The sequence below is a fragment of the Streptomyces sp. NPDC045846 genome (assembly GCF_056431605.1).
In genome coordinates this window covers 320707-377408 of record NZ_JBWKKJ010000006.1, presented here as the reverse complement: position 1 = coordinate 377408, position 56702 = coordinate 320707, and the positions used below count along the sequence as shown (strand labels likewise).

Annotated in this window: 48 protein-coding genes and 1 pseudogene (2 of these 49 only partly in view); 28 read left to right on the top strand and 21 right to left on the bottom strand. The window is 72.8% G+C overall.

Annotated features, from left to right (window positions below; genetic code table 11):
- From AC07F3_RS19605 to AC07F3_RS19590, 4 genes are all read left to right on the top strand, one after another.
- Nucleotides 1–1827: the 3' portion of an NADPH-dependent 2,4-dienoyl-CoA reductase gene (locus tag AC07F3_RS19605; RefSeq protein ID WP_479115689.1), read on the top strand. The gene continues 195 nt to the left of window position 1, outside the view; 1827 of the gene's 2022 nt are visible here — the last part of the coding sequence; its start codon lies off the left edge, out of view; its stop codon occupies nt 1825–1827.
- A gap of 28 nt (nt 1828–1855) precedes the next feature.
- Nucleotides 1856–2401: a PadR family transcriptional regulator gene (locus AC07F3_RS19600; protein ID WP_479115687.1), complete on the top strand. Its 546-nt coding sequence runs from the start codon at nt 1856–1858 to the stop codon at nt 2399–2401.
- Between the two features lie 97 nt (nt 2402–2498).
- Entirely contained in the window at nt 2499–2933 is a 435-nt protein-coding gene (locus AC07F3_RS19595; RefSeq protein WP_479115685.1) for a MarR family winged helix-turn-helix transcriptional regulator, read from the top strand.
- A gap of 56 nt (nt 2934–2989) precedes the next feature.
- Complete coding sequence (locus tag AC07F3_RS19590; protein ID WP_479115683.1) at nt 2990–4975, top strand: potassium channel family protein; 1986 nt, start codon at nt 2990–2992, stop codon at nt 4973–4975.
- A gap of 7 nt (nt 4976–4982) precedes the next feature.
- Here AC07F3_RS19590 and lysA read toward each other — a convergent pair whose 3' ends face one another.
- Nucleotides 4983–6317 carry a diaminopimelate decarboxylase gene (gene lysA, locus AC07F3_RS19585; RefSeq protein WP_479115681.1) on the bottom strand — a complete coding sequence of 445 codons (1335 nt, stop codon included), beginning with the start codon at nt 6315–6317 and terminating at the stop codon, nt 4983–4985.
- A gap of 16 nt (nt 6318–6333) precedes the next feature.
- The gene (locus AC07F3_RS19580) at nt 6334–6714 is read right to left on the bottom strand and encodes an SAV_915 family protein (protein ID WP_479115679.1); all 381 of its coding nucleotides are present in this window, start codon (nt 6712–6714) and stop codon (nt 6334–6336) included.
- Nucleotides 6715–7025: 311 nt separating this feature from the next.
- Here AC07F3_RS19580 and AC07F3_RS19575 point away from each other — a divergent pair, with 311 nt between their 5' ends.
- Nucleotides 7026–7553, top strand: coding sequence for a universal stress protein (locus AC07F3_RS19575; protein ID WP_479115677.1), 528 nt, complete (start codon nt 7026–7028; stop codon nt 7551–7553).
- Between the two features lie 16 nt (nt 7554–7569).
- Here the strand turns inward: AC07F3_RS19575 and AC07F3_RS19570 are convergent, their stop codons facing one another.
- Nucleotides 7570–8961: an MFS transporter gene (locus AC07F3_RS19570; RefSeq protein WP_479115675.1), complete on the bottom strand. Its 1392-nt coding sequence runs from the start codon at nt 8959–8961 to the stop codon at nt 7570–7572.
- A 75-nt stretch (nt 8962–9036) separates the two neighbouring features.
- On the opposite strand from AC07F3_RS19570, the gene AC07F3_RS19565 reads away from it, so the two are divergent.
- The 8 genes from AC07F3_RS19565 to AC07F3_RS19530 all read left to right on the top strand — a co-directional run bounded on the left by AC07F3_RS19565 (nt 9037) and on the right by AC07F3_RS19530 (nt 17876).
- Nucleotides 9037–9402, top strand: a complete 366-nt coding sequence (locus tag AC07F3_RS19565) for a MerR family transcriptional regulator (protein ID WP_479115673.1) — start codon at nt 9037–9039, stop codon at nt 9400–9402.
- Between the two features lie 30 nt (nt 9403–9432).
- The gene (locus AC07F3_RS19560) at nt 9433–9837 is read left to right on the top strand and encodes a VOC family protein (protein ID WP_479115671.1); all 405 of its coding nucleotides are present in this window, start codon (nt 9433–9435) and stop codon (nt 9835–9837) included.
- Between the two features lie 98 nt (nt 9838–9935).
- Nucleotides 9936–10430, top strand: a complete 495-nt coding sequence (locus AC07F3_RS19555) for an NUDIX hydrolase (RefSeq protein ID WP_479115669.1) — start codon at nt 9936–9938, stop codon at nt 10428–10430.
- Between the two features lie 180 nt (nt 10431–10610).
- Nucleotides 10611–11924: an ROK family protein gene (locus tag AC07F3_RS19550; RefSeq protein WP_479115667.1), complete on the top strand. Its 1314-nt coding sequence runs from the start codon at nt 10611–10613 to the stop codon at nt 11922–11924.
- 297 nt (nt 11925–12221) lie between these two features.
- Nucleotides 12222–13592 carry a family 2B encapsulin nanocompartment shell protein gene (locus tag AC07F3_RS19545; protein ID WP_479115862.1) on the top strand — a complete coding sequence of 457 codons (1371 nt, stop codon included), beginning with the start codon at nt 12222–12224 and terminating at the stop codon, nt 13590–13592.
- Complete coding sequence (locus tag AC07F3_RS19540) at nt 13579–14844, top strand: SufS family cysteine desulfurase (RefSeq protein WP_479115665.1); 1266 nt, start codon at nt 13579–13581, stop codon at nt 14842–14844. The genes AC07F3_RS19545 and AC07F3_RS19540 overlap by 14 nt, the downstream gene beginning before the upstream one ends.
- Nucleotides 14845–15036: 192 nt before the next feature.
- Nucleotides 15037–15384: an SH3 domain-containing protein gene (locus AC07F3_RS19535; protein WP_479115663.1), complete on the top strand. Its 348-nt coding sequence runs from the start codon at nt 15037–15039 to the stop codon at nt 15382–15384.
- A gap of 368 nt (nt 15385–15752) precedes the next feature.
- Nucleotides 15753–17876, top strand: a complete 2124-nt coding sequence (locus AC07F3_RS19530; RefSeq protein ID WP_479115661.1) for an NPCBM/NEW2 domain-containing protein — start codon at nt 15753–15755, stop codon at nt 17874–17876.
- 118 nt (nt 17877–17994) lie between these two features.
- On the opposite strand, the gene AC07F3_RS19525 is transcribed toward AC07F3_RS19530, so the two are convergent.
- From AC07F3_RS19525 to AC07F3_RS19515, 3 genes are all read right to left on the bottom strand, one after another.
- Complete coding sequence (locus AC07F3_RS19525; protein WP_479115659.1) at nt 17995–18702, bottom strand: class I SAM-dependent methyltransferase; 708 nt, start codon at nt 18700–18702, stop codon at nt 17995–17997.
- Nucleotides 18703–18766: 64 nt separating this feature from the next.
- On the bottom strand, nt 18767–19564 hold the full coding sequence (locus AC07F3_RS19520) for a lysophospholipid acyltransferase family protein (RefSeq protein WP_479115657.1): 798 nt from the start codon (nt 19562–19564) through the stop codon (nt 18767–18769).
- Nucleotides 19561–20313 carry a GNAT family N-acetyltransferase gene (locus AC07F3_RS19515; RefSeq protein ID WP_479115861.1) on the bottom strand — a complete coding sequence of 251 codons (753 nt, stop codon included), beginning with the start codon at nt 20311–20313 and terminating at the stop codon, nt 19561–19563. The genes AC07F3_RS19520 and AC07F3_RS19515 overlap by 4 nt, the downstream gene beginning before the upstream one ends.
- Nucleotides 20314–20683: 370 nt before the next feature.
- Between AC07F3_RS19515 and AC07F3_RS19510 the strand changes: the two genes are divergently transcribed.
- Nucleotides 20684–22162 (top strand): peptidoglycan D,D-transpeptidase FtsI family protein, encoded by a 1479-nt coding sequence (locus AC07F3_RS19510; protein ID WP_479115655.1) that lies wholly within the window; start codon nt 20684–20686, stop codon nt 22160–22162.
- Nucleotides 22163–22231: 69 nt separating this feature from the next.
- Here the strand turns inward: AC07F3_RS19510 and AC07F3_RS19505 are convergent, their stop codons facing one another.
- Nucleotides 22232–23251, bottom strand: coding sequence for an alpha/beta fold hydrolase (locus AC07F3_RS19505; RefSeq protein ID WP_479115653.1), 1020 nt, complete (start codon nt 23249–23251; stop codon nt 22232–22234).
- 251 nt (nt 23252–23502) lie between these two features.
- On the opposite strand from AC07F3_RS19505, the gene AC07F3_RS19500 reads away from it, so the two are divergent.
- Nucleotides 23503–24978 (top strand): hydrolase, encoded by a 1476-nt coding sequence (locus AC07F3_RS19500; RefSeq protein ID WP_479115651.1) that lies wholly within the window; start codon nt 23503–23505, stop codon nt 24976–24978.
- Nucleotides 24979–25018: 40 nt separating this feature from the next.
- Here the strand turns inward: AC07F3_RS19500 and AC07F3_RS19495 are convergent, their stop codons facing one another.
- Entirely contained in the window at nt 25019–26269 is a 1251-nt protein-coding gene (locus AC07F3_RS19495) for a cytochrome P450 (protein ID WP_479115860.1), read from the bottom strand.
- Nucleotides 26270–26585: 316 nt separating this feature from the next.
- On the opposite strand from AC07F3_RS19495, the pseudogene AC07F3_RS19490 reads away from it, so the two are divergent.
- Nucleotides 26586–27313, top strand: a pseudogene (locus tag AC07F3_RS19490) (esterase-like activity of phytase family protein).
- Between the two features lie 153 nt (nt 27314–27466).
- Here AC07F3_RS19490 and AC07F3_RS19485 read toward each other — a convergent pair.
- Complete coding sequence (locus AC07F3_RS19485; protein WP_479115649.1) at nt 27467–29689, bottom strand: NADP-dependent isocitrate dehydrogenase; 2223 nt, start codon at nt 29687–29689, stop codon at nt 27467–27469.
- 166 nt (nt 29690–29855) lie between these two features.
- The gene (locus AC07F3_RS19480; RefSeq protein WP_469837166.1) at nt 29856–30062 is read right to left on the bottom strand and encodes a cold shock domain-containing protein; all 207 of its coding nucleotides are present in this window, start codon (nt 30060–30062) and stop codon (nt 29856–29858) included.
- Nucleotides 30063–30617: 555 nt separating this feature from the next.
- On the opposite strand from AC07F3_RS19480, the gene AC07F3_RS19475 reads away from it, so the two are divergent.
- The 5 genes from AC07F3_RS19475 to AC07F3_RS19455 all read left to right on the top strand — a co-directional run bounded on the left by AC07F3_RS19475 (nt 30618) and on the right by AC07F3_RS19455 (nt 35197).
- The gene (locus AC07F3_RS19475; protein ID WP_479115647.1) at nt 30618–31187 is read left to right on the top strand and encodes a hypothetical protein; all 570 of its coding nucleotides are present in this window, start codon (nt 30618–30620) and stop codon (nt 31185–31187) included.
- A gap of 284 nt (nt 31188–31471) precedes the next feature.
- Entirely contained in the window at nt 31472–32581 is a 1110-nt protein-coding gene (locus AC07F3_RS19470; RefSeq protein ID WP_479115645.1) for a mechanosensitive ion channel family protein, read from the top strand.
- 145 nt (nt 32582–32726) lie between these two features.
- Nucleotides 32727–33176 carry a helix-turn-helix transcriptional regulator gene (locus tag AC07F3_RS19465; RefSeq protein WP_479115643.1) on the top strand — a complete coding sequence of 150 codons (450 nt, stop codon included), beginning with the start codon at nt 32727–32729 and terminating at the stop codon, nt 33174–33176.
- Between the two features lie 9 nt (nt 33177–33185).
- Complete coding sequence (locus tag AC07F3_RS19460; protein WP_479115641.1) at nt 33186–33599, top strand: VOC family protein; 414 nt, start codon at nt 33186–33188, stop codon at nt 33597–33599.
- Nucleotides 33600–33814: 215 nt separating this feature from the next.
- Nucleotides 33815–35197, top strand: coding sequence for an MFS transporter (locus AC07F3_RS19455; RefSeq protein ID WP_479115639.1), 1383 nt, complete (start codon nt 33815–33817; stop codon nt 35195–35197).
- Between the two features lie 49 nt (nt 35198–35246).
- On the opposite strand, the gene AC07F3_RS19450 is transcribed toward AC07F3_RS19455, so the two are convergent.
- The 6 genes from AC07F3_RS19450 to AC07F3_RS19425 form a co-directional block, all read right to left on the bottom strand.
- Nucleotides 35247–37163 carry a helix-turn-helix domain-containing protein gene (locus AC07F3_RS19450; protein ID WP_479115637.1) on the bottom strand — a complete coding sequence of 639 codons (1917 nt, stop codon included), beginning with the start codon at nt 37161–37163 and terminating at the stop codon, nt 35247–35249.
- A gap of 97 nt (nt 37164–37260) precedes the next feature.
- Nucleotides 37261–38064 carry a 3-hydroxybutyrate dehydrogenase gene (locus tag AC07F3_RS19445; RefSeq protein ID WP_479115635.1) on the bottom strand — a complete coding sequence of 268 codons (804 nt, stop codon included), beginning with the start codon at nt 38062–38064 and terminating at the stop codon, nt 37261–37263.
- A 55-nt stretch (nt 38065–38119) separates the two neighbouring features.
- Complete coding sequence (locus tag AC07F3_RS19440) at nt 38120–38602, bottom strand: NUDIX hydrolase (protein WP_479115633.1); 483 nt, start codon at nt 38600–38602, stop codon at nt 38120–38122.
- A 33-nt stretch (nt 38603–38635) separates the two neighbouring features.
- A complete protein-coding gene (lnt, locus tag AC07F3_RS19435; protein ID WP_479115631.1) occupies nt 38636–40252 on the bottom strand; it encodes an apolipoprotein N-acyltransferase in 1617 nt (538 codons plus the stop codon).
- A 75-nt stretch (nt 40253–40327) separates the two neighbouring features.
- Complete coding sequence (locus AC07F3_RS19430; protein ID WP_479115629.1) at nt 40328–40915, bottom strand: hypothetical protein; 588 nt, start codon at nt 40913–40915, stop codon at nt 40328–40330.
- Between the two features lie 46 nt (nt 40916–40961).
- Entirely contained in the window at nt 40962–41744 is a 783-nt protein-coding gene (locus AC07F3_RS19425; RefSeq protein WP_479115627.1) for a glutamate racemase, read from the bottom strand.
- Between the two features lie 80 nt (nt 41745–41824).
- Here AC07F3_RS19425 and AC07F3_RS19420 point away from each other — a divergent pair, with 80 nt between their 5' ends.
- A complete protein-coding gene (locus tag AC07F3_RS19420) occupies nt 41825–43000 on the top strand; it encodes a glycosyltransferase (protein ID WP_479115625.1) in 1176 nt (391 codons plus the stop codon).
- A 6-nt stretch (nt 43001–43006) separates the two neighbouring features.
- Here the strand turns inward: AC07F3_RS19420 and AC07F3_RS19415 are convergent, their stop codons facing one another.
- Nucleotides 43007–44341: a TerD family protein gene (locus AC07F3_RS19415; RefSeq protein ID WP_479115623.1), complete on the bottom strand. Its 1335-nt coding sequence runs from the start codon at nt 44339–44341 to the stop codon at nt 43007–43009.
- Between the two features lie 244 nt (nt 44342–44585).
- On the opposite strand from AC07F3_RS19415, the gene AC07F3_RS19410 reads away from it, so the two are divergent.
- From AC07F3_RS19410 to AC07F3_RS19395, 4 genes are all read left to right on the top strand, one after another.
- Nucleotides 44586–45041, top strand: coding sequence for a DUF6643 family protein (locus tag AC07F3_RS19410; protein WP_479115621.1), 456 nt, complete (start codon nt 44586–44588; stop codon nt 45039–45041).
- 57 nt (nt 45042–45098) lie between these two features.
- Nucleotides 45099–45932: an MOSC domain-containing protein gene (locus tag AC07F3_RS19405; protein WP_479115619.1), complete on the top strand. Its 834-nt coding sequence runs from the start codon at nt 45099–45101 to the stop codon at nt 45930–45932.
- A gap of 139 nt (nt 45933–46071) precedes the next feature.
- The gene (locus tag AC07F3_RS19400) at nt 46072–46677 is read left to right on the top strand and encodes an Rv1733c family protein (RefSeq protein ID WP_479115617.1); all 606 of its coding nucleotides are present in this window, start codon (nt 46072–46074) and stop codon (nt 46675–46677) included.
- A 113-nt stretch (nt 46678–46790) separates the two neighbouring features.
- Nucleotides 46791–49193, top strand: a complete 2403-nt coding sequence (locus tag AC07F3_RS19395) for a right-handed parallel beta-helix repeat-containing protein (protein WP_479115615.1) — start codon at nt 46791–46793, stop codon at nt 49191–49193.
- Here the strand turns inward: AC07F3_RS19395 and AC07F3_RS19390 are convergent.
- A complete protein-coding gene (locus tag AC07F3_RS19390; RefSeq protein WP_479115613.1) occupies nt 49163–51499 on the bottom strand; it encodes a hypothetical protein in 2337 nt (778 codons plus the stop codon). The genes AC07F3_RS19395 and AC07F3_RS19390 overlap by 31 nt on opposite strands.
- A gap of 190 nt (nt 51500–51689) precedes the next feature.
- Between AC07F3_RS19390 and AC07F3_RS19385 the strand changes: the two genes are divergently transcribed.
- A complete protein-coding gene (locus AC07F3_RS19385) occupies nt 51690–52562 on the top strand; it encodes a DeoR/GlpR family DNA-binding transcription regulator (RefSeq protein ID WP_479115611.1) in 873 nt (290 codons plus the stop codon).
- 82 nt (nt 52563–52644) lie between these two features.
- On the top strand, nt 52645–53127 hold the full coding sequence (locus AC07F3_RS19380; RefSeq protein WP_479115610.1) for an SRPBCC family protein: 483 nt from the start codon (nt 52645–52647) through the stop codon (nt 53125–53127).
- Between the two features lie 39 nt (nt 53128–53166).
- On the opposite strand, the gene AC07F3_RS19375 is transcribed toward AC07F3_RS19380, so the two are convergent.
- The 3 genes from AC07F3_RS19375 to cds1 all read right to left on the bottom strand — a co-directional run.
- The gene (locus AC07F3_RS19375) at nt 53167–54795 is read right to left on the bottom strand and encodes an FAD-dependent monooxygenase (protein ID WP_479115608.1); all 1629 of its coding nucleotides are present in this window, start codon (nt 54793–54795) and stop codon (nt 53167–53169) included.
- Between the two features lie 153 nt (nt 54796–54948).
- Entirely contained in the window at nt 54949–55854 is a 906-nt protein-coding gene (locus AC07F3_RS19370) for a universal stress protein (protein WP_479115606.1), read from the bottom strand.
- A 61-nt stretch (nt 55855–55915) separates the two neighbouring features.
- Nucleotides 55916–56702, bottom strand: the 3' portion of a protein-coding gene (gene cds1 / locus AC07F3_RS19365; protein ID WP_479115604.1) for an L-cysteine desulfhydrase Cds1. The gene runs 314 nt beyond the window's last position; 787 of the gene's 1101 nt are visible here — the last part of the coding sequence; its start codon lies off the right edge, out of view; the stop codon is at nt 55916–55918.

The window sequence follows — 56702 nt, the reverse complement described above, 5'->3', positions numbered from 1 at the left end:
GCGGGCCGTCCCTACCCCGGCGGCGCCAAGCTCACCACCGAGGCGGAGGCCGCCCAGCACCGCACGGTCACCGACGCGGTGCACCGCGAGGGCGGCCGGATCGCGATGCAGATCCTGCACTTCGGCCGGTACGCCTACCACGAGGACCTGGTCGCGCCGAGCCCGCTCCAGGCGCCGATCAGCCCGTTCGTACCGAATGAGCTGAGCGACGAGCAGGTCGAGCAGACCGTCGAGGACTTCGTGCGGGCGGCCGAGCTCGCGAAGTCGGCGGGTTACGACGGCGTCGAGATCATGGGCTCCGAGGGCTACCTCATCAACGAGTTCGTCGCGGGCGCCACCAACCGGCGCACCGACCGCTGGGGCGGCTCCTACGAGAACCGGATGCGCTTCCCGGTCGAGATCGTGCGCCGCACGCGCGAGCGGCTCGGCACCGACTTCATCATCATCTACCGGCTCTCCATGCTGGACCTGGTCCCGGGCGGCTCGACGCTGGCCGAGGTCACCACCCTCGCGCAGGCCATCGAGGCGGCCGGGGCGACGCTCATCAACACCGGCATCGGCTGGCACGAGGCGCGCATCCCGACGATCGCGACCTCGGTGCCCCGCGGCGCGTACACCTGGGTGACGAAGAAGCTCATGGGGTCGGTGTCGATCCCGCTGATCACCAGCAACCGCATCAACACCCCTGAAGTGGCCGAGCAGTTGCTCGCCGAGGGGCGGGCGGACATGGTGTCGATGGCGCGCCCCTTCCTCGCCGACCCCGAGTTCGTCGCCAAGGCGGGCGCGGGCCGCGCCGAGACCATCAACACCTGCATCGGCTGCAACCAGGCCTGCCTGGACCACACCTTCAGCGGCAGGATCACCTCCTGCCTGGTCAACCCGCGCGCCTGCCACGAGACCGAGCTGGTCCTGTCCCCCACCAAGCTGCGCAAGCGCCTCGCCGTGGTCGGCGCGGGCCCCGCCGGGCTCGCCTTCGCCGTCTCGGCGGCCGGGCGCGGGCACGCGGTCACCCTCTTCGACGCCGCCGACCGGATCGGTGGCCAGCTCAACATCGCCAAGCGGGTGCCGGGCAAGGAGGAGTTCGACGAGACGCTGCGCTACTTCCGTACGCAGCTCGAACTGCACGGCGTGGACGTCAGGCTGAACACCGCGGTGAGCGCGGGCGACCTGGGCGACGGCTCGTACGACGAGATCGTCATCGCGACCGGTGTCACCCCGCGCACCCCCGAGATCCCGGGCTCGGACCACCCGAGCGTGCTGACCTACCTCGACGTGCTGCGGGACGGCGCGCCGGTCGGCGAGCGGGTCGCGATCGTCGGCGCGGGCGGCATCGGCTTCGACATCGCGGAGTTTCTCACCGACGGCGGCGACGCGGCGAGCCTGGACCCCGAGACGTACTTCCGGCAGTGGGGCGTCGACACCGCCTACGGCGAGCGCGGCGGGCTGCGCAGGGCGGAGCGGCCCAAGCCGCCGCGCCAGGTGCACCTGCTCCAGCGCAAGACGTCGAAGGTGGGCGCCGGGCTCGGCAAGACGACCGGCTGGATCCACCGCACCGAGCTCAAGCACCGCGGCGTGACCATGGTCCCGGGCGTGCGCTACGACCGGATCGACGACGAGGGCCTGCACATCACCGTGGACGGCGAGTCCTCGGTGCTGCCCGTCGACACGGTGGTGCTGTGCGCGGGGCAGGAGTCGCGGCGCGGCCTGTACGAGGAGCTGGCCGCGGCCGGGGCCACCGTGCACCTCATCGGCGGCGCGGACGTGGCCGCCGAACTGGACGCCAAGCGCGCCATCGACCAGGGCACCCGGCTGGCCGCGACGGTCTGAGCCGGCCGGGCGAACCTAGGATGCGCTCATGTCCCTCCCGCACGCGATCCTGACCGCCCTGCTCGAAAAGCCCTCCTCGGGGCTCGAACTGACCCGCCGCTTCGACAAGTCGATCGGCTACTTCTGGTCGGCCACGCACCAGCAGATCTACCGCGAGCTGGGGCGTCTTGAGCAGTCCGGGTTCATCCGGGCGCTGCCCACGGCCGCCCCCGCCCGCGGCCAGAAGAAGGAGTACGAGGTGCTGCCCGCGGGCCGCGCCGAGCTCGCCGCGTGGGCGGCGGCGGGCCAGGACCCCAAGCCCATGCGGGACCCCCTGCTGCTGCGGATGCGGGCGGCGGCGGTGATCGGCACGGGCGGGCTGCGGGCCGAGCTGGAGCGTCATCTCGCCCTGCATCGCGCCCAGTTGGAGACGTACCACGGGATCGAGTCGAAGGACTTCCCGCCGGAGCGGGACAGCGAGCAGGACCGGCTGCGCCATCTGGTCCTGCGGGGCGGCATCGAGCTGGAGACGTTCTGGATCGGCTGGCTGAGCGAGGCGCTCGACACCCTGGGCGAAGAGCCGCCGAAGGGCTGAGACGCGGGCACGCCCCGGCGTGGCGTTCCGCGCATCCTCGGCTACGTTGTATTCTACAACTGATCACCAGGAGAGACCGAGAGGAAGGGGATCAGTCGTGCTCAGCCGAGACCAGTCGGTCGTCACCATCCAGCGTGAGCTGACCGCGTTCGCCCGGCGCGCCCGGGCCGCCGCCGCCCGGATGCACCCGGAGCTCTCGCTCGTCTCGTTCACCCTGCTCTCCCACCTGGAGGACCAGCAGGGCTGCCGGGCGACCGATCTCGCCGCCTACTACATGCTCGACAAATCGACGATCAGCCGCCAGATCGCCGGTCTGGAGAAGCTCGGCTTCGTGGAGCGCGTCAGCGACCCAGACGACCACCGCATCCAGGTGCTCCGGCTCACCCCAGCGGGCACCGCGAAGCTCGCCGAGGCGGCCGAGCTGCGCCGCCAGGCCTTCCACGACCGGCTCGCCGACTGGGCCCCGGAGGACCTCGACCGGTTCGCCGAGTACCTCCTGCGCTACAACAGCCTGGCCGACAGCGGCAATTGAGCTGCGCGGAGCCCGCCGGACCCCAGGCCCGTCGACGGGGCGCCGCACCATGAGGCATGGTCTGGGATGTGCCTTCACTTCCTCAACAGCCGCTCCCGTCCCAGCAGTGGGCCGGGCCTCCCGTCGGACACATGATCGTCAGCGGGGACGGTGCCCTCGCGCACCGGCTCGCCGGTGAACTGCGCGACGTGTACGGGGAGCGCGTGGTGCTCGTCGTACCGCCGGAGCACCAGACCCGCTCGGACCGGCTCCCCGCGAGCGGCCGGGCCAGGGCCTCGGCACTGTTCGGCCGCATGTCGTCCGTGATGCTGCGCACCCCCCTCTCCGGGGAGGGAGGGGCGGGCGAGGCCCGGCTCGTCGAGGCCGTGGAGCCCAGCGACGTCGCACTGGTGGAGGCCGGGGTGGAGCAGGCCGCGGCCCTCGCGCTGGTGCACCGGGACGACGAGACGAACATCCGGGCGGCGCTGATCGCCCGGCGCCTCAATCCGCGCGTCCGGCTCGTCATCCGCCTCTACAACCGCAAACTCGGCCAGTACCTCCAGGAGTTGCTCGACCAGGCCGCCGCACTCGCGGCGCCGGACCCCGCCGCGCCCGCGTCCGAGGCGTCCACCACCGTCCTGTCCGACGCGGACACCGCGGCGCCCGCGCTGGCCGCGACCGCCATCGCGGGCACCAGCAAGGTCGTGCACGCCGACGGGGTGCTGCTGCGCGCGGGGCAGCGTCCGCCGCCGCGCCCGGGCGAGGTCGCCGACCCCGGGCTGTGCACGCTGGCCCTCCTGTCGTCGACCACCAACGACCCGGCGGGCGCGGAGGGTTCGGACCGCAGCGGCTCGGAAGGGCCCCGGCTGCTGCCGGACGAGCGGTCGATGGACGAGGCCGACCGGCGCGGCCGGGTCGTCCTGGAGACCGTGACCTACACCGGCCCCCCGCGGCAGCCGGGCCGCATCACCGATCTCGGCGCCCCGCTGGGCCGGCTGTTCTCGCGGCGGCTGCGCTGGTCGCTCGCCGGGATCGTCGCCTCGGTGTTCGCCCTCGCCATCGCGACCTGGCTGACCACCGGCGACGACCCGTTGCACGCCGCCTATCTGACCCTGCTCGACATCTTCGCCATCGACGACCCGGCCATCGACCAGCCGGTGGGCCGCCAGATCCTTCAACTGCTGTCCGGGCTCACCGGGTTGCTGCTCCTGCCCGTCCTGATCGCCGCCGTCCTGGAAGGCCTCGGCACCTTCCGCAGCGCCTCCGCGCTGCCCCGCCCCTCCCGCGGGCTCTCCGGCCACGTGGTGCTGCTCGGCATGGGCAAGATCGGGGCCCGGGTGCTGGTGCGGCTGCGCGAGCTCGACATCCCCGTCGTGTGCGTGGAGGCCGACCCGGAGGCCCGCGGCATAGCGCTGGCCCGGCGCCTGCGGGTGCCCACCGTCATCGGCGACGTCACCCAGGAGGGCCTGCTGGAGTCGGCCCGGATCCACCGGGCGCACGCCCTGCTCGCGCTGACCAGTTCGGACACCACCAACCTCGAAGCGGCCCTGTACGCCCGCTCGGTGAAGCCCGACCTGCGGGTGGTGATGCGGCTGTACGACGACGACTTCGCGACCGCGGTCTACCGCACCCTGCGCGCCGCCCACCCGCAGGCGCTCACCCGCAGCCGCAGCGTCTCGCACCTGGCGGCGCCCGCCTTCGCCGGGGCGATGATGGGCCGTCAGATCCTGGGCGCCATACCGGTGGAGCGCAAGGTGCTGCTGTTCGCGGCCATCGACGTGGCGGGCCATCCGCAGCTGGAGGGCCGCACCGTCGAGGAGGCGTTCCGCGAGGGCGCCTGGCGGGTCCTCGCGCTCGACACCTCCTCGCCGGCCGACCGCGTCCCCGACCTGGGCGCCGCCCGCCGCCGGGGCGGGGGCGCACCGGGGGACCTGGTGTGGCGGCTTCCCCCCGGCTACGTCCTGCGGCCCGAGGACCGGGTCGTGCTGGCCGCGACCCGGCGGGGACTTGCCGAACTCCTCGGGCGGCGCCCCGCCTCCCGGGTGGGCCGGCGCCCGCAGTGAGGCCCGCTCACAGCCCCACGTCGCGGCTGCGGAAGTCGTCGAGGGACTCGCGGCGCACCAGCAGCCGCGCGTGCCCGGCGGCGACCGCGACCACCGGCGGGCGGCCCACCAGGTTGTAGCCCGACGCCATGGACAGCTGGTAGGCGCCCGCCACCGGCACGGCGAGCAGGTCGCCGGGGTGGATGTCGCCGGGCAGGTCCACCGCGGCGGCCAGGACGTCGCCCGCCTCGCAGTGCCGCCCGACCACGGTCGCCCGGCAGGACCCGGCGGTCGAGGCCCGTCCGATGAGGCGGGGCGCGTACCGCACGCCGTACAGCGCGGGGCGCGGGTTGTCGCTCATGCCGCCGTCGACGGCGACGAAGAGCTGGTCGCCGGTCCGTTTGACGGCGAGCACCCGGTAGAGGGCGACGCCCGCCGGGCCCACCACGGCGCGCCCCGGTTCGACGAGCAGCCGGGGCACCACGAGCCCGGCCGCCGCGCAGCTCTCGATGAGTTCGGCGCGCATCCGGCGGGCCAGCGCCGTGATGTCGAGCGCGTCCTCGCCGGGACGGTAGGCGACGCCGTGGCCGCCGCCCATGTCGAGCTCGGGCAGCACCACGCCGTGGGTGTCGCGGACGCGCGCCATCAGGCCGACCATGCGGCGCACGGCCGAAAGGTAGGGCTTGACGGTGGTGATCTGCGAGCCCAGGTGACAGTGCAGGCCGGTCAGTTCGAGCTGCGGTTGGTCGAGGATGCGGGCGATGGCGTGCTGGGCGTGGCCGTCGGTGAGGGACAGACCGAACTTCTGGTCGTCGGTGCCGGTACGGATCTTGTCGTGGCCGCCCGCGCTGATCCCCGGCACCACCCGGACCATCACCTTCTGGTGGCCGTGCGGCCCGACGGCCGCGGCGAGCCGGGCGATCTCGGAGGGGCTGTCGATGACGATGCGCCCGACCCCGAGGCGCAGCGCGGCCTCGATGTCGTGCGGCGACTTGGCGTTGCCGTGCAGCACGATCCGTTCGGCCGGGAATCCGGCGGTGACGGCGAGTTCGAGCTCGCCCGCCGAGCAGACGTCGAGCCCGAGGCCCTCCTCGTCGACCCAGTGGGCCAGGGCGCGACACAGGAACGCCTTGGCGGCGTAGAGCACTTCGGCCTCGGGAAAGGCGCTGCGGTAGGTGCGGCAGCGCTCGCGCACCTCGCCCTCGTCGAGGACGTAGACCGGCGTGCCGAAGCGTTCGGCGATCTCGCCGAGCGGGACGGCGCCCACGGCGAGGCCGCCGTGGCCGAGCCGGGCGGTGGAGGCGGGCCACACGGACAGGTCGTCGGCGGGCGTCAGGCCGGTCGGCAGATTCAGGGTGGTCATGGCTCCGTACTCCTTCTCAGCCGATCCACAGGGCGAGCGCGTCGGCGACGGCCGCGGCTCCGGTCACTCCGACGTCGCGCACCCTCCAGGGCCGGGCGGCGGCGCGGGTGACGGCGGGCGCACAGAACTGGGGGTCCACCGTGACGGCGGTGACGCCGAGCGGTTCGGTGAGCGCCCGCAGCGCGGGCTCGGCCAGCCTGATCCAGGCCTGGTCCGGGCCGAGCGTGGCCGCGAGGCGGCCCCGGGTGGTGAACGCGACGGCGGTGCGGTCGCCGAGCGGAGTGCGGAACATCCGGGCCGCGCACCCCGCGGCTCCCGGCCGGACGGGCACGAACAGCGGTCCGGCCGGGGGGTGTTCGCAGGGGTCCGGGTCGTCGTCGCGGACGGGTTGTGCCATGGGATTCCTCCTGGAGGATCCTCGCTCGGGGTGGGACGGCCCCGGCACGGGGAGGCGGGCCGGGGCACGACGGCGACGCTACGCCCGGCGGCCGCGGCCGTCCGGCGCCCTGACGCGATGCTGACGGCGGGGCGGCCGGTGCTGACGGGACGCTGACGCGACGCCGTGGCACGGCGTCATGGGCCCGTCAGGATCCCCCGCGCGACCGTCAGGAAGCCGCCAACGCGCGGCGCCGCGAGGGGTGTACGGGTTTGGCTCGTCGGGAAGGCGAAGACGGACCGGAGCGAGGAGCGGGAGCCGTGGAGGGAGTCATGGACAGGATCGGCGGGCGGCGTGTGGTGGCCGGGGTCAGCGGATCCCTCGGGAGCCTGACGGCGTTGCACCGCGCGGCGCGGGAGGCCGCGCACGGCGGGGGCACGCTGGTGGCGGTCCTCGCCTGGGCGCCGCCCGGCGGCGAGCTCGGCCACCGAGGCTCCCTCGACCCGGACCTGCTCGCGCAGTGCCGCGCGACGGCGGCCGAGCGGCTCCTGACGGCCCTGGACACCGCCTTCGGACCGGCCGGGCCGTCCGTGCCGCTGGAAGCGACGGTCGTGCGCGGCACCCCGGGTGCCGTCCTGGTGGAGGCGGCGCGGGCGGCCGAGGACCTGCTGGTCCTCGGCACCGGCCCCCGCGGCAGGCTGCGCCGCGCGCTGCGCCCCTCGGTGGCCCGCTACTGCCTGGCCCACGCCGCCTGCCCGGTGCTCGCCGTGCCGCCCTCGCCCCTGGAGCACGAGCTGGCGGCCGTGCACCGCCTCGTCGCGTGGCGACGTCCGCTGGACGCACGGGAGTTGGCGGAGTGAGCGAGAGGGGGCGACCTCAGCCCACCAGGACCCGCCGCGCGGGATCGTCGGCCGCGGGCCGTTCGCGGCGGGCGGCGACGAGTCCCGCGCCCGCGGCGGCCGCGGCCGTGGTGAGCAGGAAGGCGAGCCGGAAGCTCGCGTGGTCGGGTGAGGGCCCCAGGGTGAGCGTCAGAACGGCGACGGTGACCGCGCCGGACAGGTACTGGGACGTGGTCAACAGGGCGCCCGCGGTGGCCTGGTGGGCGGCAGGCACGTCATGGGTGCCGATGATGAACATCGACGTGTAGACGGCGCCGTGGCCGAATCCGCTCAGGAGCAGGCCGGGCAGCAGGTCCGCGGCGTACGAGTCGCCGGTCAGGGCGAGCGAGAGCCAGAGCAGTCCGGCGGCCGCCAGCGCGAAACCGGCGACCAGCACGGCCCGTGGCCCGACGCGGCGCACGGCCCGGCCCGCGGCCGCGCTGCCCGCCGTCACCATCACGGCGAGCGGCAGGAAGGCGAGCCCGGCCGCCAGCGGCGTATAGCCCTTGAGGGACTGGAGGAGCAGGGTCAGGAGGTAGAACTCCGAGCCCACGCTCGCCATGTACAGCGCGGTCGCGGCGGCCCCGGTGCGCAGCGAGCGGGTGCCGCGCAGGACGGGTTCGATCAGGACGGTGCGCGAGGTCGCCTCGCCGCGCAGGAAGGCGGTCAGGAACACCACGGCGAGGCCGAGGCAGACCAGGGTGGGCGCCGCGCTCCAGCCTTCACCGGAGCCAAGGGTGAGGCCGAGGACGAGGGTGAGCACGGTGCCGGTGCCGAGCAGGGAGGCCAGGACCGGGGCCGGTCCCGCCGGTGCGGTGTCCCGGGGCCCGCGCACCCACAGGGCTGCGCCGAGCGCGCACAGGAGGGTGAGCGGCACGTTGATGACGAACGTGAGCCGCCACGAGGCGGAGGTGAGGAGTCCGCCGAGGATGGCGCCCGCGGCGAGCCCGGAGGCCCCCACCGATCCCCACACCGCGAGCGCCCTGCCGCGCCGGGGACCGGCCGGGAACGTCGTGCCGATCAGGCCGAGCACGGCGGGCTGGAGCAGGGCGGCGCCCAGTCCCTGCGCCCCGCGCGCGGCGAGCAGCACCGTCCCGTCCTGGGCGGCGCCGCCCACGGCACTGGCCGCCCCGAACGCGACGACCGCCACCACGAACAGCCGCTTGGCGCCGACCCGGTCCGCGAGCCGGCCGCCGACGACGAGGAAGCCCGCGAACAGCACCGCGTACGCGCTCACCACCCACTGCGCGAGCGAGGGCGCGAGCCCCAGGTCGTCCGCGATGCTCGGCAGCGCGATGTAGATGATCGAGTAGTCGAGGGCGATGAGAAACTGCGCGACCGAGAGGACGGCCAGGGTCGCCGCCGGGGCGGACGGTCTCCGTGTGATCATGAGGCCATCGTCGAACCTTGACACTAGTGTCAAGGGAAGCCCGACCGGAAAAGGTCCCGTCCAGGAGGTGCCACCGTGCGCATCGGAGAGCTGTCCGCCCGCACCGGCGTACCGACCCGGCTGCTGCGCTACTACGAGGCCCAGGCCCTGCTCGCCCCGGACCGGGCGGCCAATGGATACCGCGACTACGACGAACACCTGGTGGAGCGCGTCACGCAGATCCGTGGCCTGCTCGACGCGGGGGTGCCCACCCGCATCATCAAGGAGATCCTGCCGTGTCTGGACGGCCCGGACTCGATCCATGTGAGCGGTGCGAGCGCCGCTCTGATCGAGAACCTGGAGCGGCACTGGGCCCAGATGGACGCCAAGATCCAGTGCCTCAGCAGGAACCGGGACGCGATCCGCGACTACCTGGACACGGTGCGTGAGTCCGGGCGTTAGCGGGGGCGGCACGCGGGCACTCGTCGCGGCATGAGTGTTCAGAAGACCAGCATCCTCGTCCTGGACTGCGCCGAGCCCGTCGAACTCGCCCAGTTCTACGCCCAGTTGCTCGGCGGCGAGATCGAGACCGCCTGCGATCCGGACTTCGTCGAGATAGTCGGCGCGCAGGGCACCCACCTCGCGATCCGCCGCGACCACGGCTACGCCCCGCCCAGCTGGCCCCGGCCCGACGACTCCCTGCAGGCGCACCTGCGGATCGTCGTGGCGTACGGCGACATGGACGCCGCCGAGCGCGAGGCCATCACGCTGGGCGCGACCCCCGTGGACACCAAGGACAACAACGGGCCGCGCGACGAACGCGTCTACGCCGACCCGGCCGGGCACTCCTTCACGCTCGCCGTCTCGGCCAAGCGCTCCGAGCAGTCCGGCTCCTGAGCGCTCGCGGCCAGGGGCGGGCGCACTCCGCTCCCGCTCCGGATGGCCGCCGCACGCGCCCCATGGCGCCGGGCGCGGTGGGCCAGCAGACTGGCGTCATGGCCGGAAAACGCAGCGCTGGGCTCCTGCTGTACCGCAGGGCGGGGGACGGCTTCGAGGTGCTCGTCGGGCACATGGGCGGCCCGTTCTTCACGGGCCGGGACGCCGGCGCCTGGTCGGTTCCCAAAGGTGAGTACGGCCCCGAGGAGATGCCGGAGGCGGCGGCCCGGCGCGAGTTCGAGGAGGAGCTGGGCCTGGCGCCACCCAAGGGCCCGCTCGTGCCGCTGGGAGAGATCGTGCAGCGGGGCGGCAAGACCGTGACGGTGTGGGCGGTCGAGGCCGACCTGGACCCGGCGGACGCGGTGCCGGGCACGTTCACCATGGAGTGGCCGCGCGGATCGGGGACCCTGCGCGAGTTCCCCGAGATGGACCGCTTCGCCTGGCTCACCCCCGACGCCGCCGCGCCCCTGCTGGTCCACGGCCAGCAGGCCTTCCTCGAACGCCTCGCCGACCACCTGCGCGACGGCTCACCGCAGGGCCACAACTCGCCTTAGCCGCAGCCAGGTTGGACCCGTCGACGGTGTCGCGCACCGACGCCCGTGGCCCTGCGATCGACAGCACGCCCCCTCCCGGTCGTAGCGCCTTGGTTCAAGCCGTGAGTCGAGCGGCGGAACAGGCACGCGGCCACCCCTCCCGCATCGGTATGTTGCACGCAGGGAGGGGGAGGGAGCCGCATGGCCACACCGAACGCCAGGACCGTCCGCGACCTGCGCCGCGACAACCGCGGCGCGGTGCTGCGACGGCTGTACTTCGACGGCCCGACGAGCCGGCAGGCGCTCGGCCCGGCCACGGGGTTGAGTTCGGGCTCCATCAGCAACGTCGTCACCGAACTGCTCGCCGACGGCCTCCTGGAGGACGCCGGGGTGGTCGGCTCCGACGGCGGAAGGCCGCGCACCCTGCTGCGGATCGCTCCCGACAGCGGACACCTCATCGGCGTGGACGTCGGCGAGACCCGCGTCAGGGTCGAGCTCTTCGATCTCGTGTTGCGCGAACTCGCCCGCGCCGAGCTTTCGTTGGAGGCGGGAGGGTTCGACGTCGGGCACGTCGTCCGCCACATCCGCGAGGGGGTGGCCGCCGTACTGCGCGAGAGCGGCCTCGATCCGCGGCGGCTGCTCGGCGTGGGGGTCGGCGTGCCGGGCATCGTCGACCGGAGCTCCCCCGAGGGGGCCGTGGTGCACGGGCAGACCATCGGCTGGGACGCGGTGCCGCTTGAGTCGCTGCTGCGGGACGCCCTCCGACTCCCGCCCGGCACGCGGTACTTCATCGACAACGGCGCCAAGACGCTGGGTCAGGCCGAGATGTGGTTCGGTGGCGGCCGCGGCGCCCGGGACGCGGTGATCGTCCTGATCGGCTCCGGCGTCGGCGCCTGCGTCGTCTCGCGCGGCGCGATCCACGGGGGCGCGCACAGCAGCGCCACCGAGTGGGGCCACACCACCGTGCACGTGCGCGGTCGGCGCTGCCGGTGTGGAGCGCTCGGCTGCCTGGAGGCGTACGCGGGCGCCGAGGCACTCGTCGGGCGCTGGCGCGAGGCGGGCGCCGAGCTGCCCGCCCAGACCTCCGAGGAGGAGGCCCTGACCGCGCTGCTCGCCGCCGCGTACCCCCGGGACGAGGGCGTCGCCGCGAGCGCCGCGGCCCTGGAGGTGCTCGCGGAGACCGCCGAGTACCTGGGCGCCGGCCTGTCCGACCTGATCAACCTCTACAACCCCGAGCGCATCGTCATCGGCGGCTGGGCGGGGCTGCGGCTGGGCCCGCACCTCCTTAAGTCCGTACGCCGCCACGCCACCGCCTACGCCCTGCGCCACCCCGCGGAACGCGTCACGATCGAACTCGGCAGGCTGGGCCCGGACGCCGTCACCGTGGGTGCGGCCACCCTGCCGCTGGCCGGGTTCTTCGCGCGCGGCGGTCACCGCGCCGAAGCGGCCGAGCAGGAGGCGCCCGCCGAAAAGGCGGGCTGGCGCACATCGGTGGCACGGCGGGCGGCCCGCTGATCATTTCCCGGTGAATTCGCGCCGCAGATCCAGGAATTCGACCGGAAATCAGCATTCCCATAAGTCGGGCTTTCAGGATCTAATAGTCGGTGCGACGAGTTTGAATCGCGTCTCTTATGCGGTGCGCCACACCGGCCCCGACCTGCGCCGGAGCGGTTTTTGGCGGCCCTCGCGGCGCCATTTCCGGCCTGCCCCTGGCACATGCCTCTTGTGGTGCCCGAATTCCAGGAACACCATCGGTCCTCGTCCAACCCCGTCGAGGAGGTACCGGTGAACGCTCCTGTGAATAACCAGCGGATGAGTCTCGGCCCGGACGCGGCACGGCAACTCGCCACCGCGACCAAGACCGTTCCGCAGATGCGCGGCATCACCCCGCGCTATCTGCTGCGCGCCCTGCCCTGGGTGGACGTCGAGGCCGGTGTCTACCGGGTCAACCGCCGCCGCTCCTTCGTCCTGGGCGACGACCGGATCAGCACGTACGACGAGGACGGCACCCCGCGCGTCATGCCGGGCGACCTGCGTGAGCTGCCCTACTTACGCGACGCCGAGGACGCGCTGCTCGGCGAACTCGCGGGCGCCTTCACCCCGGTGACGTTCGACGCGGGCCAGGTCCTGGTCCAGGAGGGCGACCCGGCCGACCGGCTGTGGATCCTGGTGCAGGGCCGCGCGGAGAAGCGGGTCACCGGCCGCTACGGCGAGGACGCCCTGCTCGAAGTGGCGGGCGACGGCCAGTTCTTCGACCTCGACGCGTGGACCCGCGGCGAGGCGATGCCCTACCGGGTCAAGGCGCTCACGCCCGGCACGGCCCTGTGCGCCGAGCGGTCCGCGCTCACCCAACTCGCCGACCGGAGCGAGCAGTTGCGCACCGCCATGGACATGTACGCCACGGGCGACACCGTCAAGCCGGGCTCCGAGGTGCCCATCGACCTCAGTTCCGGGCACGTCGGCGAGGTCGACCTGCCCGGCACCTACGTCGACTACGAGGACGCGCCGCGCGAGTACCACATGACGCTCGCCCAGACCGTGCTGCGGGTGCACACCCGGGTGGCGGACCTGTACAACGGCCCGATCGACCAGACCCGGGCCCAGTCAAACCTGACGGTGCAGGCCCTGCGCGAGCGGCAGGAGGCGGCGCTGCTCAACCACCCCGAGTTCGGCCTGCTCAACAACGTCTCCGCGGGCCAGCGCGTGCAGTCCCGCACCGGCTCGCCGACCCCCGACGACCTCGACGAGCTCCTCGCGAAGGTGTGGAAGCAGCCGGGGTTCTTCGTCGCGCACCCGAGGGCGATAGCCGCGTTCGGCCGCGAATGCACCCGGCGGGGCGTGCCGCCGGTGACCGACAACCGGTTCGGCAGCCCGATGCTCACCTGGCGCGGGGTGCCGCTGCTGCCCTCCGACAAGGTCAGGTTCTCCGGCGGCGGCAGCGTGGGCACCACGGAGATCCTGCTCATGCGCACGGGCGAGGCCGAGCAGGGCGTGGTCGGGCTGCGTCCGGCCGCGGTGCCCGACGAGATCGAACCGGGCCTGTCCATGCGGAACATGGGCGTCGACCAGAAGGGCATCACCTCGTACCTGATGACCGCGTACTTCAACACGGCCGTCCTGGTGGAGGACGCGATCGCGGTGCTCCAGAACGTCGAGGTGTCCAACTACCATGACTATTCCTGAGGTCACGGAGCGCACCGTCGCCGGCCGCCGGCCGGGCACGTTCTCGCCCGAGGAGGCGCGCAAGGACTTCCCGATCCTGCACCGCACGGTCAACGGGCATCCGCTGGTCTGGCTCGACAACGCGGCCACCACGCAGAAGCCGCGCCAGGTCATCGAGGCGCTGGCCGGTTACTACGGTGCGGCGAACTCCAACATCCACCGGGGCGCGCACACCATGGCCCGCGAGGCCACCGAGATGTACGAGGCGGGCCGGGCCGCGGTCGCGGACTTCCTGGGCGCTCCCTCGCCCGACTCCATCGTGTTCGTCCGGGGCACGACCGAGGCCGTCAACCTGGTCGCTCAGAGCTGGGGGCGGGCGAACCTCGGCCCCGGCGACGACATCCTCGTCCCGGTCCTCGAGCACCATTCGGACATCGTCCCCTGGCAGTTGATCGCGAAGGAGACCCGGGCGCGCGTCGTCCCGGTGCCGCTGCTCGCGGACGGGCGCATCGACCAGGACGCCTACGCCGACCTGCTTTCCTCGCGCACCCAGCTCGTCGCCATCAGCCAGGCCTCGAACGTCCTGGGCACCGTGCCGCCGGTGCGCGAGATGACCGCGCTGGCCCACCGGTACGGCGCGAAGGTGCTGGTCGACGGCGCGCAGGCGGTCGCCCACATGCCCGTCGACGTGACCGAACTGGACGCGGACTTCTACGCGTTCTCCGGTCACAAGCTGTACGCCCCCACGGGCATCGGCGCGCTCTACGTCAAGCCGGAGGTCCTGGCGGGCCTGCGGCCCTGGCAGGGCGGCGGCAACATGATCGACTCGGTGTCGTTCGAGCGCACCACCTTCGCCCCGGTGCCCCATCTCATGGAGGCCGGCACCGGGCACATCGGCGGCGTGGTCGGGCTGCTCGCCGCCCTGAACTGGTTCACGTCCTTCGACCGCACCGCCGTGGCCGCGTACGAGGACGGGCTCACGGCGTACGCGCAGCAGGCGATGGGGATGGTGCCGGGCCTGGAGATCCTGGGGTCGGCGCCCGGCCGGATCGCGGTGCTCACGTTCACCCTGGCGGGCCACGACCCGGCGGAGATCGCCTCGTGGCTGGACCGCGACGGCATCGCGATCCGGGCCGGCCACCACTGCGCGCAGCCCGCCCTGGCCCACTACGGACTGGAGTCGGCGGCCCGCGCCTCCTTCGCGCTCTACAACACCCCGGAGGAGGTGGACCAGCTCGTCGCCTCGCTCATGAGCCTGCGGGAATCGGCCTGACCCGCGCACAGCACTCCCTCGTGGCCCCGTGCCGCCCGCGAGACACCGGGCGGCACGGGGCCGCGAGCCGTGGGCGGTGGGCGTCCGGGTCGCATCCCGCGTGGACCGGGTGTGTGATGGAAGGGACGCGTCGAGGGGCCCGGCCGTGATCCGCCGGACCCCAGGGGGCAGCAGTGACGAAGGGAGTCGCTCATGCACACCGGACGCACACGTCGAGCCGTGGCCGCGGGCCTGCTCGCCTGCGGTCTTTCCGCGGGCAGCGTCGCCATGGCGGTCACCGCCGCCGCGGCCCCGGCCCACCATGACGACGGGAGCGTGTGGGGCACCGTCACCTCACGCATCGAGCTGAACATCCGGGACGAGCCGAACCTGCGCGCCGACGTGGTCACGAGTCTGGCGCCGGGCGCCCAGGACCGCCTGGAGTGCAAGACCCACGGGTCGAGCGTCGACGGCACCAGCTGGTGGTACTGGCTGGACCGGGCCGGTGGCTGGGCGAGCGCCGCCTACGTCGACGCGCACGGCCGCGTCCCCGACTGCTAGCGACCCCCCACCGGACCGGGCCGTGCGCCCGGTCCTCCTGGTCCATCCATCGGTCGCGACGGAGCCCCACCGCATGCCGCGGTGGGGCTGCCGCGATGTGCGGGCCGTTCCACTCGCCGACGCGCTCACCCCGTCCTCGCCGCGCGGGGTGGCCGCACGTTCTCGCGGCCCCGCTCCCGCAGGCGACGCCTTCCCGTGACCCCACCGCCCGCCGAGGGGCCCGCGCGCCAGCCCGTCATGGCCCGGAGGGGCACTTTCGCGACTCCCCCTCCTCTTCTCTTGACATGCACGTGACTGACCGCTGAGATGTGGTTGCTTTCGTTCGACGCCGTTCGTTTGTGCGCCAAATACCCTCACTGGAGCCGCACTTGACTACCGAACTGCACAGTTTCAGACAACGCCTGATCGCCACCCTGGGCACGCTCGCTCTCGTCGCGGGCGGCGTGACGGTCGCCGTGGAGGTCGCGGCCGCGCCGCCCGCCGCGGCCGTGGACAACGGTCTGGCGCGCACCCCGCAGATGGGGTTCAACAACTGGAACTCCACGCACTGCCGTGCCGAGTTCAACGAGTCGATGGTCGAGGGCATCGCGGACGCCTTCGTCGCACAGGGCCTCAAGGCCGTCGGCTACACCTATGTCAACATCGACGACTGCTGGGCGCTGCCCGACCGGGACGCCTCCGGCAACCTCGTCCCCGACCCGGTGCGCTTCCCGCACGGCATCAAGGCGGTCGCGGACTATGTGCACGCCAAGGGGCTCAAGTTCGGGCTCTACTCCAGCGCGGGCACCAAGACCTGTGACACCCAGGGTTTCCCCGGCGGCCTGGGCCACGAGCGGCAGGACGCGAACCTGTGGGCGTCCTGGGGCGTCGACTACCTCAAGTACGACAACTGCAACAACACCGGCGTCGACGCCAAGCAGCGCTACCAGGCGATGGGTGACGCCCTCAAGGCCACCGGCCGGCCCATCCTCTACAGCATCTGCGAGTGGGGCTCCAACCAGCCCTGGAACTGGGCGCCCGGCATCGGCAACTCCTGGCGCACCACGGGCGACATCAGCGACAACTGGTCGAGCATGATCGGCATCGCGCACCAGAACCAGTCCCTCGCGCCGTACGCCGGTCCCGGCGGCTGGAACGACCCGGACATGCTGGAGGTGGGCAACGGCGGCATGACGGACACCGAGTACCGCACCCACTTCAGCCTGTGGTCCCAGATGGCGGCGCCGCTGCTCATCGGCAGCGATCTGCGCAACCCGAGCGCGGCCACCCTCGCCATCCTCAAGAACACCGACGTCATCGCGGTCGACCAGGACCCGCTCGGCAAGCAGGGCACGGTGGTGTCCAGCTCCGGCGGCCTGGTCGTGATGTCCAAACCCCTCGCGGACGGCGGCCGTTCGGTCACCCTCACCAACGAGAACACCTCGGCCCGGACGATCTCCACGAGCGTCGACGCGCTCGGCATCGGCGGTGCCTCGTCCTACGCGCTCAAGGACCTGTGGTCCAAGGCGACGAGCAGCACCACCGGCACGATCAGCGCGTCGGTACCGGCGCACGGCACGGTGATGTACCGGGTGACGCCGGGCACCCCGGTGCCGCCGCCGAGCGGCCTCAACCAGCTCAGCGACCTGCCGTGGCTGTCGGCCGTGAACGGCTGGGGCCCGGTCGAGCGCGACCACAGCAACGGCGAACAGGCCGCCGGTGACGGCAGGACCCTCACCATCAACGGCACCACCTACGCCAAGGGCCTCGGCGCGCACGCCCCCTCGGACATCGCGTACTACCTGGGCGGCGGCTGCCGTTCGCTCGGGGTCGACGTGGGGGTGGACGACGAGTCCACGGCGGGCGGTTCGGTGGTCTTCCGGATCTACCGTGACGACACGCTGGTCGCGGACAGCGGGCTGCGCACAGCGAGCGATCCGGCCAAGCATCTGACGGCGGACCTCACCGGCGCCACCAAGCTGCGGCTCGTGGTCACCGACGGCGGCGACGGCAACACCTATGACCACGCCGACTGGGCGAACGCCCAACTGGCGTGCGGACGGGGCCCGTCGGCGGGCACCCACGCGGTCAGCGACCTGTCCTGGACGTCGGCGGCCAACGGCTGGGGGCCGGTCGAGCGCGACCGCAGCAACGGCGAGCAGGCCGCGGGCGACGGCACCACCCTGACCATCAACGGCACCACCTACGCCAAGGGCCTCGGGGTCCATGCGGCGTCAGCGGTGACGTACTACCTCGGCGGCACCTGCACCGCGTTCAACGCGAGCGTGGGCGTGGACGACGAGGTGGGCGCCAGGGGCTCGGTCGTCTTCCAGGTGTACCGCGACGGTACGCTCGCCGCCGACAGCGGCAAGGTCACCGGGGCGGACGCCGCCAAGGCGATCGCGGCGGACCTGACCGGGGCCAACGAACTGAAGCTGGTCGTGACGGACGCCGGGGACGGGGTCGACTACGACCATGCCGACTGGGCGGCGCCCCAACTGACCTGTTCCTGAGGCCAGTTGGCGGTGAGAGGCTCGCCTCCGCGCCACGGCGGCGGGCGGCAGCCCCGACGAGGAGCGAGTGAGCACGGCCGGGGCCCCGTCCTGATGGGCGGGGCCCCGTGCCGGTCGGCTACTTGGTCGCCACGACCAGCCGGGCCCGGGGGCTCTGGTCCGAGCGCCTGCCCAGCTCCTCCAGCGCGTACAGCTCCACCGCGAAACCGGCGGCCACGAGGTCGCGCCGGACATCGCCGAGGCGGAACCCCCGGTAGTACATGACGAACGGGGGACGCCACAGCGCGTTGCGCACCCGCATCGCCGCGTCGAAGCCCAGCAGGGCGAGGTGAGAGGGGCTGCCCGGCCGGGCGGGCGCCACCACCGGGAACGCGAACCGGCCGCCCGGCCGCAGCGCTGCGTGGACCTGCGCGAACAGGTTCGGCCGCTCCCTGGGCAGGAAGTGCCCGAACGCGCCGAAGCTGACGGCCAGATCGAACGCGGCGCGCAGCGGCAGCGCCCGTGCGTCGGCCCGCACCAAGGTGGCCTCCGGGTGCGCGCGGGCGGCGACGTCCAGCATTCCGGCGCTGATGTCGATCCCGGTGACTCCCTTCCGGCACACGGCCGCCAGGACGTCGAGGCCCGCGCCGGTGCCGCAGCACAGGTCGAGCCCCCGGTCGAAGGGGCCGAGCCCGTCGAGGACGGCCGCCACCGAATCGAGGACCGCCCCCGGCGTGCGGAAGGGCGTGTGGTCGAACTTGGGGGCCAGGAGGTCGTAGCCGTGCTCGACGGACGACAGCGCCTGGACGGCGAGCTCACGGAAGGTGGGGCCCTGGGGGGTGAACATGGCTGCCCAGCTTAGGGGCTGCGGCCGGAGACCTGATGTGCGCCGGGCGGGGCGGGCGCGCGTGTCAGACGGGCACGGCCTGTTCGGCGTGGGCGGGAGCACGGGCGCCGCGGACCGCCGCGTGGGCCTCGGCGGCCAGGATGCGGCGGTCGGTGCCCCACAGCGGCGGGTGCGCGGTGACCCGCACGCCCAGGTCGCGGGCGGCGGCCACCCGGCGCAGCGAGGTCGTGAAGTCGTCGCCGCCGAGGAAGGCCGCGACCGTGCTGGGGACACCGCGCTGTACGTAGTCGACGGTCATGGGCCGCACCGGCGCGCCCGCGTCGACGGCCGCCTGGAAGGCGGCCCGCCGGAACCGGCCGCCCGCCACGGTGCACCAGGTCGTCGCCTGCGGGAAGACCAGCACCGAACGGCCGGATTCGAGGGTGGCGGCCAACTCGGCGACCATGTACGGGAGTTCACGTACGGCGCCCCGGTCGATGAAGCGGGTGCCGATGCGGCGGGCCAGCGTGCCGACCACCGGCCACTGGCCCACTTCCCGTTTGGCGAGCACACTGACCGGCTCCACGGCGAGCAGCGCCACGGCGTCGAGCCAGGAGATGTGGTTGGCGACGAGCAGCGCGCCCCGGCCGCCCCCGGGCGGGACCGGTCCGGATTCGAGGCGTACGCCGAGGGCGTCGAGGACGGCGCGGGCCCGGGCACGCAGGACGGTGGGCGCGGCGAGCCGCTCCCCCAGCGCCACGGTGCGGATCAGGGTGTGGGTGAGCGCCGCGTACCGGCGGGCCGCCTCGGTCAGCGGCACGCGCGGCTCCGTCTCGCGCACACAGTCCGGGGTGCAGGGCGCCGCCACCGACCAGGGGTTCATCGGGTGTCCCCCAGGAAGTAGCGGCGGTAGCGCTCGCCGAGCCGGTCCATGTCGAGCAGCACGAAGAAGTCGGCCACATTGAACTCGGGGTCGTATGTGGGCGCGCCACACATCCAGGCGCCGAGCCGGAAGTAGCCGCGCAGGAGGGGCGGCAGGTCGGCGTGGCTGGGGCGGCCCTCCACCGGGCCCGCGGGCAGCCAGGGGCGGTGGGGGTGCACCCTGAGCTCGGGCGGCGAGGAGTGCTTGGCGTTGCCGAGCAGCCAGGCGCTGGAGGCGGCGGCGCCGCCGTCGGCCAGCGGCACGGACGCGCAGCCCGCCAGGTAGCGGTGGCCGGACAGCAGGACGTAGCGCGCCAGCGCGGACCACATCAGGTTGATGACCGCGCCCGAACGGTGGTCCGGATGCACGCAGGAACGCCCCGCCTCGATCATCGAGGGCCGCAGCGGGGTGAGCGCGTCGAGGTCGAACTCGCCCTCGCAGTACGACTGTTGGGAACGTCCGGGCGGCAGCAGCCGGTAGGTGCCGACCACGTCGCCGCTGGAGGTGTCGGTGACGATCAGGTGATCGGCGAGGGCGTCGAAGGCATCGATGTCGTGGCCGGGCAGCGAGGTGGTGAGCGTGGCGCCCATCTCTTCGCCGAAGACGCGGTACCGCAGCCGCTGGGCGGCCCGGATCTGCTGCTCGGTGTCCGCGATGGAGGTGACGTAGGAGGAGCCGGTGGCCGTGGTTGCGGTGGATATCGAGAGCATGGGTGTGGCGTTCTCCGCGACGTGGTGCACAGTCGAATCCCTCTGTGGTTTCCGCATGGGCTTCCGCGCAGTGAGTATGGGATCGCCATATGTGCTCCCGGTGAATTGCACACGACGCCGCGTCGGGCATTGCCCGGCTCGAAGACGCCCGCCACCCGGCCCGCACCGGTGCCCTCGATGACCGTTATGTGACCTTTCCGTAACAGCCGCACCGCGGGAAAGCGCCGCCCCGCACCGCTGTGACCTGCGCCGATAGGCGGATCCTTAAGACGTCGATGGGCTGACGCTCTTGGACACCGGGGCGCCCGGCCTGGTCTGCTGATCACTCGATGTCCGGTTCAACCCCATTCGGTACCTCTCTGGGAGTGTGATGAACAAGCCGCTGCGGCACATAGCCGTCTTCTGCGGGGTGATGGTGCTCGCCCTGCTCATCCGGGCGACCTGGGTCCAGTTCGTGAAGGGCGACGCCCTCGCCGCCGATGAGCACAACCGGCGGGTCCAGATCGAGGCGTTCTCGCAGCCGCGCGGCGACATCGTGGTCGGCGGGCAGCCGATCACCGGATCGGTGCAGACGCCCGGCTCCGACTTCAAGTACAAGCGGACCTACCAGGACGGCCCGATGTACGCGCCGGTCACCGGCTACCTCTCCCAGGCGCAGGGCGCCACCTTCCTGGAGGGCGTGCACGCGAAGGTGATGAACGGCAAGGACGACCGGCTCTTCCTCGACCGGACCAAGTCGATGCTCACCGGGAAGGCGCCGCGCGGCGGCGATGTGATCACCACCATCGACCCGGCCGCGCAGAAGGCCGCGTACAAGGGGCTGACGGACCTCGACGCCAAGGGCGCGGTCGTCGCCCTCGATCCGCGCTCCGGCAAGATCCTCGCGATGGTGAGCACGCCCTCCTACGATCCCTCCGTCTTCGCCGGGATCTCGAAGAAGGAGGGCGAGGAGTTCAAGAAGCTCGACGCCGACAAGAGCAAGCCGCTGAACAACCGGGCGATCCGCGAGGTGTACCCGCCGGGATCCACCTTCAAGATCCTCACCGCGGCCGCCGCCCTGGAGCACGGTGTGGTGAGCGACATCAACGCCCCGATGCCCGACGCCCCGGCCCCCTACACCCTGCCGCTCAGCACCACCCAGGTGGGCAACGACGTCGACAACTCGATGTGCGACAAGGTCTCCCTGAAGACCGGCATGCAGTGGTCCTGCAACAACGTGTTCCTGCAGACCGCGCTCAAGACCGGCAAGGACAGGATGCGCGAGACGGCCGAGAAGTTCGGCTTCAATCAGGAGCAGTTCACTCCGGTCCGCACGGCGAAGAGCGGCTACCCCAGCCAACTGGACAAGCCGCAGACCGCGCTGACCGGCATGGGCCAGGGCAGCCTGACCAGCACCCCGCTCCAGATGGCCATGGTGACCGCGGGGATCGCCAACAACGGCAAGGTCATGAAGCCGTACATGGTCGACGAGCTGCGCGGCCCCGACCTCTCGACCCTGGAGAAGGCCGAACCCGAGGTGCTCAGCCAGGCCGTCTCCGAGAGCACCGCGCACAAGGTGCAGGAGATGATGGAGTTCACCGCGAGCGACGGCACCGCGAAGAAGGTCAGGATGGAGGGCGTCACCGTCGGCGGCAAGACCGGCACCGCCCAGCACGGCGCCGATGTGCGCGAGGAGCGCCCGTACGCCTGGTTCGTGTCGTACGCCAAGCAGAGCGACGGCACCTCGCCGGTGGCGGTGGCGGTCTTCGTCGACCCGGCGGACATGGACATCAAGCGGTCCGAGATCGCCGGTGGCAAGCTGGGCGCGCCGATCGCGAAGTCCGTGATGGAGGCCGTCCTGAAGAAGTGACCGTGAACCTCTCCACGTCCGGCGCGCGGTCTCGTTCCTGAGGGACCCGGCCCCGCCCGACCGGCGGGGCTAGGTCGCGCTGCGCTCGCTCTCCACCCTCAACTCCCGCTCCACGACCGCCTCGTACGCCGGATCGGGCTCGGCCGCGGCGGTGCCGAACCGGCCGGCCCGCAGCAGGGCGTGCCAGCGCTCGGGGCTCCAGTCGGCGGGCGGGGTGGTCTCGATGAAGTCCTCGACCAGGGCGAGGAAACGGGCCGTGTCCGAGTGGAAGGGGAAGTGCCCGGCCCCCTCGAAGATCTCCAGCCGGCTGCCCGGCATCGCGGCGTGCGCGCGGTGGGCGTGCCGTTCGGGTACGACGCTGTCGCGCGAGCCCCAGATGAGCAGGGTGGGCATGCCCTGGGTCAGATAGCAGCGGTCGAGCATGGTGACGACCTGTCCGCGCCAGTCGACGACCGCGCGCAGGGTGCGGATGAAGACGCTGCGGGACCTGGCGTCGGGCAGCGCGTCCACGAGTCCGAGCAGCTCCGGGGCGTCCTGGCCGAGGTCGCTGTCGAGCAGCCGCATCAGCTCGATGACAAGGCGGGCCGGCCGGTGCATCCCGGGCCGCGCGAGCAGCGCGAGCAGCACCTCGGCGCCGGGCAGGGCCGCGGCGCGCAGGACCGGGTTGACCTCGCGGCCCACGCCCCCGGCGCCGACCAGGACGAGCCGCTCGGTCAACTCCGGGTACTGGTAGGCGCATTGCATGGCCACGCCGCCGCCGAGCGAGTGCCCCACCAGGGTGGCCCGTTCGATGCCGAGGACCCCGAGCAGGTCCCGGATGCCGTTGGCGTACGCGGCCACCGAGTAGTCGGCGCGCGGTTTGTCGGAGGCGCCGTGGCCGAGCAGATCGGGCGCGAGGACGGTGTAGCGGCGGGCGAGGCCGGGGATCAGCCCGGCCCAGGTGGCGGAGGAGTCGCCGATGCCGTGGATCAGCACGACGGGCGGCCCCTGCCCCGCGGTCCGGTACGCCCGGCGGTACCCGTGCACCACGCGGTGGCGCAGCCGCACGTCCTGGTCGTCCACCGGGCGCAGCCTCGTGCCAGTAGCCATCGACAACCTCCCCGATCACGCCCGCACCACTGCCCCGTGCGCGCTCCCCGTCAGCGTTCCCGGTAACGAGCCTAGAACCAGCGGCGCATGCTCGATTACCAGCAGATTTCGCCACGAACAAGCCTGCCGTCGCACCTTTCTGCCATGTACGGTTCAACCGCGCGCTGCGCAGGCGTCCGTACAACGACGTTCTACGCGCGCAGACTTGGTGTCCCCACCACCTTGCCCCCACCCTCACGGAGGTACGCAGGATGCTCGGAGCCAGAAGTTCCGGACGCTCCCACCGCCGGACCGCCGGTGTGCTGACCGCACTCGGCGCGCTCGTCGTCGCGGGCGGCGCGGCCGCCCAGGCCGCCACCCCGCCCGCGTCACCCGCCCCCCGGGCCGCGGCCGCCACCCAGCACCGGGTGCTGTTCGACAACTCCAAGGCGGAGACCGCCGGCAACGCCGACTGGATCATCAGCACCAGTCAGCCGGACCCGCTCGGCGAGAACCCCTCCCCCAGCGCCGAGGGCGACTGGACGGGCGCGCTGTCCTCCTGGGGCGTGGCGCTCCAGAAGACCGGCAACTACGCCCTCAAGACGCTGCCTTCGGGCGGCACGATCACGTACGGCACCTCTTCGGCGACGGACCTCAAGAACTTCGACACGTTCGTGATGCCCGAGCCGAACGTACTGCTCAGCGCGTCCGAGAAGACCGCCGTGATGCACTTCGTGCAGAACGGCGGCGGACTGTTCCTCATCTCCGACCACACCGGCTCCGACCGCAACAACGACGGCGCGGACGCGGTGAAGGTCATCAACGACCTGATGACCAACAACAGCGTGGACTCCTCGGACCCGTTCGGCTTCTCGGTCGACTCGCTCAACATCGGCACCGACAACCCGCGCGCCATCAGCGACGCCTCCGACCCGGTCCTGAACGGCTCGTTCGGCAAGGTGACCGGCAGCATCATCCGCAACGGCACCACCGCGACCCTCAAGCCGTCCGACAACCCGGCGGTCAAGGGCGAGGTCTACCGCACCGGCTACTCCGGCAACACCGGCGCCTTCTTCGTCACCAGCACCTTCGGCAGCGGCCGCGTCGCCTTCTGGGGCGACAGCTCACCGATCGACGACGGCACCGGCCAGCCGGGCAACACCCTGTACGACGGATGGAACGACCCGGCGGGCACCGACGCCGCGCTCGCCCTGAACGCCACCGAGTGGCTCTCGGGCGCGGGCACCACCACCGGGGGCGGCGGCACCCCGACCCCGTGCACCCCGGCCCAGCTGCTCGCCAACCCCGGCTTCGAGTCGGGCAGTTCGGGCTGGACGGCCACCAGCGGCATCATCAACACCAGCAGTGGCGAGCCCCCCTACGCGGGCGCGTACAAGGCCTGGCTCGGCGGCAAGGGCACCGCGCACACCGACACGCTGGCCCAGACGGTGACGATCCCGGCGGGCTGCGCGGCCTCGCTCGGCTTCCAGCTGCACATCGACACGGACGAGACGACCACGAGCACGGCGTACGACACCCTCAAGGTCCAGGTGGTCGGCAGCGGCGGATCGGTCCTGGCCACCCTCGCCACGTACTCCAACCTGGACGCGGCGGACGACTACACCCAGCAGACCTTCGACCTCGGTGCCTACGCGGGGCAGACGGTGACGCTCAAGTTCACCGCCACCGAGGGCTCCAAGCTCCAGACGTCGTTCGTCATCGACGACACCGCGCTCACGGTGAGCTGATGAGCGCGCCCGCCCGGGTTCCCGGCCCGGGCGGGTGTGGTCAGCCCCGCAGCCGCACCGGCAGGGACTCCACCCCGTACACGATCGACAGCTTGCGGAAGGCGAGTTCCTCGGCCGGGATGGCCAGGCGCATCTCGGGGAAGCGGCGGACGAGGGCGGGGAAGGCGGCGCGCAGTTCCATGCGGGCAAGCTCCGCCCCGATGCAGCGGTGGATGCCGTAGCCGAAGGCCAGGTGGCCGCTCGCCCTGCGGGACGGGTCGAAGCGGGCTCCGTCCGGGGTGAACGCGGCGTCCCGGTTGGCGCCGCTCAGCGAGCACAGCACCATGTCGCCCTTGGGGATGCGCACCCCCGCGATCTCGACGTCCTCGCGGGCGAAGCGCGGGAAGGCCAGCTGCACGACGGTGAGGTGGCGCAGCGCCTCCTCGACGAACGTCGCGGCCGCCGCCTCGTCGTGCGCTATTCGCGCGAAGGCGTCCGGTTCCCGGAGCAGGACGAGGGCGCCGAGCGCCAGCATGCTCGCGGTCGTCTCGAACCCGCCGGTCAGCACTCCGTCGGCGAGGCCCGCGAGTTCGTCGTCCCCGACGCTGTCCCCGTGCTCCTTGACGATCATGCCGATGAGGCCGTCGCCCGGGTTCTCGCGCTGCTTCTTGACCACGTCGCGGAAGTAGGACAGGGAGGCCGACATCGCGCCGAGCGGGGCGGTGGCGCCGGCGAACAGGTCGAAGCGCTCCATGGCGAGCTGCTGGAAGTCGTTGCGGTCCTCGTAGGGCACGCCGAGCAGTTCGCAGATGGTCAGCGAGGGGATGGGCAGCGCGAAGGCCTCCACCAGGTCGACCGGCCCGTCCGCGGCTTCCATCGCGTCGAGCCGTTCCGCGACGAGGGCGTCGATGCGCGGGGTCAGCCGGCGAAGGCGCCGCATGGTGAACTCGGGCGTCAGGATGCGGCGCAGCCGCGTGTGCACCGGCGGATCGCTGAAGCCCAGCCCGCCCGGGTGCTGCTCCTCGACGACGCCCGCGTTGCCCGCGAGGTGGGTGAAGTCGTTGCTGAACCCGTCGGTGGAGCCGAGCACCGCCTTCACGGCGTCGTGGCCGGTGACGACCCAGGCGTCCATGCCGAACGGCAGCGGGACCTTGCTGACCGGCTCCTCGGCCTGCCGGGCGGTCAGCTCGGCCACCGGGTCGAGGCCGTCCCGGCGCAGCGGCATCAGCAGCGCGTCGGGCAGGAGCGAGATCGTGCCGGGCCCGATGCCGCGCTTCTGGATCCTGGCAAGGTAGGTGCGCCCGAGCCACATGGTGACTCGGGAACGGAGATTTACCCTCAAGGCGGACTCCAAGGACAAGTAGTGCGGCCAGGGCACCGGGTACGGACTGAGTGGCTCAGGATAAGTGGCTCGGCACCCCTGCCGGGCCGCCAGGGGCCCAGCTCACGAGCAGTTCGCGGCCGTGACCGGCCCGCCCCCGCGCGAGCCGGGGTGGCCGATCGCCCGGGTCCGCGCCGGATCCGACCGGCGGTCCGGCGTTCCCGTACAGGTCGGCCCGGCTCAACTCGCCGGTCACACAAGCCGATCTACGGTGTCGCCACCGTCGTACCCCATCCTGGGAGGAACCGTGCGCCTGCGCACCGCCGTCACCGCCGCGACCGCTTCACTGGCCGTCGCCGCCTCCGTGAGCGTCACCGATGCGACCGCCGCTCAACCGGCGCCCGCACGCGCCCCGCACGCCTGCTCCTCGTCCACCGCGCTCGACGGCTTCTGGGACGGTCTGGACAAAACGGTGTATCAGGGCACGGTGGTCGGCAATCTGTCCGGTCTGGCCGTGGACACCGACGGCACCGTCGCCGCGCTGTCCGACCGTTCGCGGCTGTTCAGCCTGAGGGTGCGCCCGGGGCCGGTGGCCGCGCCCACCCGCGTCGTGCCGCTCGCGGACGAGAAGGGGGCGCCGCTCGACTCCGAGGCCGTCGTCGTGGAGCGCGACGGCACCCGCCTGATCACCTCGGAGACCGAGCCGTCCGTACGCCGCTACGACCGCGACGGCAGGCTCCTGGGCCGCCTGCCCGTCCCCGGCGCGCTGCGGGTCGCCCCGGCCGGCCGCGCCGTCACCAACGCGACCGAGGTCGCAAGACCCTGCTCGCCGATCTGGCCGCCTGCCCCTCCCTGGGCGCGACGGCCAGGCAGCCGCAGCCCAACCCGCTGCTCGACAACGTCGAGGGCGTGGCGGTCACGGGCCGCACCCGGGACGGCCGGCTGCGGCTGTTCCTGGTCAGCGACGACAACGAGAACCCGAAGCAGATCACCCGCCTCTACTCGCTGACCGTCCGGCTGCCCCGCCACGTCTGAACCACCGGGCGGCGCGGCCCCGTTCGGGCCGCGGCCGCGCGGTCTCCGGGAGGGCCGGAGCAGGCGCCCACCACGCGACCGCCCCGGCCGGAAGGAATCCGGCCGGGGCGGCGGGGTGCTCAACTGCCCTCCCCACAGGGGAGTCGGGTCGGGTCAGGCGAGGGTGGCGATGGCCTGGTTCAGGGTCTTCGACGGGCGCATGACCGCGGACGCCTTGGCGGCGTCCGGCTGGTAGTAGCCGCCGATGTCGACCGGCGAACCCTGCACCGCGATGAGCTCGTCGACGATCGTCGACTCCTGCTCGGTCAGCGTCTTGGCCAGCCCCGCGAACGCCTCCGCGAGCTGCGCGTCCTCGGTCTGCTTGGCCAGCTCCTGGGCCCAGTACAGGGCCAGGTAGAAGTGGCTGCCGCGGTTGTCGATGCCGCCCAGCTTGCGGCTCGGCGACTTGTCCTCGTTGAGGAAGGTGCCGGTGGCGCGGTCGAGGGTGTCGGCGAGGATCTGGGCGCGCGCGTTGCCCGTGGTCGTCGCCAGGTGCTCGAAGCTGACCGCGAGCGCGAGGAACTCGCCCAGGCTGTCCCAGCGCAGGTAGTTCTCCTTGACCAGCTGCTGAACGTGCTTGGGGGCGGAGCCGCCGGCGCCCGTCTCGAAGAGGCCGCCGCCGTTCATCAGCGGGACCACCGAGAGCATCTTGGCGCTGGTGCCCAGCTCCAGGATCGGGAACAGGTCGGTCAGGTAGTCGCGCAGCACGTTGCCGGTGACCGAGATGGTGTTCTCGCCGCGGCGGATGCGCTCAAGGGAGAACGCGGTGGCCTCGACCGGCGACATGATCTCGATCCGCAGGCCCTCGGTGTCGTGCTCGGCGAGGTAGGTGCGGACCTTCTCGATGAGGACGGCGTCGTGGGCGCGGCCCTCATCCAGCCAGAACACGGCCGGGTCGCCGGTGGCGCGGGCGCGGGTGACGGCGAGCTTGACCCAGTCCTGGATGGGCAGGTCCTTGGTCTGGCAGGCGCGGAAGATGTCGCCCTCGGCGACCTCCTGCTCCAGGACCACGTTGCCCGCGGCGTCCACGAGGCGGACGGTGCCCGCGGTCTGGATCTCGAAGGTCTTGTCGTGGCTGCCGTACTCCTCGGCCTTCTGCGCCATCAGGCCGACGTTGGGCACCGAGCCCATGGTGGCCGGGTCGAAGGCGCCGTGCGCGCGGCAGTCGTCGATGACGGCCTGGTACACGCCGGAGTAGCTGCTGTCCGGGAGGACGGCGAGGGTGTCGGCCTCCTGGCCGTCCGGGCCCCACATGTGACCCGAGGTGCGGATCATGGCCGGCATCGACGCGTCGACGATGACGTCCGACGGCACGTGCAGGTTGGTGATGCCGCGGTCGGAGTCGACCATCGCGAGGGCCGGGCCCTCGGTGAGCTCGGCCTCGAAGGCCGCCTTGATCTCGGCGCCGATGTGCGGCACGTTGTCGAGGCCCTTGAGGATGCCGCCCAGGCCGTCGTTGGGGGACAGACCGGCCGCGGCCAGCACGTCACCGTACTTGTCGAAGGTCTTCGGGAAGAAGGCGCGCACCACGTGGCCGAAGACGATGGGGTCGGAGACCTTCATCATGGTGGCCTTGAGGTGCACCGAGAACAGCACGCCCTCGGCCTTGGCCCGGGCGATCTGCGCGGTGAGGAAGCGGCGCAGCTCGGCCACGTGCATCACGGACGCGTCGACGACCTCGCCGGCGAGCACCGGTACGGACTCGCGCAGCACGGTGGTGGTGCCGTCGGCCGCCGCGAGCTCGATGCGCAGCGAACCGTCCTCGGCGATCACCGTGGACTTCTCGGTGGACCGGAAGTCGTCCGCGCCCATGGTGGCGACGTTCGTCTTCGAGTCGGAGGTCCACTTGCCCATGCGGTGCGGGTGGGCCTTGGCGTAGTTCTTGACCGACGCGGGGGCGCGGCGGTCGGAGTTGCCCTCGCGCAGGACCGGGTTGACGGCGCTGCCCTTGATCTTGTCGTAGCGCGCGCGGACGTCCTTGTCCTGGTCGGTCTTCGGGTCGTCCGGGTAGTCCGGCAGCGCGTAACCCTGGCCCTGCAGCTCGGCGACGGCCGCCTTGAGCTGCGGGATGGAGGCCGACACGTTCGGCAGCTTGATGATGTTCGCGCCGGGCGTCTTGGCCAGCTCACCGAGCTCGGCGAGCGCGTCGTCGATCCGCTGGCTCTCCTCGAGGAACTCGGGGAAGCTCGCGATGATGCGCCCCGCGAGGGAGATGTCACGGGTCTCCACAGTGACACCGGCGGTCGAGGCGTACGCCTGGATCACGGGCAGGAACGAATGCGTCGCCAGGGCCGGCGCCTCGTCAGTGTGGGTGTAGATGATGGTCGAGTCAGTCACCGGGTGCTCCGCTCCACGTCTGCAACATTGCTCGACATCAAGATATCTCGTGATCGCCCCGGGTCACGACGGGGCCCCGGCCCGATCCTGATCACGGGGCGGTACGGCGGACCCGTCCGGGTCCGCCGCGCGGCGGGCGGGACCGGCGCCCGGACGGGCGCCGCGGTCAGGGCCGGACGGCGCGCGCCTCGAAGCGGCCGAGGCCGAGCTCTATGACGAAGGAGACCTGCTGCCCCTCGGACAGGGTGCGGGGCTCCTCCTCGATGTCCTCCCGCCGCACGTAGATGCCGTCGCGCTGCCCGATCGGCACGACGAACCCGTAGCCCTTCTCCCGGTCGAAGTACTGGACGATCCCGTCGCACCTCACGTTCATGGCCTCACTCCTCGGGTGATCGCTTCCACGGCCCGCGACGGATCGCGAAAGGGGGAACCGGCTGGGTTCACACAGGGTGGGGACGTGGCGCGGGCTGCCGCGCCGGAACAGGGCCTGCCCGCGAAGGGGGCTCCCGCCGTCCTGACACAAGGGGAACCGTCCACGGCCCCGGACCGACCGGGCGCCGCCGAAGCGGACACGTTCCTTACCGGTAGGTATACCTCCGTGCCCCGCGTTTGATACCTCCCGGTTCCGCCGTCCGGATGGTCCTGGCCGAAGAAAGGGGCGAGCCTCCTGGCGGCCGGGACGCCGCTGTCTCCGGGCGGCCGGGGCCTGCGCAGAGGAGCCGGGCTCCGGGCCCACGGAAGCCGGGGCCGGGGCCCGCGGGGGTCCGCATCCTCGCGGATCGCCCCGCGGGAGGGGCACCCGCGTCAGGTCCGTCGCCCCGCGGGAAAGGCACCCGCGTCAGGTCGGCGTCAAATACGGCGCGCTGCCCGTCAGCGGTCCGTCAAGGTGGGCGACCACATGGGCTGCGGCCCCATAGCGTCCTGCCCCATGGGACGAGGGACCACCCGCAAGGCGGCGGGAGACGGCGCCACATCCACCCGCTCCACGGACGGGACCGAGGCGGTGGTGTACGACACCACATGGGCGGGCGAGGCCCGGTCGGCGGTGGCGTGCGCGGGGACGCTGTTCGGGCTGCTGCTCGCCATCGACGCCGCGGCGGGCGCCCTCACCGCCCCGCGCGCGGTGCTGTGGAGCGGCCTCGCGGCGCTGCTGTTCGTCGTGCTCTGGCCCGCCCGGGTCTCGGTGGCGCCGGGCCGGCTGGTCTCGCGCGGGCTGCTGCGACGGGCCGAGGTCCGCACCGACCGCCTGGTCTCGGTGCGCTGGTCCGACGGCGTCGCCCAGCGTCTGGTGCTGCGGGACGCCGAGGGCCGCCGGGCCGAGATCGACCCGAAGGTACTCGTCGCCAATCCCCCGCTGTGGCACGTCCTCGACCGGGACGCCCGCACCAGCCGCGACCGGAACGTGCTCCGCTGCGGCGAGACGGCGCTGGGCCAGATGGCGGCGCGCGTGGACCGGGAGACGGCCCGCACGGTCTTCAGGCTCTCGGGCCTGCGCTAGCCGCAACGGCCGCCCGCGCCAGGGCGGTTGCCACGGTCGCACCCAGGCGCGCGGCACCGCCCGGGACGGAACCCCGTCGAGGCGGCGTGACACCGGCCCACCTGCGAGGACGCTGTGCCCATGGGGCAGGATGGCAGCCCGTTCCGTGCGCGTACGGCCCGAACGAGGCTCCCGGCAGCACGATCTGACAGGCGACAAGGTGACACAGTGACGACACATCACATACGGCGATCGACGGCGCCCCTCGCTCAACTCCCGTCCCCGCGCTGCCCGGAGGGCGTCCGTTGAACCGGGGCCTCGTCCTGCACGACTGGGTGGCGGCCTCCATCGCCCTGGCCGCGGGCATCGCGGCCGGGCTGCTCCTGCGCGTCCTGCTGAGATGGCTCGGCAAGCACGCGCGAAGAACGCGCTGGACCGGCGACGACATCATCGTCGACGCGCTGCGCACCATCGCCCCGTGGGCGGCCGTGGTCGCGGGCGCGGCGGTGTCCGCTTCCGCGCTGCCGCTCACCACCCGGGTCGCGGCCATCGTCGACCACGGGCTGAACGCCCTGCTCATCCTCGTCATCACCCTCACCGCGGCCCGGCTCGTGGCGGGGCTCGTCCAGTCCCTGGCGCAGTCCCGGACCGGGGTGGCCGGCTCGGCCACGATCTTCGTCAACATCACCCGGGTCGTGGTGGTCGCGATGGGCGTCCTGGTCGCGCTCGAAACCGTGGGCGTGTCGATAGCCCCGCTCCTGACCGCTCTCGGAGTGGGCGGCCTCGCGGTCGCCCTGGCGCTCCAGGACACCCTCGCCAACCTCTTCGCCGGGGTCCACATCCTCGCCTCGAAGACGGTGCAGCCGGGCGACTACATCCGGCTCAGCAGCGGCGAGGAGGGCTACGTCGTCGACATCAACTGGCGCAACACAGTGGTGCGCAACCTGTCGAACAACCTCGTGATCATCCCCAACGGGCGGCTCGCCCGAACGAACATGACCAACTACACCCGTCCGGAACAGGAGTTGACGATCCTGGTGCAGGTGGGGGTCGGCTACGACAGCGACCTGGAGCACGTCGAGCGGGTGACGCTGGACGTCGTCGACAGCGTGATGACCGACATCGCCGGGGCGCTGCCGGGGCATGAGGCCGCCATCCGCTTCCACACGTTCGCGGACTCCAGGATCAACTTCACCGTAATCCTGGGTGTCGGGGAGTTCAGCGACCAGTACCGGATCAAGCACGAGTTCATCAAGCGCCTGCACCGGCGCTACCGGGCGGAGGGCATCTCGATCCCCGCGCCGGCCCGGACCGTGTCCCTCCAGCAGGACGGGCCCGAGCCGCCGCACTCCCCGGCCCCCTTCCCCCACCAGCGCGAGGCTCCGCCCGCGACGGTGGCTGACCCCCGGCGCTGAGCGGGGCCCCGCCCCGGGCCCGCCCACGGGCACCCGGTCCGGGGCGGCGGCGTCCGGGAGGCCCGGGCGCCTGCCGATGAGGCGCCCGGTCAGCTGTCTTCGCAGGTCAGCGCCGCTGTCAGGGGGCGGTGGTAGCGTCGTTCGCATGACCCCGGAAGAGCTCGCCAACCTCGCGCATCTGCGCCGGGCGCGGGACCTCATCGACCGCGAGTACGCCAAGCCCCTCGACGTGCCGACGATGGCCCAGCACGCGCTGATGTCGCCCGCGCACTTCTCACGGCAGTTCCGGGCCGCCTATGGCGAGACCCCGTACAGCTACCTCATGACCCGCCGGATCGAGCGGGCGATGGCGCTGCTGCGGGGCGGGATGAGCGTGACCGACGCGTGCATGACGGTGGGCTGTACGTCGCTGGGTTCGTTCAGCTCGCGGTTCACCGAGATCGTGGGCGAGACCCCGAGCGTGTACCGGAGCCGGCAGTACGAGGCGCTGGAAGCGATGCCCGCCTGTGTGGCGAAGGTGCGCACGCGCCCGACCCGCAATCCTCCCGCCGGGCCGAGCAGGATCCGAGAAGCGGACGACAACCCCGCCGCCTAACGTGGTGCCATGACCAGCATCGCTCTCCAGTACTGCCACATCACCGTCAACGACCCGGACGAGGCCCTCGGCTTCTACCGCGACGCGCTCGGCCTCGAAGTGCGCAACGACGTCGCGTCCGGCGACTACCGGTGGGTCACGCTCGGCAGCCCGACCCAGCCGGGCCTCGAGATCGTTCTGTCGGAGCCGCACGCGGGCCGCTCCCAGGCCGACGGCGACGCCCTGCAGGAACTGCTCACCAAGGGCGTCATGCCGATGTTCGTCTTCAGGACCGACGACCTCGACACGACCTTCGAGAAGGTGCGGGCCTCGGGCGCCGAGGTGCTCCAGGAGCCCATCGACCAGCCCTGGGGTCCGCGCGACTGCGCCTTCCGCGACCCGTCGGGCAATCTGATCAAGATCCAGCAGCAGGCCAAGGGATAACGTCCTCCGCCTCGCACGCACAGCCGCACCGGCCTCGCGCCCCTGGCGCACGGGCGGGTGCGGCTTGGTGCGCGAGCGGCGCCGGAGCGAGGCCATGGATGCAGCACTCACACTCCGGCCGCGGACTGTGGTGTCCCGCCACATAGCCGCCTGACCTGGGCATTTCTACGGTGTGGCGACACACGACCGTCCCCACCCTCCCGGAAGTGGTACCCATGGCCGCCTCTGCAACCGCTCCCCCACCCGTCACGAACCTCAGGCGCGTCGTCGCCGCCAGCCTCATCGGCACCACCATCGAGTGGTACGACTTCTTCCTGTACGGGTCGGCCGCAGCGCTGGTGTTCAACAAGTTGTTCTTCCCGGAGTCGGCCCCGCTCGTGGGCACGCTGCTCTCGTTCCTCACGTACGCCGTCGGGTTCGCGGCGCGGCCGCTCGGGGCGCTCGTCTTCGGGCACTTCGGGGACCGGCTCGGCCGGAAGAAGCTGCTGGTGGTGAGCCTGCTCATGATGGGCGGGGCCACCTTCGGCATCGGGCTGCTGCCCACCCACGCCACCGTCGGGGCCGCGGCTCCCGTACTGCTCACGGCGCTGCGGCTGGTGCAGGGGTTCGCGCTGGGCGGCGAGTGGGGCGGGGCCGTGCTGCTCGTGTCGGAGCACGGGGACGCCCGGCGGCGCGGGTTCTGGTCCTCGTGGCCCCAAACCGGCGCCCCCGCCGGGCAGTTGCTCGCCGCGGGCGTGCTCTCGGCCCTGACGTCCCTGCTGAGCGAGGACGCGTTCACGGCATGGGGGTGGCGCATACCGTTCCTGCTGTCGGGTGTGCTCGTCCTGGTCGGCCTGTGGATCCGGCTCTCGGTCGACGAATCACCGGTGTTCAAGGCCGCGTTGGCGCGGGCCGAGGCCCGCACGGCGGACCACGCGGCCGAGCGGCCGCCGCTCGTCGCGGTGCTGCGCGACCACTGGCGCGACGTGCTGGTCGCCATGGGAGCGCGGATGGCGGAGAACATCAGCTACTACGTGATCACCGCGTTCATCCTGGTGTACGCGACGACCTCGGCCGGGATGGCCAAGCAGACCGCGCTCAACTCCGTACTCATCGCCTCCGCCGTGCACTTCGTGGTGATCCCGGCCTGGGGCGCCCTGTCGGACCGGATCGGGCGCAGGCCGGTGTACCTGATCGGCGCCCTCGGCGTCGGCGCCTGGATGTTCCCGTTCTTCGCGCTGATCGACAGCGGCGGCTTCACGAACCTCGTCGTCGCCGTCACCGTGGGCCTGGTGTTCCACGGGGCGATGTACGCGCCGCAGGCGGCGTTCTTCTCGGAGATGTTCGCGACCCGGATGCGTTACTCGGGGGCTTCGATCGGGGCGCAGTTCTCCTCCGTGGCGGCCGGGGCGCCCGCGCCGCTGATCGCGACGGCGCTGCTCTCCGACTGCGGCACGTCGACGCCGATCGCCCTGTACGTCATCGCGGCCGTGCTGCTCACCGTCGTCGCCGTCGGGTGTGCGCGGGAGACCCGGGCGCGGGATCTGGAACACGTCGAGGGCGCCGGTCCGGCCGGAGCCGGGACGGCGGCGCACGCGGCCGGGGCGCGTACTGCCTGACAGGGGAAGGGAGTTGGGGTGGGGTGGCGGTGTGGAGCCGCCCCACCGTTCAGGGCGTCATGGCAGGGGCCGCCACATGGAGGCGGAGAGCCAGCTGGATTTCCAGGGCGCGGGCCGGTGACTGCCAGTCGGGGCCTAGGAGACGGCCGATCCGTTCGAGCCGCTGGGCCACCGTGTTCACATGGACGTGCAGATGCTCCTTGGTACGGGCCGGGCTCATGCCGTGTGCGAAGTACGCGTCGAGGGTGCGGACCAGATCGGTGCCGCGTTTCCTGTCGTAGGCGACGACCGCGCCGATCGTCCGCTCGACGAAGCCGCCGATGTCCCGGGTGTCCGCGAGCAGCAGTCCGAGGAAGCCGAGGTCCTGGGCGGCCGCTCCCTCCCCGGCGCGGCCGAGCAGCCGCAGCGCCTCCAGGCAGCGGCGTGCCTCGGCGTACGCGGTGGCGACGGTCGCGGGTGCCGTGGCGGGGGCCGCGACGACGGCGGACGCGCCGACCGTGACCGGCTCGTGGAGGGCGCCGCTGAGCTGCTTCGCCGTGTGCCGGGCGACCTCGGCCGGGGTGTCGCCGGGCCCCAGCGGCAGGAGCAGCACCGTCGCGCCGTCCCGGGTCGAGGCCAGGCCGTGCCGGGTCGTGGCCAGGTACGCGGCGGCGGAGCCGATGCGGCGGCGCTCCGCGGTCCGGCGGGCACGGGTGCCCAGGTCGAGTCCGTCGAGGCGGGCGGCGAGCACCACGTGCGGGGCGTCGAGGTCGGCCCGCACTCTGGCGGCGCGCTCCCGCAGGAGCCTGGGGTCGCGGTCCGGCGCGTCCAGGAGGTCGTCAAGCAGCTCGCCCCGCACCCGCTGTTCGGCCTCGCCCGCCGAACGCCGGGCGAGCAGCAGCAGGGAGGTGACCATGGCGGCCCGCTCCAGGGTGCGCCGGTCGACCGGGTCCAGGTCCGGCTGGCCGTGCAGGACCAGCGCGCCCAGGAGTTCGTCCCCGGCCGAGACTCCGGCGAGCCAGTCCTCGCCGTGCCGGATGGCGTGGCCGTCGGTGCCCCCGAGTCGCAGGACGGCGGCCCGCGCCGAGTCGGCGCCGGCGAACTCGACCGTACCGTCGAGGACTTCGGACACGGCGTCGGCCACGTCGTGGACGCCGCCGCCGCGCAGGACCAGTTCGGTGAGCCGGTCGTGGACCTCCGACGCCCTTTCGAGGACCGCGCTGTGGTCCCGGATGGTCTCGTTGGCCCTCTCCAGCTCGGCCAGGGCGGAGCGGGTTTCGGCCAGCAGGTTGGCGGTGTCGATGGCGACGGCCGCGTGCGCGGCGAAGGAGCCGAGCAGGGCGATCTCCTCGCGGGCGAAGACCCGGGGGTGGCGGTCGGCCGCGAAGAGCACGCCGATGACGGTGCTGCCGAGCATCAGCGGCACCCCGAGGATGGCGACGAGCCCTTCGTCGCGTACGCCCGTGTCGATGGCGCTGGTGTGCTGGAAGCGTTCGTCGTCGAAGTAACTGGACGTGACGTAGGGGCGGGCGGTCTGTGCGACGAGTCCGCCGAGCCCTTCGCCCATGCCGAGCCGCAGCTGTTGGAAGCGGGCGGCGACCGATCCTTCGGTGACCCGCATGTAAGTGTCGCCCGCCGCCGGGTCGTTGAGGCTGAGGTAGGCGACTTCGGTGCCGAGCAGCGAGCGGGCGCGCTGCACGATGGCGCGCAGCACGGCGTCGAGGTCGCGCAGCCCCGCGAGGTCGTGGGCGGTCTCGAACAGGGCTGACAGTTCGGCCTCGCGGCGCCTGCGCCCTTCGAGGTCGGCCCGTACGCGCAGGGCGAGGTGTTTCGCGGCCGCCAGACCGGCGAGCGTCTCGGGTCCCGCGCCGTCGGCGCGGGCCAGCAGCGCCGGGCGGTCGTACGCCTCGGCCGGCGCGCCCCGGGCGAGAAGCTCCAGGTAAGGGGTTTCCGGATGGTCGTTGAGCTGCGGGTGGTCGTGGGACATGGTCACAGGGATACCTGCCGTACGGACGGCCTCGCCAGGCCTGTGGACAACTCTTGAGGGGTGCGGGCCAAGCAGGGAACTCCGTGGCGGCCGGGGGTCAGTGCGCGGTCCAGCCCCCGTCGAGGGCGAGGGAGGTGCCGGTGATGAACGATGCCTGCGGAGTGCAGAGATAGGCGACCGCCTCGGCCACCTCGTGCGGCTCGACGAGCCGCTTGAGCGCCGCGTCCCTCAGGAACACCTCCGTGAGCACGCGCTCTTCCGGGATGCCGTGTGCCAGGGCCTGGTCGGCGACCTGCCGCTCCACCAGGGGCGTGCGCACATAACCGGGGTTGACGCAGTTGGAGGTGACCCCATGGGGGGCGCCTTCCAGGGCGGCGGTCTTGGAGAGGCCTTCGAGGCCATGTTTGGCGGACACATAGGCCGACTTGAAGGCGGAGGCGCGCAGCCCGTGCACCGACGACAGGTTGACGATGCGCCCCCACCCCTGCCCGTACATGTGCGGCAGCGCTCCCCTGATCAGCCGGAAGGGGGCTTCCAGCATCACGGTGAGAACGGTGTGGAAGACGTCGGGCGGGAACTCCTCGATGGGGCGCACCAGTTGGAGCCCGGCGTTGTTCACCAGGATGTCCGTTCCGGCGGCGGCCCGTTCAGCGGCCGCCAGGTCGGTGAGGTCGAGGACGAGCGGCTCCACGGTGCCGCTGAGCCCGGCGGCGCCGGCGGCGAGCTCTTCGAGGCCCCCCGCGTCCCGGTCCACCGCCGTGACCTTGGCTCCGGCGGCGGCGAGCCGTAGGGCGCAGGCCCGGCCGATGCCGCCCGCGGCGCCGGTGACGAGCGCGGTGCGGCCGCCCAGGTCGACGGTGACGGAGTGGGGAAGGGGTGCGGGGGTGAGGGGGGCGGTCATGTTCTCGACCCTAGGCAGGCTGCCCGTACCCACCCATGTGGTCAGCCCACATACTTCACAGCTCAGTACTGGGCCGGAACCATGTGGGGCTGTCCGACTGGGCCTGCTTGATGCGGAAGAGGGCGAACTCGCTCAGCTGCGGCAGCGCGTCCAGGGCGAACCAGCCCACCTCAAGAGACTCCTCGTCGTTGACGCGGGCCTCGCCGCCGACGGCCCGGCAGCGGAAGGTGATGTCCATGAACTGGCACTGGTCGCCGTTGGGGTAGGTCACGGTCGAACGGCCCGCCTCCACCAGCACCACCCGCTCGGCGACACACCTCACGCCGGTCTCCTCGTACACCTCGCGCACCGCGGTGTGGGCGGGCTCCTCCCCCGGGTCGGGGATGCCGCCGATCGTCGACCACTCCCCGGTGTCCGCCCGACGGCCGAGCAGGACCCGGTCCTCGTCGTCGAAGACGATCGCGCTCACCCCGGGCAGCAGGAGCAGCTGATGCCCGGCGAGGGCCCGAATGTCTCGAATGAAGTCAGGAGTTGCCATGCGTCGACCCTAACGGGCCCGCGGAACCGGCCGTCAGCTCGCGGTGCCGCGGCGCCCCCGCACGGACCGGGTGATCGCCCAGGCCAGGCCCGCCGCGGCGGCCGCGACGATCAGCCACTCGGGCAGCGTGCCCAGCCGGGTCGCGGGCGTCTGCGAGGAGCGCAGCGGCACCTTGGCCACGAGCGAGGCCGGCGTGAACATGGCGGTCTTCTGGACGACCTTGCCGTCGGGCATGATCACGGCGCTGACACCGCTGGTGACCGGAACCGTGACGGTCCTGCTGTGCTCGACGGCCCGCACCCGGGACATGGCGAGCTGCTGGTAGGTCATCTCGCTGCGGTCGAAGGTGGCGTTGTTGCTGGGCACGGAGATCAGCTGGGCGCCCGCGGTGACGGTGTCGCGCACCGCCCAGTCGAAGGCGGCCTCGTAACAGGTGGCGATGCCGACCTTGGTGCCGGCCATGGTGAACAGGCCCGGCTTGGTGCCGCGGTTGAAGTCCTCGCGCACCATGGAGGTGTAGCCGGGGGTGAAGGTGGCGATGAGCCCGCGCAGCGGGATGTACTCGCCGAAGGGTTGGATCTGACGCTTGTCGTACGTCGCCACGGGCCCCAGCTTCGGATCCCACTGGACCTGCTCGTTGTACAGCTTCGCGCCGTAGCCGCCGACGACCGCGCCGACCGAGATGGGGGCGCCGATGGCCTTGGCCGCCTGGTCGATGACGGCCCGTGCGTCGTCGTCGACGAAGGGGTCGACGTCGGAGGAGTTCTCCGGCCACAGCACGAAGTCCGGCTTCGGCTCCTTGCCCGCCCTGACCTCGTCGGCGAGGCGCAGCGTCTCGCGCACGTGGTAGTCGAGCACCGCCCGGCGCTGGGAGTTGAAGTCGAGTCCGAGCCGGGGCACGTTGCCCTGGATCACGGCGACGGTCGCGGTGCCGTCCTCGGCGGAGTCACTGACCAGCCCGCCGGCACCGAAGGACGCCGCGACCGGCGCGACGACCATGAGCAGCGCGGCCACCGCCGCGCCCTTGCGCACGGACGCGGTGCTCCGCAGGCGCAGCGCCTGGCGCAGGCATTCGTACAGCCCGAACCCGCACAGCGCTACGGCGAAGCCCAGGACCGGGGTGCCGCCCAGGGCCGCCAGCGGCAGGAAGGTCCCGTCGGCCTGTCCGAAGGCGATCTTGCCCCAGGGGAAGCCGCCGAACGGCGACCGGGCGCGGGCGGCCTCGGCCGCGATCCACAGGGCGGCGGCCCACACGGGCCACAGCGGAAGCCGCGAGACCACGGCGGTGCCGGCGCCGGCCGCCGCGATGAACAGTGCCTCGATCGCGGCGAGCCCCAGCCAGGGGCCGGGGCCGACCTCCACTCCGGTCCACACCAGGAGGGGGAGCAGGAAGCCGAGGCCGAAGAGGTACCCGAGGCCGAGGCCCGCCTTCCAGCCGCGGCCGCGCAGCACCCAGCCGAGGACGGCGAAGGCGGTCAGCGCCAGCCACCACAGGGGCCTCGGCGGGAAGCTCAGATACAGGAGCACCCCACCCAGCGCGGCCACGGCGGGCCGCAGGAGACGGTTCAGCAGTGTCCGCAGCCGCGCGGGGGCGGCGGGCCGCGGTCCGAGCTGGTCCGGCTCGGTTGTGGGGGTTTCGGTGGTGCTCACCCGGCGGAGTCTACGGCGGGTCGCTGTGGACCGGGGAGTCCGGTGACGAGAGCCACCGTCGCGCGGGAGGCGCGGTCAGGCCCCGGCGGGCTTGCCGGTGCCGAGCAGCCGAAGCCGGTCGCGGATGACCCGGACCGCCGCTTCGGCGTCGTCGACGGTGACGGTGAACACGCGGCCGTCGCCGAGCTTGAGCGCCACGCCCTCGCCGCGGCGCACGACGACGGCGGTGCCGATCTCGGGGCGCCAGCGGTAGCCCCAGCCGCCCCACTGCCGCGGGGTGACCCGGGGCACGAAGTCGGCTCCGACGACGTGGTCGAGCGGGATGGTGCGGCGCGGCAGCCCGATGTGGCCGCAGCGCACCTCCAGGCAGTCGCCGTCGACCTTGACCGCCACGTGGACGAAGGCGAGCGTCCCGAAGAGCACGAGGAGCCCGGCCGCCAGGCAGCCGACCACGGACATCAGCAGCGGTGCGATGCCCGAGGTCCACGTCGAGTCGACGGCGAGCTCGACGCCGAGCGCGATACAGGCCGCGCCACCGGCCGCGAGGAGCCACTGGACTCGGTTGGTCGCCCGGCCGGTCCAGACCTCTGGCGCCTGCTCGGCGGCGGACGAGGCATGACGTGGCTCGGGGGGTTCGGGGTGTTCCGGGGACGGTTCCCTCATGTGTAGCAGCGTACTCAGGTTCCGCTGCGGTGGCACCGTTCAGCTCTCAGTGAGCGGGGCTCACGGCCTGGAGAATGCGGCCTTCCGGATAGGCGAGAGCGACCTCGGGCAGCGCGCCCGGGCGGCCGCTGAGGAGCACGGTCAGGCCTCCCACCTGGGGCGCGTCGGGAGCGGGCAGGATCTTGGCCCGGCGCAGAGCCTGGGCCGCGACCGCCTCGGCGCTGCCGAAGAAGGTGAGGGGCCCGCCGTCCGGGCGCAGGGCCGTACGGATGCGTGCGGCCACCAGTTCGTAGTGGGTGCAGCCCAGGACGACGGTTGCGACCTCCGGCGGCGTGAGGGCGGCGGCCGCCGCGACGGCCCGGTCGATCGCGGCGTCGTCGGCGTGCTCCACCGCTTCGGCCAGACCGGGGCAGGGCACTTCGGCGACGGGGACGCCGTCGGCGAATTCGCGGATCAGTCCGCGCTGGTAGGGGCTGCCGGTCGTGGCCGGGGTCGCCCAGATGGCGAACGGCTCCCCGCCGACCGCGGCCGGCTTGATCGCGGGCACGGTGCCGATCACCGGGATCCCCGGCTCCAGGGCGGCGCGGATCGCGGGCAGGGCGTGCACGGACGCGGTGTTGCAGGCGATGATCAGGGCGTCCGGCCCGTGGGCCGCGGCGGCCCGGGCCACCGCGAGCGCGCGCTCCGCGATGTCTTCGGGGGTGCGCGGGCCCCAGGGCATGCCGTCCGGGTCGGACGAGATCACGAGTTCGGCGTCGGGCCGCAGCCGACGTGCCGCGGCGGCCGCGGCGAGCAGGCCGATTCCGGAGTCCATGAGCGCGATCTTCACCCGGTCACCATAGTCGACGGCCCTGCCGCGACCGGCCGAGGTCCCGTGTGGAGCACGGGATGTGGGGCAGACTGCGGCGGATGAGCGCCCTCGTATGGATCGCCCTCGCGTCCTTGGTCGTCTGGCTCTGGCTGCTGCTCGGGCAGGGCTTCTTCTGGCGTACCGACCAGCGGCTGCCACCCCGCGCGGAACTCGAACATTGGCCGGATGTCGCGGTGGTGGTGCCCGCCCGGGACGAGGCGGAGGTCCTGCCCTGGAGTCTGCCGTCGCTGCTCGCGCAGGACTATCCCGGCCGCGCGGAGGTCTTCCTGGTGGACGACGGGAGCTCCGACGGCACCGGCGAGCTCGCCCGCCGCCTCGCCGAGCGGCACCACGGCCTGCCGCTGACCGTGGTGTCGCCGGGGGAACCGGAGGCGGGCTGGACCGGCAAGCTGTGGGCGCTGCGCCAGGGCATCGCGCTCGCGCGGGCCGACGGGCCGGAGTACCTGCTGCTCACCGACGCCGACATCGCGCACCGGCCGGACAGCCTGCGCGAACTGGTCGCCGCGGCGCGCGGCGGCGGATTCGACCTGGTGTCGCAGATGGCCCGGCTGCGGGTGGCCAGCGGCTGGGAGCGGTTGATCGTCCCGGCGTTCCTCTACTTCTTCGCCCAGCTCTATCCCTTCCGCTGGATCAACGCCCGCAGGGCCCGCGCCACGGCCGCCGCGGGCGGTTGCGTGCTGCTGCGTACGGAGGCCGCGGAGCGCGCCCGGATTCCGGAGGCGGTGCGCCAGGCGGTGATCGACGACGTGTCGGTGGCCCGCGCGGTGCGCGGGTCCGGCGGCCGGGTCTGGCTGGGCCTGGCCGACCGGGTCGACAGCGTGCGCCCCTACCCGCGCCTGGGCGACCTGTGGCGGATGGTCTCGCGCAGCGCGTACGCCCAGCTCCGCCACAACCCGTTGGTGCTGCTCGGCACGGTCGCCGGACTCGCGCTCATCTACCTGGCGCCGCCGATCACCTTCGTCGCGGGCCTCGCGAGCGGGAGTTGGGGGGCGGCGTGGGCGGGCGGGCTCGCCTGGCTGGTGATGGCCGGGACGTATCTGCCGATGCTCCGCTACTACCGCCAGCCGCCCGTGCTCGCCCTGACGCTGCCCTTCACGGCGCTGCTGTACCTGCTGATGACGGTCGATTCGGCGGTCCAGCACTACCGGGGCCGGGGGGCCGCCTGGAAGGGCCGCACCTACACCCGGCCCGAGGCCGCGCCCGAGCAGCCGTGAGGCGGGCTACTTGCGGCCGGGCGTCCAGTTCATGCCCCAGCCGTAGGCCTGGTCTATGGTCCGCTGCGGGCTGACGCCGCGTGCGGGCACCAGGTAGCGGGCCTCGCGCTGCACGACCAGGTCGCCGCCGCTGTTGGTGATCAGGGCGAGCGCGCAGACCGTGGAGGGCACGGTGCACTCGTCGAGGAAGAACTCGATCGGCGCGCCGAACTGCGGCTGGAGGGTCACCGTGGCGTGCAGGTCGGCGAAGCTGCGGGCGCCCTCGTAGATGGTGACGAAGATCAGCAGGCGGCGGAACTTGTCCTTCTGGTCGAGGTTGACGGTGAGGTTCTCGCCGGATTCGACGGCGCCGGTGCGGTCGTCGCCGTCGAGGTGGATGTACGGCGGCCGGTGGAGCGCGCCGAAGGCGTTGCCCAAGGCCTGGACGACGCCCTTGCGCCCGTCGGAGAGTTCGTACAGCGCGCACAGGTCGAGGTCGAGATCCGTGTGGTTGGCCACGGCGCGCCCCAACTTGGCGCCCCAGCCGCTGAATTGCTTGCGGCTCTGCCAGTTGAGGTTGACCCGCATCGCGCCCGAGGTGCCGCCCTGCTTGGCGAGCGAGACCCTGGGGGCGTCCTTCGTGAGGGTGACTTTGGAGAGGCGCACCGGTGGCGGCGGCGTCAACGGCGGGGCCGCCGGGGGCGCCGGAACCTGGGCGGCCGGCTCCGGCCAGAAGGGGGCCGGCGGCGGGGTGTGGGCGGCCTGGGCGGGGGGCGGGGCCGGGGTGTAGGACGCGGGGGCGGGAGGCGCGACGGGCTGCCGCTGGGGCTTGTCGACGGTGATGCCGAAGTCCGTTGCCAGGCCTTCGAGTCCGCTGTCGTAGCCCTGGCCGACCGCGCGGAACTTCCAGGCGCCCTGGCGGCGGTAGAGCTCGCCGAGGATGAACGCGGTCTCGACGGTGGCGTCCTGGCTGTCGAAGCGCGCGAGCTCCGCGCCGCCCGCCGCGTCCAGGACGCGGATGCCGAGCCCGGGCACCCGGCCGAAGGCGCCGCCGTCGGCGGAGGCGGCCAGCACCACGCGCTCGACGGCGGGTTCCACCCGCGCGAGGTCGATGAGCAGGGTGTCCGTCACCGCGTCGGGGCCCGACCGCTTGCCTTCGTGGCGTACGGCGCCCGAGGAGTGGGCGGGCTGGTTGTAGAAGACGAAGTCCGCGTCGGAGCGGACCCGTCCGCCGGACAGCAGCAGGGCCGAGGCGTCGACGTCGGGGACGCCGGGGCCGGACCGCCAGGACAGTTCGACGCGTACCGAGGACGCGGGCACCGCGACGTTGGCTCCTTTAAGCATGGACATGCTCTCCCCCATCACTCGTGGCGGCGCCGAAAGATTTCTGCTCCGTCAACCTAGTGCGCGATCGGCCACCCGGCACCTCTCCGGGTCACCCGCCGGTAACCCCTGATGACCTTGCCCTTTACACGATTCCAACGCCCTGGCGCGACCGATTTTCCCAAGTTCGCTCACATTGATGATGCCCAGCCACTCCGAACACGCGAAACAACCCTCTTATCGGGCTCCCCAACGACCACATCGTGGGCTTAACTTATGTGCCATGACCTCCCCCCGCTCCACCTATGGCGGCGGTTACTACTCCGCGCCGTTCTTCCCGGACACCCCCATCTACGACTCCCTCGTCGCAGAACGGGGTACGCCTCAGATCGCCCCGATCCGAGTCCCCTCCCTCTACGACACCGGCAGCAACTACCTGCCGGCCCTGCCGTCGGCGCTGCCCGCCCTGCCGGCCGCCCCTTCGCAGCAGGCTCCGTCCTACGCCTCGTCGTACGGCTACCAGCAGCAGACGCAGCAGCCGGTGCCGCTCCAGCACGCGCCCGCGCCGTACATCCCGCAGCAGCCCTCGGCCCCGCGCGGCTACCAGGGGCAGCAGTCGATGCCGCAGCGCCCTGTGCAGAGCACCGGGTACGAGGCCATGCGGCCCGCGGCGCCCCGGCCGGCGCCCGCGCCGTACGAGGATCCGTACAACCGGCCCTACCAGGGCACCGGCTACTGATCCAGGCGGGTTCCGGCCGCCCGGACGACCGTCCGCGGCGGCTGGCAGGATGTGTTTATGAACAACGGACTTGATGCGGTCGTCCACGGGATCCACATCCATCCCGTCAAGTCGGTCGGGGGATACGACACAGCACGAGCGGCGGTCGAGCCATGGGGGCTCGCCGGGGACCGCCGCTGGATGCTGGTGGACACGCAGGGAACGGCCGTCACGCAGCGCGAGCGGCCGAGTCTGGCCCTGAGCAGTGCCGCCACACTGCCGGACGGAGGCGTGCGGCTCTCCGCGCCCGGGTGCGGCGATCTGGTCGTCGAGCCGCCGGAGCCGATGGCCGCCACGGGCGTCACGCTCTTCGGCAACAAGTTCGAGGCGGTGGCCGCCGCCGACGAGGCCCACGCGTGGTTCAGCGCCTACCTGGGCACCGAGGTGCGGCTGATGCACCTCGACGACCCGGCGCACCGCAGGGCCATCGACCCCAAGTACGCGCCCAACGGCGAGACGGTGAGCTTCGCCGACGGGTTCCCGCTCCAGATCGCCACGCTCGCCTCGCTCGACGCCCTCAACTCGCTGATCGCCGAGGGCGACCACGCCGCCGAGGGGCCGCTGCCGATGAACCGGTTCCGGCCGAACGTCGTCCTCGACGGGACCGAGGCGTGGGCCGAGGACACCTGGTCGCGGATCTCGATCGGCGAGGTCGCCTTCCGGCTCGCCAAGCCCTGCGGCCGCTGCGTGATCACCACCACCGACCAGGCCACCGCCGAACGCGGCAAGGAGCCGCTGCGCACCCTCGGCCTGCACCGCCGGGTGGGCAAGGCGCTGGCCTTCGGCGTGCTGGTCGTCCCCGAGCACACCGGCACCATCCGCGTCGGTGACGCGATGAGGGTGCTCGCATAGCCGGGTTCCACGCGGGAACTCCTGTGGGTGGCAGATGCGTTGGACGGGACAAGCCGGGTGGATCGGATCCCTGTTCTTGCCACCCGCGCGCAGGCCGCCCGGCCCGGGCGGGGCGAAGGCGGAAGGGGGTGCGCGGCCCGTGCGAGCCATTTCGGGATTGTGGCGCTGGCGGCGCAATCCGCTGTGCCGCCGCACCGACCGCGCGGAGGCCTGGCTGGCGCTCGTGGCGCTGCTGTTGATGGCACTCGCCGCGCCCGCGGTGGGAGTGCTGTGCGGTTCGCGCACCGACGTCTCACTGCGCCGGACCGCGGCCGAGCAGCACCGCCACCGCCATGCGACCGAGGCCGTGGTGGTGCGCCGGGCCGAGCAGCGGGCCCCGGCCGCCGAGCCGGACGGCTCGCCCGGCCGCGCCACCCGCACGAGGGTCGTCGCCAACTGGACGGCTACGGACGGCAGTTCGCACAGCGGCACGCTGGCCTCACCGCTGATGTCACCGCCGCCCGGCTCCCGTTTCCGGATGTGGACCGATGACCACGGGCGCCCGGTGCCCCGGCCGATGGCCCTGGCCGCGGCCGATACGCACGCCGTGTTCTCGGGCATCTGCGCGGCCGCGGCGACCGCCGGACTCGTCGAGGTGCTGCGGCGGTTGACCGTATGGCGCCTGATACGCCGGCGGTACGAGCGACTGGACCGGGCCTGGGCCCGGTACGGTCCCGACTGGGGTCGTACCGGCGCAGGCAGCTGACCGGTCAACCCGGCGGCCCCGCGCGCGCTACGGTGGACCATCAGTCGCACATACGAGGTCACGGTCGAGGTGTGTGCGAGGACGCACGCACGAGGTGGGGGCACGGCAGCACGATGGCTCAGGGCACGGTCCAGGTGACGCACACGGGCACGTCGAGGTGGCGCCGCCGCACGGGTGAGTACGCCTCCTTGGCCGCGGCCCTGGAGGCCGCGGGCGACGGCGACGTCCTGACCGTCGCCCCGGGCACCTACCGGGAGAACCTGGTGCTGCGGCGCTCCGTGACGTTGCGCGGCCCCGAGGGCGCGGTCGGCTCGGTCCGCATCGCGCCCGTCGACGGCGTGGCGCTGACCGTGCGCGCCTCGGCGACCGTGCGGGACCTGTATCTGGAGGGCCAGGACGCGGCGGCGCCCGCGCTGCTCGTGGAGGACGGCGCGCCCGAGCTCGCCGATCTGCGGGTGGTGACGCGCTCGGCGGTCGGCATCGAGGTGCGGGGCGGCGCGCGGCCCACGGTGCGGCGCTGCACCGTGGACAATCCCGGCGGCGTCGGCATCGGTGTCTTCGACGGCGCGGGCGGTGTGTTCGAGGAGTGCGAGGTCGTGGCGGCCGGGCAGTCCGGCGTGTCCGTGCACAGCGGCGGCCACCCCCGGCTCGAACGGTGTCGGGTGCACCATTCCAGCGGGGCCGGGCTGGCCGTCAGCGGCGAGGGCAGCGGCCTCGAGGCGCTCGGCTGCGAGGTGTACGAGGTCAAGGGCGCCGGGGTGCAGATCGCCTCGCGGGCCGCGGCCCACCTCACCGACTGCACGGTGCACCGCACCTCGGCCGACGGCATCACCCTCGACACGGACGCGGTGCTCACGCTCGCGGACTGCGACATCCACGACATCCCCGAGAACGCGGTGGACCTGCGCTCGCGTTCGGTGCTCACGCTGACGCGCACCAAGGTCCGCCGCTTCGGGCGCAACGGCCTGTCGGTGTGGGACCCGGGCACCCGGGTGGACGCCAACCAGTGCGAGATCCACGACAGCACGGGCGACTACCCGGCGGTGTGGGTCAGCGACGGCGCGACGGCGGTCCTGGAGGGCTGCCGCGTCCATGACGTACCGGACGCGCTCTTCGTGCTCGACCGGGGCTCACGCGCCGACGTGGTGGACAGCGACCTCACCCAGGTCCGCAACACGGCGGTGTCGGTGAGCGACGGCGCTACCGCCCAGCTCGACGACTGCCGTATCCGGGAGGCCTCCACGGGGGCCTGGTTCCGCGACCACGGCAGCGGCGGCACCCTCGCGGGCTGCACCATCGACGGCGCGCAGACCGGTGTCATCGTGACCAAGGGCGCCGACCCGCGCATCGAGCGCGTCACGGTCACCTCGCCCGCGGAGGCCGGGTTCTACGTCTCCGCCGAGGGCCGGGGCACCTTCCACGGCTGCCGGGTGACCGGCAGCGGCGGCTTCGGCTTCCACGTCATCGACGGCTGCCGTACGACGCTGACGCGCTGCCGCACCGAGCGCTGCGCGCGCCGGGGCTACGAGTTCTCCGAGGACGGCGCGGTCGTGGAGGACTGCACCAGCGACGAGAGCGGTGCCAAGGACGGCGCCGCCGAGCCGCCCGCCGTGCAGAGCGCGACGCAGACGATGGGGCTGCTCTCCGGCGTCCCCGGCCCGCGCCCCGTCGAGCCTCCGTCGGCCGCGCCCGTGACCGAGCCCGCGCGCAGTTCGGGGGCGGTGCTCGGCGAGTTGGACACCCTGGTGGGCCTGGAGAGCGTCAAGCGCGAGGTGCGGGCGCTCACCGACATGATCGAGGTCGGCCGCAAGCGGCAGCAGGCCGGTCTCAAGGCGGCCTCGGTCCGCCGGCACCTGGTCTTCACCGGCTCCCCCGGCACCGGCAAGACCACGGTGGCGCGGCTGTACGGGGAGATCCTCGCCTCCCTCGGGGTCCTGGAGCGCGGCCATCTGGTGGAGGTGTCCCGCGTCGACCTGGTCGGCGAGCACATCGGGTCCACCGCGATCCGCACCCAGGAGGCCTTCGAGCGGGCGCGCGGCGGCGTGCTCTTCATCGACGAGGCGTACGCCCTGTCGCCGGAGGACTCGGGCCGTGACTTCGGGCGCGAGGCGATCGACACGCTGGTGAAGCTGATGGAGGACCACCGTGAGGCGGTGGTGGTCATCGTCGCCGGGTACACCGCGGAGATGGAGCGGTTCCTGAGCGTCAACCCCGGTGTGGCGTCCCGCTTCTCACGGACCATCAGGTTCTCGGACTACTCCCCCGAGGAGCTGCTGCGCATCGTGGAGCAGCAGGCGGACGAGCACGAGTACCGGCTCGGCTCCGGGACCGCGGAGTGCCTCCTGAAGTACTTCACGGTGCTGCCCAGGGGCGCCGCGTTCGGCAACGGGCGCACCGCGCGCCAGACGTTCGAGTCGATGGTGGAGCGGCACGCGGGCCGGGTCGCCCAGCTCGCCGACGCCAGCACCGACGACCTGACCCTGCTCTACCCGGACGACCTGCCCGAACTGCCCTGATCCGCCCTCTGGTTCGGTACGCCCGACGCCAACTCGGCCAGCAGCAGGGCCCGTTCGCGGCCGAAGGCGGGGTCGGCCTGGTAGTCGGAGTGTCCGAGGATGGGCGCGGGCAGCGGGTGTTCACGGGTCCGGCCGTAGGCGAGCGGGTCGAGCAGCGGGCCCTTGTCCACGGCGCCGCCGGTCAGGACGGGTCCGCCGATCGGATCGGTGGCGCGCCACAGGTTCCGCCAGCAGTGCACCTCCTGGTGCAGGGCCTGGAGCGGCGCGGGGCCGAAGTAGGCGGGGAACCAGCGGCCGTACAGCCGCTCGACGGGGCAGCCGTAGGTGAGCAGGGCCACCCGGCGCCGGGTGGCCGCGGGCAGCTGCCAGACGGCGGCGGCCGCCAGGACGCTGCCCTGCGAGTGGCCCGAGATCACGAGGCGGCCGCCGGTGCGGTCGGTCCAGGTGTTCATGCGCCAGGCGAGGTCGGGCACGGCCCGCTCGGCGTAGCAGGGCGGCGCGAAGGGGTGGGCGGCGCGCGGCCAGAAGGTGCCGACGTCCCACAGGATGCCGACGGTGCGGCGGGCCGCCGCGTCCTTGTAGGCGCGCCGCCCCCAGGTGACGAAGAGGAGGAAGCCGAAGCCGGTGCACCAGGACCCGAGGGACTGGGCGGCGTCGGCGGCGAAGGCGACGGGCGTGGCCGCGCCGTCGGCCGCCTGGTCCGGCACCTGGCTGGTCCACCAGGCGCCGGCCAGGGCCGCGGCGCCCAGCAGCAGGGACGCGCCGGAGACGATGCCGAGGAAGACCGGGGCGTGGTCGGTGAGTCCGGCCACGGCACGGGCGCGCGCGATCTGTCGGGTGCGCACGGTGTCGGGCCGCTCGGTGGGGTAGTCGGCCATGACGCGGGGCTCCTCGGCGCGGGCGGTGCGCCAGGTGCGTACGGCGAAGAACGCCACGACGGGCACCAGCAGCGCGAGCAGGGCCGGGATCACCGAGGCCTGCCAAGTGAGCAGCGGCGGCGGCCCGTTGAAGACCGAGCGGCGCGTGCCCTCGGGTGCGCCGTGGTCGATCCAGTCGGCCACGCGCTGGGCTACGCCGCCGGTCATCACGCCCCCGAGCGCGCAGGCGAGCATCGCGACGACGGGGCCGCCGAGCCCGTGCAGCGCGGTGCGCCCTCCCGGTGCCCGGCGGCACAGATGTCCGGCCACCGCGGCGAGGGCGACCACCAGCACCCCCTGGGCCAGGGCCAGGAAGCCGAACGCGCGGTCACCGGGCAGCGTCCCGGCCGAGACCCAGTCGGAGCGGTCCCAGGCCGCGTACACCAGGGCGGACGCGAGCAGGACGAGCGAGGAGAGGGGCAGCCAGGCGGTGACGGCCCGGTCGAGCTGCTCGTCCAGATGGGACTCGGTCCGCCCGCGACGGCACACCACCCACACCACAACCAGCCCCGCGATGGCCAGGGCCGACTCCAGGAGCAGGCCGAGCGTCTCGAAGAGGGCGCTGGTGGCCGCGCGGTCGTAGCGGGCGGCGGCGGCCGTCACCCCGGCGGCGGTGGTCAGGAACCCGGCGGCGGTGTGGGCGGCGCGCAGCCGGGCCACCAGACGCCTGCCGTACCAGAATCCGGGCCTGCTGAACGCGGGTTTGGCCGCCTCCGCCGGAGGGGCGGCGGGCTCGGCGTTCAGGGGCTGCTGCGACTCGTAGGCGCTCCAGGTGCGGTTGGAGAGGTACCAGAGCAGCAGGGTCAGGCCCGCGGGGGCGAGGGCCGCGAGGGCGAGGCGGCGGCCCGGCTGCGCCCACCAGCCGTGGTGGGCGACCGAGGTGAAGCCGAGCCAGTACCACGAGCGCGAGCAGGCGGCCGAGCCCGCGCACTGCCAGGCGGTGAGGTCGAGCGCGACCTCGCAGGCGGCGGCCACCAGCAGCACGGTGAGGCTGAGCGCGACGAGCCGCACCAGCACCCCGTACAGCCGGATCGCCCAGGCGGGCTCCCCGGCGGGCGGGCGCATCCAGTGGGCGAGGTTGATCACCATGAACGGCAGCAGGAGCAGCCACAGGGCGCGGGCGCTGTTGCCGGAGGTCAGGTTGCACCAGACGTACGCCTCGGGCACCGGGCGGTCGCGGTAGCGCTCGGGGTGCGCCTCGGCGTCGGCGTCCTCGGCGCGCCGGTAGATGGCGGCGGTGTCGTCGCCGGTGACGCAGACGGTCCGCGGGTCGTCGAGCATCTTCTGCGGGGTGGTGCCCCCAACGCCGTGGACCAGCAGCTCGAGTGCGGGACCGCCGCTCTCGACGGCTGGGGCACCGGCCTGGGCGGCGGGTGTGGCACGGGACACTTCTGCGACTCGCTCTCGTGATGGCAGGATCGGCGGCGCGGGTGACACGGAACATCAGGATCTCGGATCCGGGTCCCCTGGTGCAGTGCTCTCACCGAATCTCCCCGTGACAGGATGGGGTGTCCGTAGCCCGGGGGTGCAGGTGTGCCCGGCGAGTGTGTTCGACGATGTGGAAGGGGCCGGCCCGGCAGTGAGCGACCACCAGAATCTGCTCGCGGAGCAGCGTCGCGCGCTGATCCTCGATGAGGTCAGACGGCGGGGCGGGGTCCGGGTCAACGAACTCACCCGGAAACTCAACGTGTCGGACATGACGGTCCGCCGGGATCTGGACGCGCTGGCGCGCCAGGGCGTGATCGAGAAGGTGCACGGCGGCGCCGTGCCCGTCGCGGACGCCACGGCGCACGAGCCCGGCTTCCAGGCGAAGTCGACGCTGGAGCTCAGCGCGAAGCAGGACATCGCGCGGGAGGCGGCCCGGATGGCCGTGCCCGGCAGTGCCATCGCGCTGGCCGGTGGGACGACGGCGTACGCGCTGGCCCAGCAGTTGGTGGACGTTCCGGAACTGACGGTGGTGACCAACTCGGTGCAGGTCGCCGACGTGTTCCATGCCGCCAAGGGTTCCCCCGCGGGCTCCGGGCCGCGTCCGGGGGCGGCGACCGTGGTGCTGACGGGCGGGGTGCGCACGCTCTCCGACACGTTGGTGGGGCCGGTGGCCGACGCGGCGATCCGCTCGCTCCATTTCGATGTGCTGTTCATCGGGGTGCACGGCATCTCGGTGGAGGCGGGGCTCTCCACGCCCAACCTCGCGGAGGCGGAGACCAATCGGCGGTTCGTGCAGTCGGCGCGGCGCGTCGTGGTGATCGCGGACCACACCAAGTGGGGGACGGTGGGCCTCAGTTCGTTCGCCGCGCTCGACCAGGTCGACTCGCTGGTGACGGACGCGGGCCTCTCGGAGCGCGCCCGCGAGGAGATGACCGAGCATCTGAGGGACCTCGTGGTGGCCGGGGAGATTCCCGACAACGGATCCGACAACGGGCCCGACGGCGGCGGACCCGCAGACATCTGACGGGCCGACAGTTATGGTGTGCGGGCTCCCGCGCCCGACGGGCACGGGCCCCCGCACACCCGACCGCCAGGAGGACCGCGTCATGGCTCGCCGACTCAGGCCCGTGGAACTGGACTTCGCCGGGTCGGCGCCGACGCGCCTGGTGTTCACCACCCGTCTCTCGGCGGGGCCTGCGGCCGTCTACCGCGCGCTCGCCGACGAGGTGACCGACATGCCCGCCTGGTTCTCCTCCGTCGCCGCGGCCCGCCCGCTGGACGGCGGGGCCGGGCGCGAGGTGAGGCTGCGAGGCGGGGTGTTCTTCCGCGAGACGATCATGGCCACGGACCCGGGCGAGCGGTACGCCTACCGCGTGGACGAGACCAACGCCCCTGGAGTGAGGGCCCTGTTGGAGGACTGGCGGCTCGCTCCGGACGGCTCGGGGACGAGGGTGCGCTGGACGATGGCGACCGAGGGACCGGCCCTGTTCCGCCTGGTGGCGCGCGTGGCCGGGCCGGGCATGGGCCAGTCCTTCAGGAGTGCGATGCGCAACCTCGACCGCCGCCTCGCGACCGCCCCGACACCCTGAGCCGCACCGGACCGCCGCCTCGGGGGCGCCACACGCGCCTCAACTCACCTTCGTGCGCAGGCCCATGACGGACCGCCAGGTCTCGTCGAGGGTCTCCGGTGTGAGTCCTTCGTCGGAGCGGGCGGCGACGAAGCCGTCCGGGCGCACGAGCAGCGCGCCCTGCGGCGGCAGGCCGACGACGGTGGTCCAGACTCCCTCGGCGTCCCGCGGAACGGAGACCTCGCGCTCCAAGGCGTCTTCACCGGTCACGATGTGATGAACCGTCAGCGGAAGGGCCTTGGCCGCGTCCGACCAGGCGGCGTCCGCCCGGGCGTCCCCGCAGGTGAGCAGGGTGAAGCCCGGTCCGCACAGATCCAGGGTGGACAGGCGGCCGCCGTCGCGGTCGAGCCAGAGGTGCGGGGTACGGGTGCCGGTCTGGCCCGCCAGCACCTCGACCGAGTCCCCGGCGGGAGCGCCGTGCACGGCGGCGGAGGCGTACCGGTAGCGGGTCATGATCTCGCCGGTGCCCCGCTGGCGGTCGAGGGCGGCGCCGTTGTCCGGCGTACGGATGGCGTAGCGGGCCCGGAAGTCAGTGCGCAGCCAGGCCTGTTCAGCCACCAGCAAGCCGCGCGGGCGGCGCTCGTGCTCATAGGTGTCGAGCAGGGCGTCCGGCGCCTCGCCCCGCAGGACGGCGGCCAGCTTCCACGCCAGGTTGTGCACGTCGGCGATGCCGGTGTTGGCGCCGAAGCCGCCCCAGGGGGCGTGCCGGTGGGCCGCGTCCCCGGCCAGCAGGACCCGGCCGCCGCGGTAGGCGTCGGCGACCGCGGTGCCGGTGTCCCAGGCGCCGCGGGCGAGCAGTTCGATGCGCGGCCGCGGATCGTCCGCGCCGATCGCGGTGCGCAGCAGCGAGACGCACCGCTCGTCGGGGTAGTCGTCCGGGCTCTCGCGCTCGGGGTCGTAGGCGAGGTGGAAGGACCATTCGTCGGTGTTGTTCTTGGCCAGGAACAGGCCGGACACCTCGGGCCCGGTGATCTCGCACTGACTGAAGGTGCGGTCGCGCACCAGCTCGGTGAGGTCGGCGCGGAAGTACAGGTTGAGGTAGTGGTGGGTGGCGGGGCGGGTGGTGCTGGTGATGCCCAGGGCGGTGCGGACCGGGCTTCCGGCGCCGTCGGCCGCCAACAGGTAGTCGGCGTACAGGGTGTCGGTGCGGCCCGTGGACCGGTCCGTGAGGGTGGCCGTGACCCGGTCGTCGTCCTGGGTGAACGCGGTCAGTTCGGTCGCGAACCGGATGTCGCCGCCGCGCTGTTCGGCGATTTCCCGCAGGACCGGTTCAAGGAGCACCTGGGGGCAGAAGCAGAAGGCCGAGGGGCTCGCGTCCGCGCCGACCATGGCGCCCGTGGCGAGGACGTGGCGGAGGTCGAGCGCCTCGGAATCGGCGATGCTCCGGCCGGTGCGCGCGCCGCCGAACCGGCCCATCTTCAGGGCGGACGCGCTCGCGGCCTGCACGGCGTCCTCGACGCCGATCTGGCGGAAGATCTCCACGGCACGGGTGTGCATGCCGCGCGAGCGGGGCAGCACGGTCGGCTCGGCGTCGCGCTCCACGAGCACGTAGTCGACCCCGTGGTACTCCAGGCACAGGGCGGCGGTCAGCCCGACCAGTCCCCCGCCGACGATCAGTACAGATGGCATGACAGCTCCCCGTGTTCCCCGTGCCGCTCAGTGGATCTTTCCTACCGTAGAGGGCCAAGCTACCGGCGGGAGCGCGGCGCGGGGTCGGCCGGGGTGCCCAACGCGGCCTCGTGGGGCGGAAGTTGAGCCGCTGACACGGAGCTTCGGGGCGGGTCAGTCGTCGTCGCGGGCCGGGACCACCGCGACCGGGCACTCCGCGTGGTGCAGCACCGCGTGCGCCACGGAGCCCATCAGCAGGGAGCCGGGCTTCAGGCGACGGCGGTGCCGGCCGACCACGATCAGCGCGGCCGACGCGGAGGCGTCGACGAGGTGGCCGGCCGCGTCGGCGGGCGCGATCACGGCGTCCACCTCGACCTGGGGGAAGCGCTCCTTGAAGGGCTGGAGCCGGTCGGCCTGTTCGCGCCGCAGGTCCCGTTCGACGGGTTCGTACTGGTCGCGTTCGAGGGCCGCCGGCGGAAACTCGCCCGCGACCATCAGGGCGGTCGGCGGCGGGGCCGGGTAGGCCGACAGCACCTGGAGCGGCACGTTCCGGGCACCCGCCTCCACGAAGGCGAACGCGATCACGGCGTCCGCGGTCTCGCTCAGGTTGAGCCCGAGCACGACCCGGCCCGTCGCCCGCTCGGCCTCGCCCGTGCGGGCCAGCGGCGGCACGACCACGACGGGGCAGGGCGCCCGGGTGGCCACGGCCAGGCTGTTGGAGCCGAGCAGCAGGCTGGCGAAGCCGCCGCGCCCGCGCGAGCCCATCACCAGCATCCGGGCCTCGGCGCCCAAGGCGTGCAGGGCGTCGGCCACCTCGCCCTCCAGGGAGTCGAACCGCACCGAGGGCAGTTCGTCGCGGCCCGACAGCGCGGCGCGGATCCGGTCGGTGACCGGGTCGTTGAGCGCCGGGCCGGGGCCGAGTGCGGAGCGGCGGGCCGCCCAGAGCTGGGTGTGATCGGGCAGGACATGCGCGATGACCAGCTCCGCGGCCAGTCTGCGGGCGGTGGGAATGGCCCACTCCAGGGCCCGCAGACTGTGGTCGGATCCGTCTACGGCGACAACTACCGGGCGCGTGTCCATGTCGTCACCCTGGCACGCGGAGCGGGGTCCCGCACGGGCAGAAGGTCCCGTTCCGGCCGGCTCACCGGTCCGGCCAGACCCCGCTCGCCAGGAAGGTGTCGAGCGTCTCGGTGTACGGGGTGATGTCCAGGCCCTGTTCGGCGAGCCAGGCGTCCGAGTAGTACTTGTCGAGGTAGCGGTCGCCCGGGTCGCAGAGCAGGGTGACGACGCTGCCGGTGCGGCCCTCGGCGACCATCTCGGCGACGATCCGCAGCGCGCTCCACAGGCCGGTTCCGGTGGAGCCGCCCGCCTTGCGGCCGATGGCCTTCTCCAGGGCGCGTACGGCCGCCACGCTCGCCGCGTCCGGGACCTTCATCATGCGGTCGATGGCGCCGGGCACGAAGCTCGGCTCCATGCGGGGGCGGCCGATGCCCTCGATGCGCGAGCCGCAGTCGCTGGTGGCGAGCGGGTCGCCCTGCGTCCAGCCGTCGAAGAAACAGGAGTTCTCCGGGTCGGGGACACAGACCATGGTGTCGTGCTGCATGTAGTGGACGTAGCGCGCGATGGTGGCCGAGGTGCCGCCGGTGCCGGCCGTGGCGACGATCCACGCGGGCTCGGGGTAGCGCTCCAACTTCAGCTGCTGGTAGATCGATTCGGCGATGTTGTTGTTGCCGCGCCAGTCGGTGGCCCGCTCCGCGTAGGTGAACTGGTCCATGTAGTGGCCGCCGGTCTCGGCGGCGAGCGCGGCGGACTCCTCGTACATCTTCATCGAGTCGTCGACGAAGTGGCACTGGCCGCCGTGGAATTCGATCAGGCGGCACTTCTCGGCGCTGGTGGTGCGGGGCATGACGGCGATGAACGGCACGCCG

Bases quoted from the DNA above. Each gene is read 5' to 3' on its own strand.
- AC07F3_RS19600 (WP_479115687.1), top strand. From the start codon at position 1,856: ATGTCCCTCCCGCACGCGATCCTGACCGCCCTGCTCGAAAAGCCCTCC.
- AC07F3_RS19590 (WP_479115683.1), top strand. From the start codon at position 2,990: ATGGTCTGGGATGTGCCTTCACTTCCTCAACAGCCGCTCCCGTCCCAG.
- lysA (WP_479115681.1), bottom strand. From the start codon at position 6,317: ATGACCACCCTGAATCTGCCGACCGGCCTGACGCCCGCCGACGACCTG.
- AC07F3_RS19580 (WP_479115679.1), bottom strand. From the start codon at position 6,714: ATGGCACAACCCGTCCGCGACGACGACCCGGACCCCTGCGAACACCCC.
- AC07F3_RS19575 (WP_479115677.1), top strand. From the start codon at position 7,026: ATGGACAGGATCGGCGGGCGGCGTGTGGTGGCCGGGGTCAGCGGATCC.
- AC07F3_RS19570 (WP_479115675.1), bottom strand. From the start codon at position 8,961: ATGATCACACGGAGACCGTCCGCCCCGGCGGCGACCCTGGCCGTCCTC.
- AC07F3_RS19560 (WP_479115671.1), top strand. From the start codon at position 9,433: ATGAGTGTTCAGAAGACCAGCATCCTCGTCCTGGACTGCGCCGAGCCC.
- AC07F3_RS19555 (WP_479115669.1), top strand. From the start codon at position 9,936: ATGGCCGGAAAACGCAGCGCTGGGCTCCTGCTGTACCGCAGGGCGGGG.
- AC07F3_RS19550 (WP_479115667.1), top strand. From the start codon at position 10,611: ATGGCCACACCGAACGCCAGGACCGTCCGCGACCTGCGCCGCGACAAC.
- AC07F3_RS19545 (WP_479115862.1), top strand. From the start codon at position 12,222: ATGAGTCTCGGCCCGGACGCGGCACGGCAACTCGCCACCGCGACCAAG.
- AC07F3_RS19540 (WP_479115665.1), top strand. From the start codon at position 13,579: ATGACTATTCCTGAGGTCACGGAGCGCACCGTCGCCGGCCGCCGGCCG.
- AC07F3_RS19535 (WP_479115663.1), top strand. From the start codon at position 15,037: ATGCACACCGGACGCACACGTCGAGCCGTGGCCGCGGGCCTGCTCGCC.
- AC07F3_RS19525 (WP_479115659.1), bottom strand. From the start codon at position 18,702: ATGTTCACCCCCCAGGGCCCCACCTTCCGTGAGCTCGCCGTCCAGGCG.
- AC07F3_RS19520 (WP_479115657.1), bottom strand. From the start codon at position 19,564: ATGAACCCCTGGTCGGTGGCGGCGCCCTGCACCCCGGACTGTGTGCGC.
- AC07F3_RS19515 (WP_479115861.1), bottom strand. From the start codon at position 20,313: ATGCTCTCGATATCCACCGCAACCACGGCCACCGGCTCCTCCTACGTC.
- AC07F3_RS19510 (WP_479115655.1), top strand. From the start codon at position 20,684: ATGAACAAGCCGCTGCGGCACATAGCCGTCTTCTGCGGGGTGATGGTG.
- AC07F3_RS19505 (WP_479115653.1), bottom strand. From the start codon at position 23,251: ATGGCTACTGGCACGAGGCTGCGCCCGGTGGACGACCAGGACGTGCGG.
- AC07F3_RS19500 (WP_479115651.1), top strand. From the start codon at position 23,503: ATGCTCGGAGCCAGAAGTTCCGGACGCTCCCACCGCCGGACCGCCGGT.
- AC07F3_RS19495 (WP_479115860.1), bottom strand. From the start codon at position 26,269: ATGTGGCTCGGGCGCACCTACCTTGCCAGGATCCAGAAGCGCGGCATC.
- AC07F3_RS19480 (WP_469837166.1), bottom strand. From the start codon at position 30,062: ATGAACGTGAGGTGCGACGGGATCGTCCAGTACTTCGACCGGGAGAAG.
- AC07F3_RS19475 (WP_479115647.1), top strand. From the start codon at position 30,618: ATGGGACGAGGGACCACCCGCAAGGCGGCGGGAGACGGCGCCACATCC.
- AC07F3_RS19465 (WP_479115643.1), top strand. From the start codon at position 32,727: ATGACCCCGGAAGAGCTCGCCAACCTCGCGCATCTGCGCCGGGCGCGG.
- AC07F3_RS19460 (WP_479115641.1), top strand. From the start codon at position 33,186: ATGACCAGCATCGCTCTCCAGTACTGCCACATCACCGTCAACGACCCG.
- AC07F3_RS19455 (WP_479115639.1), top strand. From the start codon at position 33,815: ATGGCCGCCTCTGCAACCGCTCCCCCACCCGTCACGAACCTCAGGCGC.
- AC07F3_RS19450 (WP_479115637.1), bottom strand. From the start codon at position 37,163: ATGTCCCACGACCACCCGCAGCTCAACGACCATCCGGAAACCCCTTAC.
- AC07F3_RS19445 (WP_479115635.1), bottom strand. From the start codon at position 38,064: ATGACCGCCCCCCTCACCCCCGCACCCCTTCCCCACTCCGTCACCGTC.
- AC07F3_RS19440 (WP_479115633.1), bottom strand. From the start codon at position 38,602: ATGGCAACTCCTGACTTCATTCGAGACATTCGGGCCCTCGCCGGGCAT.
- AC07F3_RS19430 (WP_479115629.1), bottom strand. From the start codon at position 40,915: ATGAGGGAACCGTCCCCGGAACACCCCGAACCCCCCGAGCCACGTCAT.
- AC07F3_RS19420 (WP_479115625.1), top strand. From the start codon at position 41,825: ATGAGCGCCCTCGTATGGATCGCCCTCGCGTCCTTGGTCGTCTGGCTC.
- AC07F3_RS19415 (WP_479115623.1), bottom strand. From the start codon at position 44,341: ATGGGGGAGAGCATGTCCATGCTTAAAGGAGCCAACGTCGCGGTGCCC.
- AC07F3_RS19410 (WP_479115621.1), top strand. From the start codon at position 44,586: ATGACCTCCCCCCGCTCCACCTATGGCGGCGGTTACTACTCCGCGCCG.
- AC07F3_RS19405 (WP_479115619.1), top strand. From the start codon at position 45,099: ATGAACAACGGACTTGATGCGGTCGTCCACGGGATCCACATCCATCCC.
- AC07F3_RS19395 (WP_479115615.1), top strand. From the start codon at position 46,791: ATGGCTCAGGGCACGGTCCAGGTGACGCACACGGGCACGTCGAGGTGG.
- AC07F3_RS19380 (WP_479115610.1), top strand. From the start codon at position 52,645: ATGGCTCGCCGACTCAGGCCCGTGGAACTGGACTTCGCCGGGTCGGCG.
- AC07F3_RS19375 (WP_479115608.1), bottom strand. From the start codon at position 54,795: ATGCCATCTGTACTGATCGTCGGCGGGGGACTGGTCGGGCTGACCGCC.
- AC07F3_RS19370 (WP_479115606.1), bottom strand. From the start codon at position 55,854: ATGGACACGCGCCCGGTAGTTGTCGCCGTAGACGGATCCGACCACAGT.